The following is a 42,314-nucleotide window of genomic DNA, read 5'->3' as shown; positions in this document are numbered from 1 at the left end:
TTTTTTTACTGTTGCTGGGACCCTCTTGGTTCGACCGTTATGGGGCGTTCGGCGGGGTCAGCTGGTTATAGGGGACAGTCCAAGGGCACGCGCGCCAGTGGCGCGCAAGCCGTGCCCAGTCGCCCCGGCGGGAGAGGGGCTGGCAGCGCGGCAGCGGCTTGGGACTACTGCAGCTTCAGCATCACGATCGCCTTGGCTGGCAGCGCCACCTGCAGCGTGTCGCCCTGCAGGCGCGCGCCATGGAATGCGGCCGGGCGCACCGCCTGCGGCTGCGCGAAGGTGTTGAGCGCGTCGATGGCCGGGGCGGTCAGGATCTGCCCGCCGACGCCGCGCGCCTGCACGCCGTCGACCTGCACCGCGACGTCGGCGCTGCGGTTGGGGTCCAGATTGGTCAGCGCCACGTACACCTGCCCGTCCTTGGCCCGCACCGCCGAGCCGTGCACCGCCGGTACCGTGTAGTCGGCATGCCGGTAGTCCGGCGTGCTGATCTGCAGCGGCAGCGCGGTCGCATCCTGGTACGGCTTGTACAGCATGAACACGTGGTAGGTCGGGGTGAGCAGCATCCTGTCGCCGTCGGTGAGGATCATCGCCTGCAGCACGTTGACCATCTGTGCGATGTTGGCCATGCGCACACGGTCGGCGTGCTGGACGAAGATGTCCAGGTTGAGCGAGGCCACCAGCGCATCGCGCAAGGTGTTCTGCTGGTGCAGGAAGCCCGGGTTCGCGTCGGGCAGGCCCTTGTACCAGGTGCCCCATTCGTCGACCACGAGCGCGATCTTCTTGTCCGGGTCGTACTTGTCCATGATCGCACTGTGCTTGCTGATCAACTCATCCATCCGCAGCGTGCGCGACAGCGTTTCGATCCAGGCCGCCTCGTCGAAGCTGGTGGAAGAGGCGCGCGGCGGCCAGCCGCCGGGCACGGTGTAGTAGTGCAGGCTCAGGCCGTCCATGAACTTGCCGGCCTCGCGCATCATCACCTCGGTCCAGTGGTAGTCGTCTTCGTTCGGGCCGGGCGCGATCTTGAGGATCGTCTGGTCGGCCGGCGCCTTGACGAAGGTCTGGTAGCGGCGGAACACGTCGGCGGCGTACTCGGCGCGCATGTTGCCGCCGCAGCCCCACAGCTCGTTGCCCACGCCGAAGAACGGCACCTTCCATGGCGCCTGGCGGCCGTTGCGGCGGCGCTGTTCGGCCAGGGTCGAACGCGTGGGCGCGGTCATGTATTCCACCCACTGCGCCATCTCGTCCGGCGCCGCATCGCCGACGTTGCCGGCCACGTAGGCCTGCGTGCCGAGCAATTCGGTGAAATCCATGAACTCGTGAGTGCCGAAGCTGTTGGGTTCCTCCAAGCCGCCCCAGTGGGTGTTGACGCTGGTCGGGCGCTGGCTGCGCGGGCCGATACCGTCGCGCCAGTGGTACTCGTCGGCGAAGCAGCCGCCGGGCCAGCGGATGTCCGGGACGTCCAGCGCCTTCAGCGCCGCGACCACGTCGTTGCGGTAGCCGCGGGTGTTGGGGATCTTCGAGTCCGGGCCGACCCAGACGCCGCCGTAGATGCCGGTGCCCAGGTGCTCGGCGAACTGCCCGAACAGGTGGCGCGACACCGCGGCGCCGGGCTGGTCGGCATGCAGGGTGCCGCGCACCTCGACGTCGGCGGCCTGGGCCAGCGTGGCGGCCAGTGCCAGGCCGAGCGTCGCGGCGATCCGCGGCAGTCGCCGCCAACACATCACACGCTGCTGCAGGAAACGGGGCGAACGCATCGGGAGCTCCTTGTCGGGTAGGGCGGCGCCATCGCCAGCGCGGCTTGGGAGTGACGGCCGGCATGCGGCCTTGGCCGTGAAAGCCCAGGCGCTGCCATATTCGGGCGCGCAACCCCCGGCACGATCGCGTCCGTGCCTGTCCCCGGTGTGCCCCTATCCCGAGCATAGAAGACACGTGAAGGGCGAACCAATGCCCAAATGCGACGCCGCCATATCGGAATTGCAATGCGCGGCGCGGAGCTGCACGCGGTTCGTTCCCAGAACGTGTGCGATATCGCATAGCGCACCCCCGATGCCCGCACAGCGATGGCCGCGTCGCGCCATCGCTGGTTATGCTGCGGACCCCGCGCATGCGCATCACCCCCCAGGCTCCTGCATGTCCTCGCTCTTCGGTCATCTTCCCGACGGTACCGCCATCCAGCGCATGGTCCTGGACAGCGGCGACGGCCTGCGCGCCGAGTTGCTGACCTACGGCGGCCTGCTGCGCAGCCTGCGCCTGCAGGGCACGCACGGCGATACCGAGCTGGTTTTGGGGCTGCCGACGCTGCAGGACTACCTGCAGGACCCGGCCTACCTGGGCGTGCTGGTCGGGCGCTTCGGCAACCGCATCGCCGGATCGGCCTTCACCCTCGATGGCCGGCATTACGCGGTCACCGCCAACGAGGGCGCCAACCACCTGCACGGCGGCGCGCTGGGCTTCGGCCGCCGGGTGTGGACGGTGCTGGCGCAGACCGAGCGCATGCTGCAGTTGCGCTACGACTCGCCAGCCGGCGAGGAGGGCTATCCGGGCAACGTGTCGGTGGAAGCGACCTATCGTGTCGAAGGCCGTTGCCTGAGCGTCGAATTCGTCGCGCAGACCGATGCGCCGACCCCGCTCAATCTCACCCATCACCCGTATTTCAACCTGGCCGGCGATGCCGCGGTGCCGGCCGCGGCGCAGTGGCTGCGGGTGCCGGCGGATCGCTACCTACCGGTTGACGACGCGGCGCTGCTGCCGCGCGGCGAGGTCGCCACGGTGGCCGGCACGCCGTTCGATTTCCGCCAGGCGCGGTCCATCGCCGACAAGGACATCGCTGCCGACCCGCAACTGTCGCTCAGCGCCGGCTATGACCACTGCCTGGTGCTGGCCGACGGTCACGACTGCACCGCGCTGCTGTACTCGCCGCACAGCGGCGTGGCCATGCGCATCGCCAGCCCGATGCCGGCCGTGCAGCTGTACGAGGGCCAGGGCCTGGACCGGCAGCATCCGGCGCTGGGACGCGGCATCTGCCTGGAGCCGCAGGGTTACCCGGACGCGCCGAACCAGCCGGGCTTTCCCGACTGCATCCTGCGCCCTGGCCAGATCTACCGGCACCGCATCGCGTACCAGTTCGCCGAAGTCGGCCGCGACGCCGACTGGGCGACGGTGGAGGCGGCGCTGGCGGGGCAGGGCCCCCGTTGATGCGTGGGACGTCGTAGGAGCGGCTTCAGCCGCGACCGGGCGTTCCCAGGAATGCCCGGTCGCGGCTGATCCCGAAAAGGGGGACAAGAGCCGCTCCTACAAAACGCGCGCCGCGCCAGGCTGTGCGGACTACTGCGCGTGCCCCAGCACCAGTTCGATCACGAACTTGCTGCCGAAGAACGACAGCAGTAGGAGCACCATTGCCGCCAGGGTCCAGTGCACCGCCTTGACCCCGCGCCAGCCGTAGCGCCAGCGGCCGAACAGCAGCGCGCCGAACACGATCCACGACAGCACGCTGAGCACGGTCTTGTGCACCAGCCGCTGCGCCAGGAAATCCTGCACGAACAGCACGCCGGTCAGCAGGGTCAGGGTCAGCAGGATGAAGCCGACCACGATGGTGCGGAACAGCAGCGTCTCCAGCGCGGTCAGTGGCGGCAGCGCGCGCAGCCAGGGATGGAAGTCGCGGCGCCGCAGCGCGCGCTCCTGCAGCCACAGCATCACCGCCAGCAGGGCGGCGATGCCCAGCGTGGCGTAGGCCAGCAGCGCCAGCCAGGCGTGCAACTGCAGCCGCCAGTCCAGCACCGGCGCCGGCTCGTGGCCGTAGCCGTGGTAGGCCAGCAGCAGCGCCGCCGACAGCGGGAACACCACCACGCCCAGCGCGGCCATGCGCCCACTGGCGCCGACCAGCGCGGTCATCAGCGCCATGCCCAGGCTGACCAGCGACAGCGCGGCGAAGAAGTGCATGTCCGGGCCGCCGGCGGTGTGCAGGGCGACCTGCACGTGATAGCCCGCATGCAGGGCCACCGCCGGCAGGGCCGGCCACAGCCAGGCCCGGCTGCGGTCCACCCGGTCGCGCACCACCGCGCCGACCAGCAGGCCGGTGGCGGCCAGGTACAGCAGGGCGGCGAGGACGGTGATGAGCATCGTGCCAGTTTCGCATATCGGGCCGGGGGCCGTGATGGCGGCGCCCGGGATCGCCGGTGCGCCCGGCTATAATCGGCGGCCGTTTCCCGTCCGCGACCCGCCCGCATGTTCGAATCCCTCACCCAACGCCTCTCCCGCACCATGCAGCGCCTGCGCGGCCGCGGTCGCCTGACCGAGGAGAACATCCGCGAAGCGACCCGCGAAGTGCGCATCGCGCTGCTCGAGGCCGACGTCGCCCTGCCGGTGGTGCAGGCGCTGATCGAGCGCATCAAGGTGCGCGCGGTCGGCCAGGAAGTGCTCAAGAGCCTTACCCCGGGCCAGGCGCTGATCAAGGTGGTGCGCGACGAGCTGACCGCGGTGATGGGCTCGGCCGCCAGCGACCTCAACCTCAACGTGCCGGCGCCGGCGATCGTGCTGATGGCCGGCCTGCAGGGCGCGGGCAAGACCACCACGGTCGGCAAGCTGGCCAAGCACCTGAAGGAAAAGCGCAAGAAGAAGGTGATGGTGGTATCGGCGGACGTCTACCGCCCGGCCGCGATCGAGCAGCTCAAGACCCTGGCCGAGCAGGTCGGGGTGCTGTTCTTCCCGTCCGAGGCCTCGCAGAAGCCGGTGGACATCGTCCGCGCCGCCATCGCCGACGCGCGCAAGTCGTTCGTCGACGTGCTGCTGGTGGATACCGCCGGCCGCCTCGCCATCGACGAAGCGATGATGGCCGAGATCAAGGCGCTGCACGCGGCGATCGTCCCGGCCGAGACGCTGTTCGTGGTCGACGCGATGACCGGCCAGGACGCGGCCAACACCGCCAAGGCGTTCAGCGAAGCGCTGCCGCTGACCGGCGTGGTGCTGACCAAGACCGACGGCGACGCCCGCGGCGGCGCCGCGCTGAGCGTGCGCTACATCACCGGCAAGCCGATCAAGTTCATCGGCGTCGGCGAGAAGCCCGACGGCCTGGACGTGTTCCATCCCGATCGCCTAGCCAGCCGCATCCTGGACATGGGCGACGTGCTGTCGCTGGTCGAGCAGGTCGAGCACCAGGTCGACAAGGACAAGGCGCAGAAGCTCGCCGAGAAGGTCGCCAAGGGCAAGAAGTTCGACCTCAACGACATGCGCGACCAGCTCGAGCAGATGCAGAACATGGGTGGCCTGTCCGGGCTGATGGACAAGCTGCCGGGCATGGGCCAGATCCCCGACCACCTCAAGCAGCAGGTCGCCGGCAACAAGGACGTGCCGCGCATGATCGCCATCATCGGCTCGATGACCAAGAAGGAGCGGCGCAACCCGGGCCTGCTCAACGGCTCGCGCCGCGCACGCATCGCCCGCGGCTCCGGTACCCAGCCGGCCGACGTCAACAAGCTGATGAAGCAGTATCAGCAGATGGAAAAGATGATGAGCAAGATGGCCGGCGGCGGCATGAAGGGGCTGATGCGCGGCATGAAGGGCATGATGGGCGGCCGCGGCGGCCTGCCGTTCCGCTGAGCCTCGAGAAGCCCCTCGCCCCCGGAGCGGGGGTGGGTTGAGGGTACGGCAGCACGCAGCGCACTGGCGCCGCCCAACCCTCATCCGCTTTTCCGTGGCAACCTCCCTCGAAAAGCGCCAAGGTCCCGAGAGAGAAGGGCGGTAAAAGCCCCTCTCCCCCCGGTAGAGGGGTTGGGGTGAGGGTAGGGGGCGAAGCCTTCCCAGCCATGCAACGAAGCGCAACGTGACAGTGCCTGACGCAGGAACGTCCTGCGTCGGCGCGCACCCGGGTGACGTCCACGCGCCATCTCGCGCTCCTCATCGGGCGCCGTCCCGGGCTCTGCTTTCCGCCCTGCGCCTGTCGCGCGACGCGACCACGGCGCAGACGCCGGCGATATCATTCGCGGCATCCTCCGACGCGCCGCGACTGCAGCCCCGATGCCATGAACGACGCTCTCCAGCACCGCGTCAGCGCCTTCTGCGCCCGATTCGGCCTGCGCCTGCCGATTCTGCTCAGCCCGATGGCCGGCGCCTGCCCGGTGCCGCTGTCGGCCGCGGTTGCCGCGGCCGGCGGCATGGGCGCGATGGGCGCGGTGCTGTCGGCGCCGCAGGACATCGTGGCGTGGATGGACGCGTTCCGCGCTGCCGGCGACGGCCTGGCGCAGATCAATCTGTGGGTGCCGGATCCACCGCCCGTGCGCGATGCCGCCGCCGAAGCCGACACGCGCGCCTTTCTGGGTACATGGGGGCCGCCGGTCGATGCCGCCGCCGGCGATGCGGCGCCGGCCGACTTCGACGCCCAGTTCGAGGCCCTGCTCGCGGCGCGTCCGGCGGTGGCCTCGTCGATCATGGGCCTGTTCCGGCCGGACCAGGTGCAGCGCCTGCAGCAGGCCGGGATCGCCTGGTTCGCCTGCGCCACCACCCTGGACGAGGCGCTGGCCGCGCAGGCCGCCGGCGCCGATGCGGTGGTTGCGCAGGGCGCCGAGGCCGGCGGCCACCGCGGTGCCTTCGAAGCCGGCAGCGCCGAGCGGCAGTTGACCGGGCTGTTCGCGCTGCTGCCGCGGCTGGCCGACCATCTGCAGATCCCGGTGATCGCCGCCGGCGGCATCGGCGACGGCCGCGGCATCGCCGCCGCATTGACCCTGGGCGCGAGCGCGGTGCAGATCGGCACCGCGCTGCTGCGCAGTCCGGAGGCGGCGCTGGCACCGGCCTGGGCGGATGCGCTGGCCCAGGCCGAACCCGAGCAGACCACGTTGACCCGCGCCTTCTCCGGCCGCCTGGGCCGGGCACTGGTCACCGACTACGTGCGCGCCGCCGCCGCGTCGGACGCGCCGCCGCCGCGGCCGTACCCGGTGCAGCGTGGGCTGACTGCGCCGATGCGCCAGGCCGCGCAGCGCGCCGACCGCCTGGCGACGATGCAGGCCTGGGCCGGGCAGTCGGCCTGGATGGCGCCGGCCGAGCCCGCGGCAGAACTGCTGGCGCGCTGGTGGGCGCAGGCACAGGCCTTGTTGTGAGCGCACAGGTCTTCCATCACGGGCAGCCGGCGGGCGCCGAACTGCTGGCCGCGGCCGCGCTGGTGAACTACGGGCACTTCAGCACCATGCAGGTGCGCAATGGCGCCGTGCGCGGGTTCGACCTGCATCTGCAGCGGCTGCAACAGGCCAACACGGCGCTGTTCGGCAATGCTTTACCGGCCGATCGCGTGCGCGACGACCTGCGCGCGGCCTTGGCCGCGTTCGGCAGGGGCGATGCGTCGCTGCGCGTCACCGTGTTCTCTCCGGCATTCAGCCTGCGCCGGGCCGACGCCGACTGCGCGGTGGAACTGCTGGTGTCGCTGGCGGAACCGGCGCAGGCCGATTCTGCGCCGCTGCGCCTGCGCAGCAGCGTGTTCGCACGCGAGGCGGCGCAGTTCAAGCACGTCGGCACCTTCGGCGCGTTCCACCAGCGCCGCCTGGCGCTGCAGGCCGGCAGCGACGACGCGCTGTTCGTCGACGCGCAGGGGCAGGTGGCCGAAGGGCCGACCTGGAACCTGGGGCTGTGGGATGGGGCGTGCCTGCACTGGCCGCAGGCACCGGCGCTGCGCGGTACCCAGGAGCGGCTGCTGCAGGCCGGGCTCGCCGCGCTGGGCGTGGCGCAGGAAGTGCGGCCGATGTCGCTCCACGAATTCGGTCCGGACGTGACCGCCTTCACCTGCAACGCCCGTGGGCAGCAGGCGGTGGCGTCAGTGGACGGGCGCATGCTGCGCCCGGCCGCGGACCTATTGGCCATGCTGGAGGCCGCGCTGCACACCCAGCCCTGGCAGGCGATCTGAGCACTCCGTGGACGGCCATCGCGGCATGGCTGCCGCTCCTGGCGAATCCCCAATCTCGAATACCCAATCCCGCGGCCGCAGGCCACAGCCCAGACTTGGCAGGGCCGGGGCCGGCCGCTATACTCGTTGGTTCACCGCGCCATCCTGGCGACTGGGCAATACTGGAAACTCACCATGGTCAAGATCCGCCTTACCCGTGGCGGCGCCAAGAAGCGCCCCTTCTACCACATCATCGTCACCGACGTGCGCAGCGCGCGCGACGGCCGCAACATCGAACGCGTCGGTTACTACAACCCGGTCGCCCAGGGCGCCGAGCCGCGCGTGGTGCTGGACCTGGCCCGCGTCGACCATTGGGTGTCCAATGGCGCGCAGCTGACCGACAAGGTGCGCAACCTGTACAGGGAAGCCACCAAGAACCAGGCCGCCGCGGCCTGATTCCGCGGGCCGCGCCTGGCGCGGCCCTTGCGTTTGCGCCAATGAAAGACAGCCAGCGCCGCATCCTGCTCGGTCGGGTCCTCGGCGCGTTCGGCATCCGTGGCGAGGCCAAGCTCGAGTCCTGGACCGAGCCGCGCCTCGCCATTTTCTGTTATCAGCCCTGGATCGTGCGCAAGCCCGACGGCAGCGAGAGCAGCCTCAATGGCGTGCGCGGCCGCGAGTCCGGCAAGTACCTGATCGCCACGCTGCCCGAGGTCACCGACCGCGACGCCGTGGAAGCCCTGCGCGGCACCGAGATCTACGTGGCGCGCAGCAGCCTGCCGCCGCCGCGCCCGGACGAGTACTACTGGGTGGACCTGGAAGGCCTGGACGTGCGCACCGTCGACGGCGTGGCGCTGGGGCAGGTGTCGCACCTGTTCTCCACCGGCGCCAACGACGTGCTGGTGGTGCGCGGCGACCGCGAACGGCTGGTGCCGTTCGTGCAGCCGGACTACATCAAGTCGGTGGATTTCGAGGCCAACCTGGTCGTAGTCGACTGGGACCCAGAGTTCTGAGCGATGCCGGCACGCGCCGGCCCCGCTGTTGCGTTTACGAATCCCCAATTCCGACTCCCCAATCCCCGCCTCATGCGCATCGACGTCATCAGCCTATTCCCCGAGTTCGTCGCCCAGTGCGCCGGCTTCGGCGTGGTCGGGCGGGCGCAGGAGCGCGCGCTGCTGGATCTGCACGGCTGGAACCCGCGCGACTACGCCACGGGCGGCTATCGCAAGGTCGACGACCGCCCGTTCGGCGGCGGCCCGGGCATGGTGATGATGATCGAGCCGCTGCAGGCCTGCCTTGAGGCGGTGCGGGCGGCCGATCCGCAGCCGGCACCGCTGATCTACCTGAGCCCGCAGGGGCGGCCGCTGACCCAGGCCAAGGCCCGCGAACTGGCCGCGTTGCCGCGGCTGCTGCTGCTGTGCGGGCGCTACGAGGGCGTGGACGAGCGCTTCGTCGCCGCCGCGGTGGACGAGGAAATCTCCATCGGCGACTACGTGCTGTCCGGCGGCGAACTGGCCGCGGCGGTGCTAGTGGATGCGGTGACCCGGCTGCAGGAGGGGGCGCTGAACGACGCCGAATCCGCCGCCCAGGACAGTTTCGAAGGCCCGGACGGCCTGCTCGACTGCCCGCACTACACCCATCCGCGCGAACACGCGCTGGGCGAGGTGCCGGCGGTGCTGCGCTCCGGCAACCACGCCGCGATCGCGCGCTGGCGGCGCATGCAGGCGTTGGGGCGGACCTGGCTGCGGCGCCCGGAGCTGCTGGACGAGGCGGCGCTGAGCGCGGCCGACCGGCGCCTGCTGCAGGAATTCCGGCAGGAGCGGGAGGCGGCGCTGGCCGCCGATCAGGAAAATCCACCCAAGCCCTAGCCATGGCCGCCGGGCTGGGTTAAAATGCCCGGCTTTCCGGCCAGTGCGTTCCGTGCTTGGCCCATCCGATATCGTGCAATCGCCGTGCGGCGACTGCCGGACCACCTCACCAGACACAAGCGGTGCCCACCATGAGCAAGCTCAACAAGACCATCCTGGCCGACTTCGAAGCCGCCCAGATCCAGCGCAAGCTGCCGGAGTTCAACCAGGGCGACACCGTCGTCGTCAACGTCAAGGTGAAGGAAGGCAACCGCGAGCGCGTGCAGGCCTACGAAGGCGTGGTGATCGGCACCAAGAACGCCGGCCTGAACTCCTCGTTCACCGTGCGCAAGATCTCGCACGGCTACGGCGTCGAGCGCGTGTTCCAGACCCACAGCGCCACCATCGACTCGGTCGAAGTGAAGCGCCGCGGCAAGGTCCGCGCCGGCAAGCTGTACTACCTGCGTGGCCTGGAAGGCAAGGCCGCCCGCATCAAGGAAGATCTGGCCGCCGCTGCGCAGGCCAAGGTCGCGCGCCAGGCCGCTGCTGCTGCCGCCAAGGCCGAGTAATCCCCGGCGACCCTCGGGTCGCTGCCGCAACGGCCGCCTTCGGGCGGCCGTTTGCGTTTGTGGGGCGGGCTGGGATGTGCGCCATGGCCTGTGGTGCGTTGAGTCCCGGCGCTGTTTCCAGCCGACGCCGCGCGCGATGCCCTCGTAGGAGCGGCTTCAGCCGCGACCGGGTCACCGACCAACATCGAGAAGCATGCAGACGCTCACCAGCGAACGGTTCTGCAGGAATGCCCCGTCGCGGCTGAAGCCGCTCCTACACATGATCTGGAAACTCGGCGGTAAGGCATCGCCGCATCCCAGGCACTCAGCGCGCCGGATCCTGCGCCACCGCCACATCGGCGACCGGTGCCGGCGGTTGCGCCGGCACTTCCGCCGGATGCGCCACCGTCTCCGGCGGCGAGGGCGCCAGCATCCTGGCCTTGCGCCAGTTGCCCCAGCGGTAATACGCCAGCGACAGCAGCATCGCGCAGGTGGCGCTGGTCGGGAAACTCCACCACACCGCGTCCACACCCAGCTGCCGCTGCAGCAGTTGCGCGAACGGCACGCGGATGCCCCACAGCGACAGCGCCAGGATCAGCAGCGGCGGGATCACCGCGCCGGTGGCGCGGACCACGCCGGAGATCACGAAGGTGACGCCGAAGAACAGGAACGACCACACCGCGATGTGGTTGAGATGGCGCGCGATCTCCAGCGCTGCGCTGTGCGGCGGCAGGAACAGCGCCAGGGTCCAGCGGTCGAACAGGATCAGTGGCGCGATCAATGCGCCGGTCAGCAGGAAATTGAACAGCACACCCGCGCGCGCGGTCGCCGCGACCCGGTCCCAACGCTGCGCGCCCACGTTCTGCGCGGCCATCGACGAACAGGCCGCGCCGATCGCCATCGCCGGCATCTGCAGGTAGGCCCACAGCTGCAGCGCCGCGCCGTAGGCCGCGGAGGTGGCGGTGCCGTAGCCGTTGACCAGCGCGATCATCACGATCATCGCCAGCGAGATCAGCACCATCTGCAGGCCCATCGGCACGCCCTTGACGATCAGCGCACGCAGGATCGGCAGGTCGAGCCGGAACAGCCGCGCGTCGCGGCGGCCCAGCCACAGCACGTGGCGTTTGTGCCGCAGGTACAGCAGCAACCCGGTCAGCGATACCGCCTGTGCGATCAGTGTCGCCCAGGCCGCACCGGCGATGCCCAGCTTGGGGAACGGCCCCAGCCCGAACAGCAGCAGCGGGTTGAAGCCGATGTCCAGCACCACCGACAGCAGCAGGAAGCGGAACGGCGTGCGCGAATCGCCGGTGCCGCGCAGCGCCGCCGACAGGAAGGCGAAGGTGTACAGCAGCGGCATCGCCAGGAAGATCACCCGCAGGTAGGCCTCGGCCAGCGGCAGTGAGGCCGCCGGCGTGCCCATCGCCGCCAGCAGGTGCCGCGCCAGCCACCAGCCGCCGGCGGCGATCAGCACCGAGATGCCGATGAAGAAGGTGGCGCTGGTGCCCATCACCCGCCGCGCCTGGGCCACGTCGCCGCGGCCCATCGCCTGGCCGATCAGGATGGTGGAGGCCATGCCGATGCCGAACACCGAGCCGATCAGGAAGAACATGATGCTGTTGGCGTTGGCCGCGGCGGTGAGCGCGGCTTCGCCGAGATAGCGGCCGATCCACACGGCATTGACCGAGCCGTTGAGCGACTGCGCGATGTTGCCGGCCATGATCGGCAGCGAGAACAGCAGCAACTGGCGGCCGATCGGGCCTTCGGTGAGCACGGCGGGCTTGGGCATCGCGGGTCGGGATCGAGCGTGAGCCGGCCACACTAGCACCGACCGATGGCGGTGGGGCGATGGGTGGACCGGGGGCTGCAGCGTTCGTGCAGCAGGCCTGCATGGGGCCGGCTTGCGCCGCGCCATGGCGAGCGCGCCGTCGCGGGCGATGGCCAGTCGCACCCGAGCCGCGCGGTCGTGCGCTTGCGGCGAGGGATGGGCGCGCGTTCGGCATAGATCGCGTCGTACGGGCCTTGGGCCTCATGCACCCAAACACGGCGAGCCGCTGCGCGCCGCACCCTCACCCCAACCCCTCTCCCGGCGGGAGAGGGGCTTTGGCTTCTCCCTTCTCCCCTCGGGAGAAGGTGCCCCGCAGGGGCGGATGAGGGTGCGGACGCAGCCTCGCGCACCCGAACACGGCGAGCCGCTGCGCGCCGCACCCTCACCCCAACCCCTCTCCCGGTGGGAGAGGGGCTTTGGCTTCTCCCTTCTCCGCTCGGGAGAAGGTGCCCCGCAGAGGCGGATGAGGGTACGGACGCAGCCTCATGCACCCAAACACGGCGAGCCGCTGCGCGCCGCACCCTCACCCCAACCCCTCTCCCGGTGGGAGAGGGGCTTTGGCTTCTCCCTTCTCCCTCGGGAGAAGATGCCCCGCAAGGGGCGGATGGGGGTGCGGACGCAGCCTCGTGCACCCAACCATCGCGAGCCGCACCGGTGTAGGCGCCGCGCGGGGTCTGCTCCAGCTCGGCGATGATCTGCATGCAGCGCACCTTGGGGCAGCCGGTGATGGTGCCGCCGGGGAAGGTGGGGCCGTCCCGGAGCGCGTCCCCGCCGGTGATCGTCGATCTGTGCACGCCGCGCCCGGGCCAGCCCGCCCCGTGGCCGGTGGGCCTGCCCGCCCATCTTCGCCGCCAACCCATTCATCTCGGGGGAGCGGGTTCCTGTGCGCGCGGTGCTTGCATTGGCGTGGTCGCATCGCCATGTGTGCGGGGAGACATGTGCGCCGACGTATGCCTTCGGTCGGCGCCGTGCTTGCCGGTCCGGTCGCCCTTGGCTGCCTGCCAACCTCAATGCAAGTGGATGTCGAGCAACGCAATGAATGACTCTGTTGTGCAAGCTGCCGCGGTGCGGCTGGATGTCTGGCTGTGGGCTGCGCGCTTCTTCAAGACCCGCAGCCTGGCCAAGCAAGCGGTGGAAACCGGCAAGGTGGACGTGGCCGGGCAGCGGCCAAAGTCCTCGCGCGCGGTGCGCGTGGGCGAGCAGGTGCGCGTGCAGCGCGGCGAGGAGGTGTTCGAGATCCAGGTGCTTGGGCTGAGCGATACGCGCGGCCCGCCCAGCGTGGCGCAGACGCTGTACCTGGAGAGTGAGGCCTCGCGCGAACGCCGCGCGCAGTTGCGCGCGCAACGCAGCGCCGAGCGCAACGGCTACCAGGCGCCGGAGGGCAAGCCGGACAAGCGCGCGCGGCGGCTGATCCGCGCGCTGGGCGACATCGACATGCTTTAGGCGTGCATCGTGCTGGTCGCGCATCGCGATCGCGTGCCGTTGCCGCGCAGCCGCGTCCACACCTCTGTCTCGCTCCGCGTGTCGTAGTCGCTGGTCTGAGGCGAACGTCGCGAGCGGATCCTGTGGCGTCGCTGCTGATGGTGTTCCGGCAACGCGTCATCCGATGTGCCGTCACGGCTTGCGTGCGCGACTGCTCCGATGCAGCCGCGCGATGCTGAGAGGTGGGAGTAGGGATCGCCGTGAATCGAATCGGCCACGCGCCCAGGCTGTCGGTGGAGGCAGCGCCAAGCGCAAGCGCGAGCTCATCGACGCGCCATTCGCAGCGTCGGCACGCGGCATTTCCGCGCCGCTGCTTAGCTTGGACCTGCCCGCAACACTCCTGTTTCGGGCGATCCAAGAGGAAACGCATCATGGCCAATCAGAACCAAAACACCAGCAATCGCGGATTCGCTTCGATGGACGACGACAAGCAGCGCGAGATCGCCAGCAAGGGTGGCAAGGCTGCGCACGAGGGCGGCAATGCGCACGAGTTCAATTCGCAGGAGGCGGCGGAGGCCGGCAGCAAGGGCGGCAAGGCCGCGCACGCGAGCGGCAATGCGCACGAATTCAATTCGCAAGAGGCGGCGGAGGCTGGCAGCAAGGGCGGCAAGGCCGCGCATGCCAGCGGCAATGCGCACGAGTTCGACTCGAGGGAAGCTGCCGAGGCCGGCCGCAAAGGTGGGCAGCGCTAGACTGCCGGTGTGTTGCGTTGACACTGCAGGTGGTCGCCCTGGCCGACGGGCCAGCGCAGTTCAGTACGTGGCGCCGCGTGCTGCAGGCCCAGGCCGCGATGCGTTCGCGGCCTGGGCCTTGGCATGATCAGGCCGACAGCTTCACATCGAAGCGGTCCAGTTCCATCACCTTGCTCCACGCCGCCACGAAGTCGTGCACGAACTTTTTCTGGGCGTCGGCGCTGGCGTACACCTCCGCCACCGCGCGCAGCACCGAGTTGGAGCCGAACACCAGATCGGCACGGGTGCCGGTCCACTTCACGGCGCCGTTTTTGCGGTCGCGGCCTTCGTAGACGTCCTTCATCTCCGAGGTCGCCTTCCACTCGGTGCCCATGTCCAGCAGGTTGGCGAAGAAGTCGTTGCTGAGCACGCCCGGGCGATCGGTGAACACGCCATGCGCGGACTGGCCGCTGTTGGCGCCGAGCACGCGCAGGCCGCCGACCAGGACGGTCATCTCCGGCGCGGTCAGGGTCAGCAACTGCGCCTTGTCGATCAGCAGCGCCTCGGCCGACAGCGCGTAGCGGCGCCTAGCGTAATTGCGGAACCCATCGGCGATCGGTTCCAGCACCGCGAACGATTCCACGTCGGTCTGTTCCTGCGAGGCATCCATGCGGCCCGGCACGAACGGCACCTCGACGTTCTGTCCGGCCAGCTTGGCCGCCTGTTCCACCGCGGCCGCACCGCCGAGCACGATCAGGTCGGCCAGCGAGATCTTCTTGCCGCCGCTCTGCGCGCCGTTGAACTGCGCCTGGATGCGTTCCAGGGTCGCCAGCACCTGCGCCAGTTGCGCCGGCTGGTTGACTTCCCAATCCTTCTGCGGGGCCAGGCGGATGCGCGCGCCGTTGGCGCCGCCGCGCATGTCCGAACCGCGGAAGGTGGACGCCGACGCCCACGCGGTGGACACCAGTTGCGCCACGCTCAGCCCGGAGTCGAGCAGGGTCTTCTTGAGTGCGGCGATGTCCTGCGCGTCGACCAGCGGGTGATCCACGGCCGGGATCGGATCCTGCCAGACCAGTTCTTCGGCCGGCACGTCCGGACCCAGGTAGCGCGCACGCGGGCCCATGTCGCGGTGGGTCAGCTTGAACCAGGCGCGGGCGAAGGCGTCGGCGAACTGCTGCGGGTTCTCCAGGAAGCGGCGCGAGATCTTCTCGTAGGCCGGATCGAAGCGCAGCGCCAGGTCGGTGGTGAGCATGGTCGGCAGGTGCTTCTTCGACGGATCATGCGCATCCGGAATCACTGCCTCGGCGTTCTTGGCCACCCACTGGTGCGCGCCGGCCGGGCTCTTGCTCAGTTCCCACTCGAACCTGAACAGGTGCTCGAAGAATTCGTTGGTCCACTGCGCCGGCTTGGTGGTCCAGGTGACCTCCAGACCGCTGGTGATGGTGTCGCCGCCCTTGCCGCTACCGAAGCTGTTGGACCAGCCCAGGCCCTGGCTCTCCAGGTCGGACGCTTCCGGCTCGGCGCCGACGTGGTCGGCCGGGCCGGCACCGTGGGTCTTGCCGAAGGTGTGGCCGCCGGCGATCAGCGCCACGGTCTCTTCGTCGTTCATCGCCATGCGGCCGAAGGTGTCGCGGATGTCCTTGGCCGCCAGCAGCGGATCGGGATTGCCGTCCGGGCCTTCCGGGTTGACGTAGATCAGGCCCATCTGCACCGCGGCCAGCGGGTTCTCCAGGTCGCGGCTGTGGCGCACTTCGCTGTCGTCGTCCTTCACCAGCACGCCGTGTGCCTCGTCCACGCCCGGCGAGCCATGCGAGTACCGGTCGTCGCCGCCCAGCCACTTGGTCTCGCGACCCCAGTACACGTCCTGGTCCGGCTCCCAGGTATCGGCGCGGCCACCGGCGAAGCCGAAGGTCTTGAAGCCCATCGATTCCAGCGCGACGTTGCCGGTGAGGATCAGCAGGTCGGCCCAGGAGATGGCCTGGCCGTACTTCTGCTTGATCGGCCACAGCAGGCGCCGCGCCTTGTCCAGGCTGACGTTGTCCGGCCAGCTGTTGAGCGGGGCGAAGCGCTGCTGGCCGCGGCCGCCGCCGCCACGACCGTCGCCGGTGCGGTAGGTGCCGGCGCTATGCCAGGCCATGCGCACGAACAGCGGGCCGTAGTGGCCGAAGTCGGCCGGCCACCAGTCCTGCGAATCGGTCATCAGCGCATGCAGGTCGCGCTTGAGCGCTTCGAGATCGAGTTGCTTGAACGCCTTGGCGTAATCGAACTGCGGGTCCAGCGGGTTGGAGCGGGCGGAGTGCTGGTTGAGCAGGTCCACGCGCAACTGCTTGGGCCACCAGTCGCGATTGCTGGTGCCGCTGCCGCTGGCAGCCTGGTGGAACGGGCATTTCGATTCGCTGGTCATGGGAGGCTGCCTTGGCTCTTGGTGGACGAGATGGGGTGGCTCAGCGCCGCGATCCTGCGGCGGCGATACGGTGAAACTGGAGACACGATAGGCGCAAGCCGGGATATATAGAATTCGAATTCTTCTAATCAATCGATAGGGGGTGGCTATCGGTTCGATGGCGATGTGCCACTCGGAGCTGCCGTATCGACCGCCGCCAGCCGGTAGCGGGTGCCGCACAGTGGCCGCCCGCGTTCCCATCCCGCCAAGACGATTCGATGGGCCATCGGCCGTTGCGCAAGGGTCGATGCGCGGGCGCCGGGACTCAGGCCACAGGCATCACGTCGAAGTCTCCCCCCAGCACCCGTTCCAGCCGTCCACTGCGCCAGCCGCGGACGCTGTCGCGCACCAGCGGCGAAGGCGCGATCCGGTAGCGCCGGCACACCCGCAATTCGTCCTCGTCGATGGGCGCGCGCCGTGCCTGCCCGGGCAGGTCCGGGGCGACCCGCACCTGTACCGCGAGCCGGCGCAGGGTGGGTTCGTCGACTTCCTGTTCCTGCACGTGCAGGCCCGCTTCCGCTTCCAGCAATGCGAGCGCGCCGAAACCGGCGATGGCCAGCCAGGCATGCCCCTGCTGCGGGTCCTGCGCCAATACTTCCACCCGCATGTTGCGCTGCTCGGCCCAGGCCAGATACATCTGCAGCAGGCGTTGCCACCACTGCCGCGCTTCGGCCGGATGCCGGTGCAATTCGCTGGGGCCGATGCGCAGGTCCAGCAGCGCATCCTGCGGGCGCTGCTCCTGCAGCGCGGTGCTGGCCAGGCGCAGCAGCCACAGCAACTGCGTCAGGCGCCCCACGAACTCGCTGTCGCGCTGCGCGCTGTCCAGCCGCGCGCGCAGGCGCACGGCGGTCGCCAGCGCGCTTTCGGTGCGGTCGCGGCGCTCGATCCGGTCCAGCACCTGGAAGCGGCCCGATTGCGACCAGAAATCGCGCTCGCCCATGGTGGCGAAGTCGGCCTCGCGCGCCTGCTGCCAGGCCGGCGTGGCATGCAGGTCCTGCAGGCTGCGCAAGACTGCGTCCAGGCGCGGCAGGACAGCGCTGTCTGCGCTGGGTGCATACACCAGGTCGCGCAGATCCGTCGGCGCCGCGGTGTCGACCGCGGTGGGCAGGGGCTCTGGTGTCGGCGGCGCGTCCGGCGCGATGAAGCGCACGTCGAGGCGGTCGCCGGCGCCGCGCACGAACAGGAACTGGTCGCCTTCGGGGGCGCGTTGTTCGACGATGCTGCGGGCCAGCGGCGCGAGCAGATGCTGGTCGATCGCGCGGCGCAGCGGCCGCGCGCCCAGGTCCGGGGTGAAGCCGCGGTCGAGCAGGAATTCGATCGCCGACGGCTCCCATTCCACCGCCCAGGCGCGATTGCGCAGGCCGCGTCGGGTCAGCGTGCGATCCAGCTCCTTGTGCAGGATCTCGCGCATCAGTGCGCGATCCAGCGGGTTGAACAGCACCACGCGGTCGAGCCGGTTGACGAACTCGCGGCGGAAGGTCTCGTACACCGCCTTTTCCACGGCGCTGCGCGAGTAGCCGCCGGCGACGGTGGCGAAGCCGGGGCCGGCGCCGCGGGCCAGCGTGGCGCCGACGTTGCTGGTGAGAATGATGATGCTGTGGCGGAAGTCGGCGGTGTTGCCGTTGCGGTCGCTCAGGCGAGCGTCGTCGAACACCTGCAGGAACAGGTCCCAGACCTTGGGGTGGGCCTTCTCGAACTCGTCCAGCAGCACCACCGAGAACGGCTGTTCGCGGATGCGTGCGATCAGCGTGCGCTGCCCGCCGCTGTCGTCGCCGGTGAGCCGGTACAGCGCGTCCTCGCCCTGGAACTCGCTCATGTCCAGGCGCAGCAGGCGCTCGGGGGTGCCGAACAGCAGTTCGCCCAGTGCCTTGGCCAGTTCGGTCTTGCCGGTGCCGGTCGGGCCGGCGAACAGGAACACGCCGATCGGGCGGCGGCTGTCGATCAGTCCGGCCTTGAGCATGGCGATGCGGTCGAGCAGCGTCTCCACCGCCTCGTCCTGGCCCAGCACGCGTTTGCGGAAGAAGCGGCGCAGCGCATCCAGTTCCAGCCGTTGGCGATCGTCGATCACCTCCAGCGGCAGGCCGCTGCGCCTGGACAGCGCCTGCAACAGGGCATCGTCGTCCAGCGGCAAGCGCGCGCCGTCACCGTCCTTCGCGGCCTGCAGGGTCTCGTCGAGCAGTTGCAGCAGGCGGCCGGGTTCGTGCTGGTCGGGGAAATACTGCGCGGCCAGGCGTTCGGCTTCGACCAGGGCACGGGTGTCGATCACGTCGGTCTGCAGCGCCTGTGCCTGGGCCTGCGCCCACTGTGCGCCGATCTGTGCCAGCGCGGCGGGCGCGGCCGGTTCCAGCGTCACCACCTCGAAGCGCGAGCGCGTGGTCGGCCGCGCCACCTGCAATTGCGCCAGTTGCCGCGGGGTGATCTCGCCGATCAGGCGCAGTTCGCCGCGCTCCAGGGCCGGCAGCGCCAGATCGAGGATGCCGCGCGGATCGCGCGAATGCGCACCCTTGTGCAGCAGGTCGTAGAAGTCCGGCGCGCGCCACAGGGCGCGCTCACGGTGCAGCACCGCCAACATCTCGCGGATGCGTCCCTCCAGTTCGCCGATGTAGCTCTGCCCGGCCAGGATCTCCGCGGCGGACGCCTCGAACACGCGCCACCCTTCGGCGAGCAGGCGTTCGCTGAGCAGGTCGATCAGCACGCTCTTGCCCACGCCGTGCTCGCCGACAAGCAGCACCGGCTGCGGGGGCGTGGCCACCACGTGCTCGTAGGCGCGCTGCAAGGCCGCGTCCAGCCCAGGGTGGCGCAGGCGCAGGCGCGCCGGCACTGCGGCGACGACGCGGCCGAAGCCGCCGAGCACGCGCTGCTCGCGACGCTGCTTGCGTGCGTCGTGCAGGCGCTGCAGGAACGGTTCCAGCACGGGTTCCTTGAACTGTGCGAGGGTGTCGCCGAGCGCGGTCAGCGCTGCATCGTCGAGTTCGTCGAAATCCACCGGGCGGTCCGCCGGGGCCTTGCTTGCGGCCCACTGCAGATAGGCGCGCAGGCGTTGCCGGAACGGGACGATGTTCCACCACCAGTCGCGTGCGTGGCGCAGCAGCGCGTGCAGATGGTCGGCATCCGGCAGGCGCTGCAGGTAGTCGAACAGGAAGCTCAACGGATACGAGCCCAGGTGCGGGAGCATGTCCAGGACCGCATCCGCATCCGGGTGGCGGCGCTGCGCCAAGGCCTGCGCCGCCATGCACGGCAGCACGTAGCCTGGGCTGCCCAGCGCCTCGACCAGTTCCTGATGGGAGAACTCCGTGCCCGCCAGCAGCGCCACGCCTTGCTGGAACTGCGGAATCTGCGCCAGATCGGCAGGGCTGTGGATCTGCTCGTCCTGCGCTTCCACCTGCTGGCGCAGCCGCTGCAGATGTTGCGCCGGGGTCTCCTGCGTTACTTCGGGCGCGGTGTGATTGTTGTCGCTGGTATCGGTTGCCGGTGCAGGCCGTTGCGCGGAGGCGCTGCGCCCGCGAGGGCGCGCCAGATGCAACAGCACCGCGCCGACGACCACGCCGATGGCGAAAAGGGCAAATTCCATCGTCGCCGCCTCAGTCCCGACTGCCGCAGTGGCCGCTACGCGGGCGCGGCGTGTGCATGACGCCTGCCGCGGCGCGGCCGACAGGGGGGCGTGACGACGTTCGCGAGCGTGGCTGCATGCAGTCCCTCGTTGGATGTGGCCGCCGCGGACGCATGCGGCCTGTGCTGGTGTCGCCGGTCCACTTGCGGTGAGCAGGGCGGCGCGTTCGCCGTGGAGTATAGGAGGCCCTGTTTCCTCCAGGCGACAGCGTCGCTGCGCAGGACGACACCGATCCGAATGCAGCGGCAGGCCGACGCTGCCTGGCGCAACGGCGGCTCCCGTCGTCGGCGCCTCCCCACTATCCTGTCGCGATGACCCAACGCGCCACCCGTCTGCTGCGCCTGCTCGACGCCCTGCGCGGGCGTCGCCGCCCCGTGGCTGGCGCGCAGCTCGCCGCCGACCTGGGAGTGAGCCTGCGCACGCTGTACCGCGACATCGCCAGCCTGCGCGGGCAGGGCGCCGACATCCTCGGCGACCCCGGCGTGGGCTACGTGCTGCGCCCGGGCTTCCTGCTGCCGGAGTTGAATTTCAGCGAGGACGAGCTGGAAGCGCTGACTCTGGGCGCGCGCTGGGTGGCGAGCCAGGCCGATCCGGAACTGGCGCAGGCCGCGCAGCGCGCCATCACCCGGATCGGGGCGTCGTTGCCGGCGCCGTTGCGGCTGGCGCTGGAGACAAGCGGGCTGCTGGTGCCGGCGGCCCCGCCCGCGCAACCGGCGGCGCCGTGGCTGCCGGTCCTGCGCCGCGGCATCCGCCTGGAACACGTATTGCACATGGACTACGCCGATGCCGGCGGTGTCGCCTCGCAACGGCGCATCTGGCCGTTCGCGATGGCCTTCCTGGGCGGCTTCGGCATGATCGCGGCGTGGTGCGAACTGCGCGGCGACTTCCGCCATTTCCGTGCCGACCGGGTGCTGGCGCTGCACGACGACGGCGAACGCTATCCGGACCGCAGGCATCTGCTGATCCGGCGCTGGCGCGCCGCGACCGGACACCGCGTCGGCTCCTGACAGCGGCTGTCAACAGGGGCGGCGCAGACTGCACGGCGTCCACCACGGAGTCCGACCATGTCCCACGATCTTGTGCTCTACACCCATCCCATGTCGCGCGGCCGCATCGCGCGCTGGATGCTCGAAGAAACCGGCCTGGCGTACCGCGCGCAGATCCTCGACTACGGCACCGGCATGAAGGCACCGGCGTACCTGGCGATCAACCCGATGGGCAAGGTGCCGGCGTTGACCCACGGCACCACCACCGTCACCGAGAATGCGGCGATCTGCGCTTACCTGGCCGATCTGGTGCCGGAGCGGCAGCTGGCGCCGCCACTGGGATCGCCGGCGCGGGGCGATTACTACCGCTGGCTGTTCCTGCTCGCCGGGCCGGCCGAGGCCTTCCTGACCGCCAAGCAGCACGGCACGCTGGCGCCGGCGCACAGCGCCGGCTACGGCCATGGCGAGGACCTGCTGGACATGCTGGAGCAGGGCGTCGCCGGTCGCGAGCACCTGGCCGGCGACCGCTTCAGTGCGGCCGACCTGTATGCCGCCGCGTTCCTCGGCTTCTACACGCGCATCGGTGTGCTGCAGGCGCGGCCGGCGTTCGTCGCGTTCGTGCAGCGGCACATGGCGCGGCCGGCGGCGCAGCGTGCAGCGGCCATCGACGATGCGCTGCTGGCCGCGCATCCGAACCCGTTCATGCCGCGCCCGAATGCTGTGCCGGCGACCGCGTAGCGGAAGGTGGGCCACTGGTGGGTGTGCCCGTGTGGACGGACCCTCACCCCAACCCCTCTCCCGGTGGGAGAGGGGCTTTGGCACTTCCCTTCTCCCACCGGGACCATGGCCCCCTTTTGGGGGAAGGTGCCCCGAAGGGGCGGATGAGGGTGCGGGCGCAGCCTCGTGCGCCCTGACACTGCGAGACGCTTCGTGCCGGACTCTCACCCCAACCTCTCTCCCTGTGGGAGAGGGGCTACGGCGCTTCCCTTCTCCCTCCGGGACCATGGCCCCCTTTTGGGGGAAGGTGCCCCGCAGGGGCGGATGAGGGTGCGGGCGCAGCCTCGTGTGCCCTGACATTGCGAGACGCTTCGCGCCGGACCCTCACCCCAACCCCTCTCCCGGTGGGAGAGGGGCTAAATCGCATGCCGCTTACAGCAGCGACTTGAGCCGGTACAGCGCTTCCAGCGCCTGCTTGGGCGTGAGTTCGTCCGGATCCAGTGCGGCCAGCGCCTCCTGTGCGGCGGAGGGCGTGGCCGCGAACAGGCCGAACTGCTGCGGCGCGTCCAGGGCCTGCGGCGCCATCTGCGAGGCGTGGCTCTCGCCGCCGCGCTGTTCCAGTTCCGCCAGGCGCCGCCGTGCCTGCGCCACGGTGATCTTGGGCAGGCCGGCCAGCGCCGCCACCTGCAGGCCAAAACTGCGGTTGGCCGGGCCGTCCTTGACCGCGTGCATGAACACCAAGCGGTCGCCGTGCTCGACCGCGTCCAGGTGCACGTTGGCGATGCCGCTGGGGCCGCCTTCGACCGATTCGTCGGCCAGCGCGGTCAGCTCGAAATAGTGCGTGGCGAACAGCGTGTAGCAGCGGTTGTGGTGCGCGAGGTGGCGGGCCACCGCATCGGCCAGCGCCAGGCCGTCGTAGGTGGAGGTGCCGCGGCCGATCTCGTCCATCAGCACCAGCGACTGCGCGGTGGCGTGGTGCAGGATGTAGCTGGTCTCGGCCATTTCGACCATGAAGGTCGACTGGCCGCGGGCCAGGTCGTCGCCGGCGCCGATGCGGGTGAGGATGCGGTCGATCGGGCCGATCACCGCGCGCCGCGCCGGCACGTAGCTGCCGATGTGCGCGAGCAGCACGATCAGCGCGTTCTGGCGCATGTAGGTCGATTTACCGCCCATGTTCGGGCCGGTGATGACCAACATGCGACGGTCGGGATGCAGGTCCAGATCGTTGGGTTCGAACGGTTGCTCGCGCACCGCTTCCACCACCGGGTGGCGGCCGCGCTCGATGCGCAGGCAGGCGCCGCTGTCCAGCTCCGGCTGGGTCCAGTCCAGCGCCTGCGCGCGTTCGGCGAAGCCGGCCAGGACGTCCAGTTCGCTGAGCGCGGCGGCGGCGCGCTTGAGCGGCTCCAGGCGCTCGCCCAGCGTGTCCAGCAGGCCTTCGTAGAGCAGCTTCTCGCGCGATAGCGCCCGTTCGCGCGCCGACAGCACCTTGTCCTCGAAGTTCTTCAGTTCTTCGGTGATGTAGCGCTCGGCGTTGGTCAGGGTCTGGCGCCGGCTGTAGTGCACCGGCGCCTTGTCGGCCTGGCCCTTGCTGATCTCGATGTAGTAACCGTGCACGCGGTTGTAGCCGACCTTCAGCGTAGCGATGCCGCTGCTGGCGCGTTCGCGCGCTTCCAGATCGATCAGGAACTGGTCGGCGTGGGTGCTGAGCCGGCGCAACTCGTCCAGTTCGGCGTCGTAGTCGGCCGCGATGACACCGCCGTCGCTGAGCTTGAGCGGCGGCTGCTCGGCGATCGCCGACGCCAGCAGGTGCGCGATTTCGTCGTGCTGGCCCAGTTCCGCCGCCAGCGCCGCCAGCCGTGGCGAATCCAGCGGTGCCAGGATCGCGCGCACCTTCGGCAGCAGGCCCAGGCCGTCGCGCAGCGTGGAGAAGTCGCGCGGGCGCGCCGAGCGCAGGGCGACGCGGGTGAGGATGCGCTCGACGTCGCCGAGCGCGCGGAACGCCTCGCGCAGGTCGGCATCGGCGCCGCGGTCGATCAGCGTGCCGACCGCGTGGTGGCGCTGCACCAGCACCTCGCGCAGGCGCAACGGACGGTGTAGCCAGCGCCGCAGCAGGCGCCCGCCCATCGGCGTGACCGTGCTGTCGAGTACGCCGAGCAGGGTGTTGCGGGTGTCGCCGTCGACGCGCGTGTCCAATTCAAGATGACGGCGGGTGGCCGCGTTCATCGCGATCGCCTCGCTGGCGGTCTCCATCGCGATCGCGGTCAGGTGCGGCAGACGCTGCTTCTGGGTTTCCTCCACGTAGCCGAGCAGGGCGCCGGCGGCGGCAGTGGCGCGTGGTTTGTCGTCGATGCCGAAGCCGCTCAGATCGTGCACCTGGAAGAACGCCAACAATTGGCGGCGGCCGCTGTCGGCGTCGAATAGCCACGGCGCCCGGCGGCGCACGCCGCGGCGCTCGCGCAGGAACTCCGGCCACTGGTCCTCGTCGGGCACCAGCAGCTCGGCCGGCTCCAGCCGCGCCAGTTCCGCTTCCAGCGCGTCCTCGCTGTCCACCTCGTTGACCAGGAAGCGGCCGCCTGCCAGGTCGGCCCAGGCCAGGCCGTAGCCCTGCTTGGTGCGCGCGATGGCCATCAGCAGGGTGTCGCGGCGCTCGTCCAGCAGTGCCTCGTCGGTCACCGTGCCCGGGGTGACGATGCGCACCACCTTGCGCTCGACCAGGCCCTTGGCCAGCGCCGGATCGCCGATCTGCTCGCAGATCGCCACCGACTCGCCCAGCGCCACCAGTCGCGCCAGATAGCCCTCGTAGGCATGCACCGGCACCCCGGCCATCGGGATCGGCGCACCGCCGGAACTGCCGCGCTGGGTCAGGGTGATGTCCAGCAGCCGCGCGGCCTTGCGCGCGTCGTCGTAGAACAGTTCGTAGAAATCGCCCATGCGGAAGAACAGCAGCAGGTCCGGGTACTCGGACTTGGCGGCGAAGAACTGCTTCATCAGCGGGGTGTGTTCCACCGCGCTTCCAGGTGCTTGAGTTTTTTCTCGATTCTGCATTTGATTCAAAGGCTTAAAAGATTTCGTGATGATTGGCCGTGGGCAAGTATGGACGGGTGGAGCCAACAAATGACAGGAGTGGTGCCACTCCCGCCCACTGCATGGCGAGGAGCGCCTCTCCTGCCGATCTTCCGTGGAGCTCCGGTGCTGTCCCGTGTCCGTGGAGTCTTGCAGCAAGACCGATCAATGGCGCGCGCGATGTCCCATCCGTGCGCAACACCTGCATCACCGCATCCATGCCGGCTGTGGACGCGGCATCCGACTGACCGGAGGCCAGCGCGTGGTGGCGCGGGAAGGGAGTCCACGACAACGTAAGGTGCATTCCCCAAAGGCAGCGAAGAATCGCCTCAGGATGGGAGCTCTCTCCCTTGCGCAGCGGTCCGTGACATCGGGGTGGCACAGTTCTGCCTGTGGAAAAGCTAAGATCCGAGTTCGCATGCGTGTGGGGCGCCAATGATCGACCGTCGTACCTTTCTTGTCACTGGTGTTGCGGCCGCCGCAGCAAGTTTCAGCGCATCCGCTGCGGGAATCGCGGCTGCGCCGCGCTCCAGCGCGCCTGCGCCATGGGGCGCTGTCCCCAGCGCGCGGCAGTTGCGATGGCATCGGTGGGAGCAATACGCCTTCGTGCACTTTGCGATGAACACCTTCACCGACAAGGAATGGGGTTACGGCGACGAAGATCCGCGCAGATTCGACCCCAGCGATTTCTCCGCCGATCAGATCGTCGCTGCTGCAAAGGCCGGTAATCTCAAGGGACTCATCTTTACCGCCAAGCACCACGATGGCTTCTGCCTGTGGCCGACGCGCCTGACCGAGCACTGCATTCGCAATTCGCCCTACAAGAACGGCAAGGGCGACATCGTCGGCGAAATGGCCGCGGCTTGCCGGCGTGCCGGCCTGGCCTTCGGCATCTATCTTTCTCCCTGGGACCGCAACCACGCCGAGTATGGCCGTCTCGGCTATCTCGACTATTTCCGCAAGCAGATTGTCGAGCTGTGCACGGGTTATGGCGACCTGTTCGAGTTCTGGTTCGACGGCGCCAATGGTGGCGACGGTTACTACGGTGGGGCGCGCGAGACGCGCAAGATAGATGCCCCCGCTTACTACAACTGGCCGCGGATGATCGAGCTGGTCCACCAATACCAGCCGATGGCCTGCACCTTCGACCCGCTGGGCGCGGATATCCGTTGGGTCGGCAACGAGGAGGGCGTGGCCGGCGATCCGTGCTGGCCGACCATGCCCAATGCGCCTTACACGCAGGAAAACGGCAACGCTGGCGTGCGTGGTGCAGCCCTGTGGTGGCCGGCGGAAACCAACACCTCGATCCGCCCGGGCTGGTTCTACCATGCCGACGAAGACGGCAAGGTGCGCAGTCCGGAGAATCTGGTGCGCTACTTCGATACCTCGGTCGCGCGCGGCACCAACATGAACCTCAATCTTCCGCCGGACCGACGCGGCCGCATCGCCGACCACGACGTCGCGGTGTTGAAGAGCTTCGGCGACGCGATCCGCGCCAGCTTCGCCATCGATCTGGCCAAGGGCGCCAAGGCCAGCGCCAGCGCGTCGCGCGGCCCAGGGTTCGAGCCGGCGCGCGTGCTCGACCGCCAGCCGGACAGCTACTGGTCCACGCCGGACGAGATCACTACGCCAACGCTGACACTGGAGCTGTCGGAGGTGCGCAGCTTCGACCTGATCCGGCTGCGCGAATACCTGCCGCTGGGCGTGCGCGTCACCCGCTTCGCGATCGAAGCCGAGGTGGATGGGCAATGGCAGCGCTTGGCTGAAGCGCAATGCATCGGCGCGCAGCGGATCCTGCGGCTCGATCGTCCGGTCGCCGCACGCCGTGTGCGCCTGCGTGTGCTCGAGGCGCCGGTCTGTCCGGCGATCAGCGAATTCGCGCTGTTCCGCGCGGTGGCGCCAGTTGCGGTCGCCCGGCCCACGACGAACGCGCCGGACGTGCTGTCCACCGCGGGTTGGCGCATCGTCGCGGCCAGCGCGCCGGGAGCGGAGAAGTTGCTCGACGACGATGCCGGCACGATCTGGGTCGTGCCCGCTCCCACGCCGGGCCATCCCGCGCAGGTGACCATCGACCTCGGTGCGCTGCGTGACGTCGCTGGCTTCAGCCTCACCCCCTCGCGCACGGTGATGAACGGTGCGGCGCCGCCGAAGGGCTATCGCGCCGAAAGCAGCGAGGATGGCCAGCACTGGCAGCCGGCCGGCGGCGGCGAGTTGTCCAATATCGCCTACGCGCTCGCGACCCAGCGTCTGAATTTTCCCGAGGTCCGCCAGATCCGTTACCTGCGCCTGTCGTTCGCCGAAACGGCGGTGCCCGCCGAGCGGCTGGCGATCGCCGGTATCGGTGCCTTCTCGCGCTTGCGGTGAGGGCTGGCGCTCCCGCGCCGCGATGCGCGGTGGGGGAGCGCGCATCGCTGGGGCGATGCAGCTTTGTGGGTGCGGCGATGCTGGCGAGGCGTCGTGGATCGGCTTCGGAATGAAGCGCCAGCCGCTTCACTTCAGTGTGCGTAGCGATCGTGCCGACCACGGCTTGGGCGGGCGTAGATGGCGCGTAAGCGCCGCGTAGGAGTACCGAGCCGGGAGCGCATGACGATGGCGCCGCGCAGCTTCTTGAAAGCGGGTGCCCGCATCAGGCGACGAACGGCCGCGGCTTGGTGCGCACACTCTTCAGCGCCAGCCGCGCCGGTGCCAACCCCGGCGCCGTGGCCTCCAACGTCAGCGTGCCCGCCGTGCGCGTGGTCTGCAGCAAGGCCATGCACAGGCCGTTGAAGGCCCGGCGATGGTCGGCCTTGTCGCTTTCGTGGCTGGACGGGTCGCCGTTGCCCACGCCGATCAGGCGGCCGGGGCCGTGGACGGTGAAGTGCACGGCGTCGCTAGCGGTCGGCACGATGCGGCCTTGCGCATCGACGATTTCAACTGCGACCACGGCGACATCCTCGGCGTCGGCCAGCAGGGTCGTGCGTTCGCAGCGCAGGCGCACCCCGGCCGGGGCGCCCACGGTCTCGCGGAGCTGCGTCAGCACCTGCTTGCCGCCGCGGTAGCCGCGCGCTTCGATGCGGCCGGGTGCGTAGCGCACGCGCCACTCGACGTGGCCGTAGGCCGGCACCTGCTGCAGGCCCTGGCTGACGCCGTTGACCAGCAGTTCCACCGCGTCCAGGTTGCTGTGGCACCACACGTCGACCATGCCGTTGTCGCGCTCCTCCAGCAGGCCGTCCCAGTTCCAGTGCGGGAACAGGTGCAGCACCGGCTCGGCGGTCCACTGCGCGCGGTAGTACCAGTAGTTGTCCTTGGGAAAGCCGCAGCTGTCGAGGATGCCGAACTGCGAGGCCACGTTCGGCCAGCGGTTGTACGGAGTCGGCTCGCCGCGGTAGTCGAAGCCGGTCCAGACGAAGCCGCCGGCGATGTACGGCCGCTGCGCGACATAGCTCCACCAGGCTTCGGCGCTGCTGGCCCACCAGGGGTAGTCGAGATCGTAGGCGCGCGCATAGCCGCGCACGTCGTCGGTGCGGTAATTGCCGCGCACGCCGACGGTGCTGCCCGTTTCGCTGCCGTAGACCGGGATCTGCGGATGGCGCGCATGGAAGGCGTCCATCTGCGTGGTGCGGTAGTTGAAGCCGACCACGTCCACGACCTGGCCGACACCGTCGTCGAAGCCCTTGTCCATGGCGAAGGTGGTGGGGCGGGTCGGGTCCAGGCGCCGCACCAGGCGCTGCATGCGCGCGACGATGCGCGCGCCGCGCGCGGTGACCATCTGCGGCTCTTCGTTGCCGAGCGACCATAGCATCACGCAGGGGTGGTTGCGGCCGCGCCGTACCATCGACGTCAGCTCGGCCATGGCCTCGTCGTCGGAGGACATGCGCCGGGTTTCATCGATCAGCAGCAGGCCCAGCCGGTCGCACAACTCCAGCACCGCCGGCGAGGCCGGGTTGTGCGCGCTGCGGTAGGCATTGCAGCCCATCGACTTGAGCTGGCGCAGGCGCCATTCGTGCAGGCGGTCGGGAATGGCGGTGCCGACGCCGGCATGGTCCTGGTGGTTGTTGGTGCCGTGCAGCTTGTAGGCGGCGCCGTTGAGCAGCAGGCCGCGCTGCGGGTCGAACTGCAGGCGGCGCACGCCGAAGTGCGTAGTGGTGGCGTCGCAGGTGCGGCCATCGCCGAGCAGGCGCGTGGACAGGGTGTAGCGCTGCGGGTTCTCCGGCGACCACGGCGCGGGCGTGCCCAGGTCCAGGGTCTGCTGCACGCGCTGCACCACGCCCGGTTCGACCGTGATCGGCGCCGAGCTGGCCTGGGCGACGACGTGCCCATCCGGGGCGCGGATCACCGACACCACGCTGCACTGGCGCGGCGTCGCGCCGTGGTTGCCGAGTTCGGTCTCCACCAGCGCCTGCGCGTCGCCGGCATCCCAGGCGCTGCGCACGTAGACGCCGTCCAGCCGCACGTGCAGCGCGTCGGTGGTGCGCAGCCAGACGTGGCGGTAGATGCCGGCGCCTTCGTAGAACCAGCCTTCGCCGAGGGTGGCGTCCACGCGCACGGCGATGATGTTCCTGGCGCCGTAGTCGAGCACGTCGCTGAGGTCGACCTCGAAGCCGCAGTAGCCGCTGCCGTTGCGGCCGACGATGTGGCCGTTGCAGAACACGATGCAATCGCGGAACACGCCGTCGAATTCCAGGCTGATCCGCTTGCCCAGGTCCTCGGCCGGAATCTCCAGCACGCGCCGGTACCAGCCGACGCTGGTCTGCGGATCGGTGCGGCCCAGCGGCATGTAGCCGTGCGCGGCGGCCGGGTCTTCGCCGTTGACCAGGGTCGAGGTCGGGTCCTGGCGCGGTGGCAGCGCCACCGCCCAGTCGTGCGGCAGGTCGACGCGTTCCCAGTCGCTGTCGTCGAAGGCGAGCAGGGCCGCATCGGCGGTGTCCTTGCCGGCCTTGGCGTAGGTGCGCTGGAAGGTGCCGAAGTTGAAGTCGCGCGCCGGGTCGTCGGCGTGGCCGAGGTGGAAGCGCCAGCCGCCATCGCAGAGCAGGCGCTGGCGCGGCGCGTCGTCGTCCAGGTCCAACGAGAGCGGCGCAATGGCAGTGCCGCCAGCGGGCGTGGCGGCCAGCGCGGCCGGTGCCAGGGCCGCGGCCGCGCCAGGCACCGCCACCTGCATGCCGCCGGCGACCAGCGAGCGCAGCAGGTCGCGGCGGCTCAGTTCGATCATGGCCGCGCGTCCGCTGCGGGCGCGGCGGCGTTGTCAGCGGCCGGAGCCGGCCGGTAGGTGTGTTGCATGAAGCCGATGCCGGGCAGCAGTTCGTTGCCATGGCGGAAATCGAAGAAGCTGGCGTTCTCCCACGAGGAGCCGACGCCCCAGCGGGTCTTGCAGGTGTTGCTGGTCCAGGCCGGCTCCCAGTACACGACACCGCTGCCGCCGTTGTCGACCACCAGTTGGGTGAGGTCGACCAGGTAGTTCAGCTGGCCCTGCGGGGTGGCCGGGTAGCCCTTGATCAGCGAGTCGGCGCCGAGCAGGTTGGGCGAGGGGTCGCCGCTCTCCAGCGTCCACGGGTAGGCGGTCTCCACCACCATCACCTCGGCCGGATAGCGCTGGCGCAGGCGCTTGATGGTGGCGCCGAGCTGGTCCATGGTCTCGCGCGACCACTTGCGGTAGTAGCTGATGCCGATGAAGTCGAAATCGCGCACGCCGGCCTTGGCCGCGGCGGCGAACCATGGCTCCACGTTCTCCGGCTGGGCGATGTGCAGCATCACCTTGGGCTTGATCGTCGAGCGCGCGCCGGCATCGCGCACCGCCTGGATGCCGGCGTTGAACAGCTTGGCGTTGCGGCTCCAGTCGATCGGCCGGCGCTTGTCCCACGGCTGGCTGTCCATCAGGTCGGAATTGCTCTCATTGCCCACCTGCACCAGTTCCGGCATCAGCCCGGCGCGGTCCAGCGCGCTCAGCGTGTCGTAGGTGAAACCGTACAGCGTGCGCGCCAGTTCGTCCTGGTCGGTGATGTTGGCCCAGGCCTTGGGGATCAGTTGCTTGTCGCCGTCGGCCCAGTCGTCGGAGTAGTGGAAGTCCAGCAGCACCTGCATGCCCTGCGCGCGCGCCCGGCGGATGGTCTTCTTGACGTCGCTCAGGTCGCTGTAGCGGGTCCAGCGCGCATCGTTCCACAGGCGCACGCGCACCAGGTTGGCGCCGTGCGCGTGGAACAACTCGAACGGGTCGCGCACCGTGCCGTGGTCGCGGTACTGCACGCCGCAATCCTCCATCTCGTTGACGTAGGACAGGTCGGCGCCCAGGTACAGCGTCCCCGCGCCGGCCATGGGCGCGGCGAGGGCGGCGGCGAGGGCCAGCGCGAGCGCCGGCAGCCAGGTGCGTTTGGATCGCATGCGGGTCTCCACCGGCTCAGAACGTGTAGGTCGCTTCCAGGGCGAAGCGGCGCCCGAACAACTGGTAGCCGCCGTCGTCCTGGTTGGCGAGCCGGTTGCGCTTGTTGTCGCTGTAGGCGCGCAGCGGTTCGTTGGTCAGGTTGCCGACCTGGAACTTGAAGCCCAGGTGCTCGCTGTAGCGCCAGGCCAGGCTCAGGTCCACCGTGCCTTCGCTCTCCAGCCGCGCCAGCCGCGCCGCGTTCCAGCCGTACACCACGGTGTAGGGGCTGTGGTACTTGTAGCCGATCCGCGCTTCGAAACTGCGGTTGTTGTACCAGAGGTCCAGCGTGCCGGTGTTGCGCGCCAGGCCGCTGAGCGGCAGCGGATTGTCCGCCGGCGAGAACTCGTGCAGGTTGGATTCCACGTACGAGTAGTTGGAGTAGATGCCGAAGTTCTCCATGTGCGGGATGAAGAAGAACGGGGTCTGGAAGGTCAGCTCGGCGCCGTTGATGTAGCCGCCGCCGCCGTTGAACGGGCCGCTGATCAGGTAGTCGCGGCCGTCGATGGTCTCGTGCTGGGTCTTGTAGCCGATGCTCGAATCCACCCACTTGCGGTACAGCGCCAGCGCCGCCAGCGCCTCCTTGTGGAAGTACCACTCGTAGGAGAGGTCGAGCTGGGTGGCGCGGAACGGGTTGAGCTGCGGATTGCCGCCGCTGCCGGTGAGCTGGCCGACGGTGGTGTTGGGGTCGTCGAGCGCGCGCCCGGTGCGCAGTTCGTCCAGCGGCGGGCGCGCCATCACCTTGGCCACCGACACGCGCAGGATGCGCTCGGGGTCGATCAGGAAGTTGACCGTGGCGCTGGGCAGCACGTCGGTGTAGGTCTTGCCGGCGCTGCTGGGCTGCACCACGCCGCCGACGGTGTCGTAGCCGTGGCTGTCGGTGTCGGTGTGGACCACGCGCACGCCGGCGTTGCCCGTCACGTCGACGCCGAACCACTGCGAACTGAACACGGCCTTGGCGAAGGCCTCGCGCACGTTCTCCTCGACGTTCCAGTGGTCCAGGCGCTGCTCGGTGGCCAGGCTGGGGTCGAAGCCGCCGAAGCCGAGCTTGGCGATCGCGTCCGGGTCGCCGCCGGTCAGGGTCGGCACGTTCAGATCCGGCATCGTCACCGGATAGATCAGGTCCTGGTAGGCCGAGATCGGCTGGTTGTAGCCGGACTGGAAGCTGGTGAAGTGGCGGTTCTGCTTCTCGCGGCGCGCGGCGCGTGCGCCGAACTCCAGCGCGGTGACCGGCGAATCCTCGATCGCGCGGCTGGCGCTCAGCGCCAGCGCGGCGATGCGGTCGCGCAACGCCTGCGGTTCGGTCTGGCCGCTGATGCCCCATTCCGGCGCGTCGGAGCTGGTGCTGATGGTGGGGGTGATGCCATGGCGGAAGTCGAACGACACCGTGTCCGGATTGCTGCCGAAGCGCACCGCGCGCCAGTCGTTGTCGCGCTTGGCCTGCGAGAACGACAGGTCGCTGCCCAGCGTCCACACGTCGCCGCTCCACTTGGCGTTGAGGCCGCCGGCCGCCAGCGTCTTGACCTCGTTGTAGTTGGCGATGACGTGGTCCACCTGCAGCTTGGAGTTGGCCAGGGTGCCGGCGACCACGTCGCCGTCGACGATGGTGTAGGACGAGCCGGGCGTGGTGTACGGATTGCTGGCCGAGTAGATGCTGTAGCCGAGGTTGTTGAACCAGTTCTGGCGCTGGTCCTCGTCGATGCGGATGCGCGAGTACAGGCCGTCGAGCTTGAGCTCCAGGTTGCCCGAGCGCCACTGCACGGTGCCCATGGCGCCGGTGCGGGTCTGCTCGGTCAGCTTCAGCTGGTCGGCCGCGCCCCACGGCGTGTAGTCCACCTTGCCGTCGCCATCGACGTCGCGCGCGTTGCTGGCGTCGGTGTAGCCCCAACTGCCGATCGAGACGCCGGCGTTCTTCTGCTTCTGGTAGGTGGCGCCGAGCGCGACCGCCAGGTTGTCGTTGATGCGGTGGATCCAGCTCGCACCCAGGCGCTGGCCCCACGGCGAGTAGTCGCGTGCGTCCTTGGCCTCGTCGTAGTAGACCGGGCCGGCGGTGGCGACGAAGGTCGGGCCGGTGTGGTCGAGCGGGTTGATGGTGGAGATGTCCACGGTGGCGGCGATGCCGCCGGCGATCAGGTCCGCCGACGGCGTCTTGTAGACCTTGACGGTGGAGACGATCTCGGTGGGGAACACTTCCCAGCGCACCGCGCGGTTGGGTTCGGAGGAGGCGATCTCGCGGCCGTTGACCGTGCCCATGGTCATGCGCGGGCCGAGGCCGCGCACCGTGGCCAGGCTTTCGTTGCCGCGGTCGCGGGTGCCGTTGACGCCGGGCAGGCGCACCAGCGCCTCGGCCACGGTGACGTTGGGCATCTGCCCCATGTTGTCGGCGGAGATCACCTCGACCACGTGGTCGTCGAGCTGCTTGGCCTGCACCGCCTGTTCCAGGCTGGCGCGCTGGCCGACCACCATCACGTTGTCCAGGGTGACCGGCTGCTGGCCATTCTTGGCGTCGGTCGTGGCATCGGTCTTGGCGGGGGGCGTGGCCGCCGGATCGGCGGTGGCGCTCTGTGCGTGCGCGGCGAAGCTGGCGGACAGGGCCAGGACGATGGCCGCGCCCAGCAGGTTGCGGGCAGCAGGGCGGTACGCGCGCCGGCCGAGCGGGCGACGGGACTGTTCCAAAGGCATTTTTGTTCCCTCCCAGGACAAAAAGTGACCGAGCAAGTTGGCGTAGGCCGGAGGGTCCGGTCCTGGGTGGGCATCGGCAGGCTGGCGTGCATGGCTGCAGGCTGTCCTGTTCGTTGTCCTCGATGTCGTGTCTATCGGCGTGGCAGGGCGTGCGTGGCATGTCCGGCGGTGACGCCGCGGACATCCCCCTTTCGCCGCCTTGGCGCGCGAGAGACCGGGAGCGAGGATAGAAGCGACAGGCATTCCATTCCAATGAAGCATTTGCCGAGGGCTATCTCGTTTTGGAATGGATGTCGCGCGCTGCGTCTACGTCCTTCCCACGCGACGCTCAGGCCGCGGAGGGCAGCGCCTGCAAGTCGAGCAGGGCGGCGGCTGCCGCGCCCACGCCGCGTTCGCGGTGGCGCAGGACATGGAAGGTGCGTTCGGCCAGGGCCACTTCGATGCCGTGCAGGCGGCCGCTCTCCAGCCACGGCGCCGCGGCCAGCTGCGAGATCGCCGCCAGGCTGTGCCCGGCCTGCACCGCCGACAGCACCGCTTCGTTGGAGGGCAGGGACAGCGCCACGCGCAGGCGTTCCGGGGCGATGCCGGCATCGCGCAGCGCCGCCTCGAACGCCGAGCGGGTGCCCGAGCCGGGCTCGCGCATGATCCAGGTGCTGTCCGCGACCATCCGTGCCAAGCCGAGGCGGCGGCGCCCGGCCAGCGGGTGGTCTGGCGCGGCCACCACGCGCAGCCGGTCATGGTCCAGCGGCGAACTCAGCAGTTCCGGGGTCTGCACTCGCCCCTCGACGAAGCCCAGTTCGGCGCGTCCCTCGCGCACCGCGCGCGCCACGCTGTCGGTGTTGCCCACGCTCAGGCGGATTTCGATCTGCGGATAGCGCGCATGAAACGCCATCAGCCGGGTCGGCAGCCAGTAGCTGGCCACGGTCTGGCTGGCATGCAGGTCGAGCGTGCCGCGCAGCACGCCGCGCCATTCGCTCAACGCCAGTTCGGCGGCGCGGCTGCGTGCCAGGATCGCCTTGGCGTCCTCGCAGAACGCCGCACCGGCCGCGGTCAGCGCCAGGCCGCGGCCGACCCGGTCGAACAACGCCACCCCGTACTGCTGCTCCAACGCCTTGATCGCGGCGCTGGCGGCCGAGGGCGTGCGATGCGCGGCCTGCGCACCTAGGGTCAGGTGCTGGCGCTCGGCCACCGCCACGAACAGTGCGAGTTGCTCCAGGGTCATGCGGCCACCGTTCGGATCTGTCGAATGAAGTGTGCATAATTATGCGATGGAGTGAAACGGTTTGCAGGCGCAGCCTGTCGCCACCTCGATCCGGATCGCTCCCATGCACGCGCCACTGCACAGATTTTCCGGCTTGCTGCCCGGGCTGGCCCTGGCCATCGGCGTCGCCGCTTTGGCCTGGCTGGCCGAGCGTGCGCAACTGCAGTGGCTGGGCCGGCGCTGGATCGATGCGCTGGTGTTCGCGATCGTGCTCGGCACGCTGCTGCGCACGGCATGGCCACTGCCGCCGTCCAGCCATGCCGGCATCGCCTTCGCCGCCAAGCTGCCGCTGGAAGTGGCCATCGTGCTGCTCGGCGCGTCGGTCGGGATCGGTGCCATTGGCGCGGCCGGCGGCCTGTTGCTGGGCGCCATCGCCGCGGTGGTGCTGCTGGCGATCGCGCTCGGCTACGGCATCGGTCGCGCGCTGGGGCTGCCGTCGCGGCTGGCCACGCTGGTGGCCTGTGGCAACGCGATCTGCGGCAATTCGGCGATCGTGGCGGCAGCGCCGGTGATCGACGCCGACTCCGACGACGTCGCTGCGGCGATCGCGTTCACCGCTGCACTCGGCGTGCTGGTGGTGTTGCTGCTGCCGCTGGCGGTGCCCTTGTTGGGCCTGGACCAGCGCCATTACGGCATCCTCGCCGGTCTGACCGTGTACGCCGTGCCGCAGGTGCTGGCGGCGACCGTGCCGGTGGGTGCGCTGAGCGCGCAGGTCGGTGCGCTGGTGAAGCTGATGCGCGTGCTGATGCTGGGGCCGGTGATGCTGCTGCTGGGACTGGTCCGCGGCGGAACGCCGGCGCAGCGGCGTCCGGCGCATGCACTGGTGCCGTGGTTCGTGTTCGGCTTCGTCGGCATGATGGGCCTGCGCGCGCTGGGTGCGCTGCCGGCACCGGTGATCGAAGCGGCGCAAACGCTGTCGCTGCTGTTCACCCTGGTGGCGATGGCCGCACTGGGCCTGTCGGTGAACCTGCGCACGGTGCTCGCCTCCGGTGGCCGTGTGCTGGCGGCCGGCACCCTGTCGCTGCTGGCGCTGGCCAGCCTCAGCGTGCTGCTGCTGCGCTGGTTGCCGTAGGTGCGACGCCGCAGATTCGCATCGACGACGCGAACGCGTATTTCGCATCGCCTGCACCCGCGTTCAACCATGCGCTCACGAGTGGCCGCGGAGCATGGCCGCACCTGCCATGCAAAGGAAATTGTCATGCGTACCTACCGTTCCGGTCTTTCCCTGGCGCTGCTGTCGGTCCTCGGCATCGGCCTGGCCCACGCGCAGACCGACACGTCCGGCCAGGCCGGCACGCGCGATCCCGGCGCCATGCACCAAGACACTCCCTCGACGACTGCCTCGCCGGCGGCGTCCAGCATGCAGGGCGCGCGGGCGGCGACGCTCAACGAAAAGCAGGCGCTGGGCGTGCTGTCGGCGATCAACACCAGCGAGGTCAACGCCGGCAATCTGGCCCTGCAGAAGCAGGTCAAGGGCCCGGTGCGCGATTACGCCATGCAGATGGTGAAGGAGCACTCCGACAACAATGCCAAGATCGCGCCATGGGGGCCCGACACCAAGGCCGCGCCCGCGCAGCAGCAGATGCAGAAGGCCAAGGCGGAAGCCGGCAAGCTGCAGGCCTTGGACGGTGACCGCTTCGAGCAGGCCTACGTGATGGCGATGGTCAAGGATCACCAGGCCGCCCTGCAGATGCTCGACAGCACCCTGATTCCCGCGGCCAAGACGCCGGACGTGGCCGCGCATCTGCGCACCACGCGCACGCATGTGGCCGAACATCTGGCCAAGGCCCAGCAGCTGCAGAGCGCAGGTGCGCCGTCGGCTGGTTCCACCCGCTGAACAACGCTGCGGGTCGTGGCCGATGCGCCGTGGCCCGCAACGCCTATCTGGCAGTGCGCGGTCAGCGCGACGTGCCAGTCTGTCGGAGTTGCCCGCCATGCTGGCAGTCCACGCTTCTTCGCCAAGAGCGGCTAACAAAACTGCTGCGCAGCCAACAGACGGGTGCGGACGGTGCTCCGAATCCTCATGTACCACTCGTGCACTACGGTTCCTGCGTGTCGTCCGCACCCACCCGGGGACTGCTCGCGACGTTTTGTTCGCCATTCCAGGTCATGCGAACGCTGGAAAAGATGCGCTGCCGGCTAAGGACGTTTAAAGCACACGCAGTACCGCGGCGCACGGCGTCCGTCCCGGGGCAGGCGGTCGCGCCGAGGGTGTAATAGTCTCCGCGCAGGTGGAGGCCTAAGGTAGCGGCCATCTTCCTTCGCATCGCCGACCGGTCGCCCCATGGGACACGATCACAGCCACGCCCCCACCGAAATCCGTCACGAGCAGCCGCTGTGGTGGGCGCTCGGCCTCACCGCGCTGTTCCTGGTGGTGGAGGTGGCCGGCGCCTTCGTCACCAACAGCCTGGCGTTGTTGTCCGACGCCGCGCACATGGCCACCGACACGCTGGCGCTGATGATCGCGCTGATCGCGGTCCGGCTGAGCCGGCGGCCGCCGGATGCCAAGCGCAGCTATGGCTATGCGCGGCTGGAGGCGCTGGGCGCGCTGGTCAATGGCGCACTGCTGTTCGGCGTGGCGGCATACATCCTGTGGGAGGCGGTGCAGCGCTTCCGCCAGCCGCAGGAGATCGCTACCGTCGGCATGCTGGGCATCGCCGCGTTCGGCCTGCTGATCAACCTGATCTCGATGCGCCTGCTCAAGGCCGGCAGCGGCGAGAGCCTCAACATGAAGGGCGCCTACCTGGAAGTGTGGAGCGACATGCTCGGCTCGGTCGCGGTGATCGTCGGTGCGCTGGCGATCCGCGTCACCGGCTGGAAACTGATCGATCCGATTCTGGCGGTGCTGATCGGCTTGTGGGTGTTGCCGCGGACCTGGGTGCTGCTGCGCGAGGCGATCAACGTGCTGCTGGAAGGCGTGCCCAAGGGCGTGGATCTGGATGCGGTACGTGGCCATCTGCAGGCAGCGCCCGGCGTGGCCAGCGTGCACGACCTCCACGTGTGGGCGCTGGCCTCCAGCACGCCGGCGCTGACCGCGCACGTGGTGGTGGCCGACGGCGCCGACGCCGATGCGCTGCGCGCTGCGCTGTGCGATGGCCTGCATGCGCGTTTCGGCATCGACCACATCACCCTGCAGATGGAAGCCGGCCATTGCGGCACCACGCCGTGTGGCGCGCCGGCCGCGGCGGGCGAGGGTGGTGGTCACGGTCCTCGTGGGCATGGTCACGACGCGCATGATCATGCCCATGACCACCGCGGGCACGGTCATGCGCATGGGCATTCGCATCCATAGCCGACACCGTTGCGGATGGCGCATGCCAGCGCCACCGTTGTTTCCCGTTCTTGAGCGGCCGCTTTCGCGCACCGGGAATGCCGGTCGCGGCTGAAGCCGCTCCTATGTGGATGGCCGGAGCATACGCAAGCGCTCGGCCCGTCCCCCCGCAACGCGTTTTTTGTAGGAGCGGCTTCAGCCGCGATGGGCTTTCTCGAGAATGCCGGTCGCGGCCGAAGCCGCTCCTGCGAGAAGCAGATGCGACGCTCAGACCACCGGTTCGCGCAACGCCGGCGACTCCCAACCCGGGCGCGGCGCGAAGCGTTCGCCGTAGCGGGCCTGCAGGGCGCGCAGGCGCGCCAGCAGCACGTCGGCGCCGGCGGCGCGGATGTGCTGGATCGGGCCGCCGCGGAACGGCGCGAAGCCGGTGCCGAAGATCACGCCGGCATCGAGCAGGTCGGCATCGGCGACCACGCCTTCGTGCAGGCAGGCGACCGCCTCGTTGAGCAGCGGCAGGATCAGGCGGTCTTCCAGATCGTCCGGCGCGCGGTAGTCCTTGGGCAGTTCCGGCTTCTTGGCGCGGCCGTTCTCCCAGGTGTACAGGCCCTGGCCGTCCTTCTTGCCGCGCTTGCCCGGCTCCACCGTCTGCAACGCCGCCGGGATCGGCAGGCCCAGGAACGGCGCCAGCTCGGCGCCGACGCCGGCGGCCACGTCCAGGCCCACCGTGTCGATCAGTTCGATCGGACCCATCGGCATGCCGAACTTCACCGCGGCCTTGTCGATCGCCGGGCCGGGAATGCCTTCGGCGTAGGCGGTGGCCGCTTCCAGCATGTACGGGAACAGCACGCGGTTGACCAGGAAGCCGGGCGTGCCGGCGACCGGCACCGGCAGCTTGTCGATCGCCTTGCAGAACGCGGCCAGCCGCTTCTGGTTCTCCGCCGCCAGGCCGTCGTGGCAGACGATCTCCACCAGCGGCATCTGCGCTACCGGATTGAAGTAGTGCAGGCCGCCGAACTGCGCCGGGCGCTGGATGTGCTCGCGCAGTTCGGTCAGCGGGATCGAGGAGGTGTTGGTGCTGAGCAGCGCGGTCGGCTGCATGCGCGGTTCCAGGGACTGGTACAGCTCGCGCTTGGCCTGCGGGTTCTCGATGATCGCCTCGATCACCAGGTCGGCGCTCGGCACGCCGTCGCCGGCGAGGTCGCCCTTTAAGCGTGCCGCCACCGCCGGGCGCTTGCTGTCGTCCTTGACCCGCTTGGCGAACAACTCGCCGGCGCGGCTCAGCGCGCCATCGATGAAGCGCTGCTCGCGGTCCTGCAGGGTCACCTCGAAGCCCTTGTAGGCCGACCAGGCGGCGATGTCGCCGCCCATCACCCCGGCGCCCACCACGTGCACGTGGCGGATGCCGTGATCCCTGCCGCCCAGCGCCTTGAGCCGTTCGGTGAGGAAGAAGATGCGGATCAGGTTGCGTGCGGTCGGCGTGCTGGCCAGCTTGACCACGGCCTTGCGCTCGGCATCCAGGCGCGCCTGGATGCCGCTGCCGCCGCTGCGCTCCCACACGCCGATCAGCGCGTATGGCGCCGGGTAGTGTTCCTTGCGCGCCTTGCGTGCCACCTGCTTGCGCATCTGTGGCGCCAGCAGCTTGCGCGCCGGCCAGGTGTTGGTGGCCCAGGCGGTGGCGCGTTGCTTGAAGGCACGGGCGCTGCCGGACAGGGCCAGCGCCACCGCGGTGTCGGTCAGCACGGCCGGCGCGGCGACCTTGTCGACCAGGCCCATCGCCCGCGCCGCCGAAGCCGACACGGTACGCCCGGTGAGCATCAGGTCCATCGCCGCCGGCGCGCCGATCAGCCGCGGCAGGCGCGCGCTGCCGCCCCAGCCGGGGAAGATGCCGAGCTTGGTCTCGGGCAGGCCGATGCGGGTGGCCGCATCGCTGGAGGCGACGCGGTAGCGGCAGGCCAGGGCGATCTCGGTGCCGCCGCCCATGCAGAAGCCGTGGATCGCCGCGACCGTGGGGCAGGGCAGTTCCGCCAGCTTCTGGAAGGTGGCCTGGCCGCGGCGGATGGCGTCGTTGACGGTGCCGCGGCGGTCGAACTCCTGGAACTCCTTGAGGTCGGCGCCGGCGATGAAGCCATTGTCCTTGGCCGAACGGATCACCACGCCCTTGGGCGGATCGATGGCGATGCGCTCGAGCAGATTGCCCAGCTCCAGCAGCACGTCCTGCGACAGCGCGTTGACGGGCGCGTCCTGGCGGTCGAGGCTGAGCACGACGACGCCGTCGCCGCGGATATCCGCTTGCCAGTGACTGAATCGGAGCCCGTCGAAGCCTGAAAGCATGGGGAGGACCATCCGCTTGTGTATGGAGAAGATCGTTATCATCCAGAGGTTGTTTCCGTCGCGTCAAATCCCAATGCAGGGGAATTGAGGCGCGTCCCGCGACCGCTGGCCTTGCGCCAGCCTAACGGAACGCCGGTTAACGTCGTGGGGCGGCGATCCGCTGAGGGGCGCTGAACTTTTTTCCGAATTGGCGGTCAGAGGGTCCGACGTAGGTTGGGCTGACAGGAGTGCGGCCCGCTATGGCCGATGTCGAAACACCCCAGGAGCTGGACCTGGAACTGGTCCGGCGCGTGCAGCGCGGCGAAAGCGCGGCGTTCGATGTGCTGGTGCGCAAGTACCAGCATCGGATCGTCGGCCTGATCGGGCGCTACATCGTCGACTGGAGCGAATGTCAGGACGTGGCCCAGGACACCTTCATCCGCGCCTACCGCGCGATGGGGAGCTTCCGCGGCGACGCCCAGTTCTCTACATGGTTGCACCGGATCGCCGTGAACACCGCCAAGAACTACCTGGTCGCGCACAACCGCAGGCCGCCCACCGACGATGTCGACGTGCTCGATGCCGAGCAGTTCGCCAGCGGCACCCGGCTGCGCGACACCGACACGCCCGAGCGCGAGCTGATGCGCCAGGAACTGGAGCAGACGGTCATGAGGGCGGTGAACGCCTTGCCGGAAGAGTTGCGCACCGCCATCACCCTGCGCGAGGTGGAGGGCATGAGCTACGAGGACATCGCGCAGAAGATGGGCTGCCCGATCGGCACCGTGCGTTCGCGGATCTTCCGCGCCCGCGAGGCCATCGACGCCGAACTCCGTCCCCTGCTGGATACCGACAGCGCCACCCGTGAGCGACACCGCGTATGACCGATAGCACGCCCTTTCCCAAGCCAGTGCCGGCGCCCGACAGCGCCGCGCCGGACAAGTTCGAGCTGCACTACCGGCAGCAACTGTCCGCCCTGATCGACGGCGAACTGCCGGCCGACGAAGCGCGCTTCGTGCTGCGCCGGCTGCAGCACGACGAGGAATTGTCCGGCTGCCACGAGCGCTGGCAGCTGTGCGGCGACATCCTGCGCGGCCGTGTCAGCGTGCCGGCGCCCAGCGATTTCAGTGCCCGCGTGCGCCAGGCGGTGGCCGCCGAAGCGCAGCAGGCCGTGCGCGCGCAGGCGGCCAGTGCCGCCGGCAAGCGCCGCACCTGGCGCTGGGGGGGTAGTGCGGCCCTGGCCGCCTCGGTCGCGCTGCTCGCGCTGTTCGTGACCCAGCGCCTGCCGCAGACCCCCGAGGCGCTGCCGCCGGCGCAGGTCGCCGATGCCACCGTACCGACCCCGACCC

At 69.6% G+C, this 42,314-nt stretch carries 29 protein-coding genes, 1 other RNA gene and 1 pseudogene; 19 read left to right on the top strand and 12 right to left on the bottom strand.

From position 1 onward, the window contains the following. Positions 1–164: 164 nt before the first annotated feature. Positions 165–1,721, bottom strand: coding sequence for an alpha-N-arabinofuranosidase (locus ACP93_RS18400; RefSeq protein WP_048492112.1), 1,557 nt, complete (start codon positions 1,719–1,721; stop codon positions 165–167). Positions 1,722–2,130: 409 nt separating this feature from the next. Here ACP93_RS18400 and ACP93_RS18395 point away from each other — a divergent pair, with 409 nt between their 5' ends. Continuing rightward, positions 2,131–3,195, top strand: a complete 1,065-nt coding sequence (locus tag ACP93_RS18395; protein WP_048492108.1) for an aldose epimerase family protein — start codon at positions 2,131–2,133, stop codon at positions 3,193–3,195. 129 nt (positions 3,196–3,324) lie between these two features. Here the strand turns inward: ACP93_RS18395 and ccsA are convergent, their stop codons facing one another. After that, positions 3,325–4,119 (bottom strand): cytochrome C assembly family protein, encoded by a 795-nt coding sequence (ccsA, locus tag ACP93_RS18390; RefSeq protein ID WP_048492107.1) that lies wholly within the window; start codon positions 4,117–4,119, stop codon positions 3,325–3,327. Positions 4,120–4,224: 105 nt separating this feature from the next. Here ccsA and ffh point away from each other — a divergent pair, with 105 nt between their 5' ends. The 7 genes from ffh (at position 4,225) to rplS (ending at position 10,277) form a co-directional block, all read left to right on the top strand. Then, positions 4,225–5,595 (top strand): signal recognition particle protein, encoded by a 1,371-nt coding sequence (gene ffh / locus ACP93_RS18385; RefSeq protein ID WP_048492106.1) that lies wholly within the window; start codon positions 4,225–4,227, stop codon positions 5,593–5,595. 422 nt (positions 5,596–6,017) lie between these two features. Further along, complete coding sequence (locus tag ACP93_RS18380; RefSeq protein WP_048492105.1) at positions 6,018–7,088, top strand: NAD(P)H-dependent flavin oxidoreductase; 1,071 nt, start codon at positions 6,018–6,020, stop codon at positions 7,086–7,088. Further along, positions 7,085–7,885 (top strand): aminotransferase class IV family protein, encoded by an 801-nt coding sequence (locus ACP93_RS18375; RefSeq protein ID WP_048492104.1) that lies wholly within the window; start codon positions 7,085–7,087, stop codon positions 7,883–7,885. The genes ACP93_RS18380 and ACP93_RS18375 overlap by 4 nt, the downstream gene beginning before the upstream one ends. Positions 7,886–8,059: 174 nt before the next feature. Continuing rightward, positions 8,060–8,320, top strand: coding sequence for a 30S ribosomal protein S16 (rpsP, locus tag ACP93_RS18370; protein WP_048492103.1), 261 nt, complete (start codon positions 8,060–8,062; stop codon positions 8,318–8,320). Positions 8,321–8,361: 41 nt separating this feature from the next. Further along, positions 8,362–8,874, top strand: coding sequence for a ribosome maturation factor RimM (gene rimM / locus ACP93_RS18365; protein WP_048492102.1), 513 nt, complete (start codon positions 8,362–8,364; stop codon positions 8,872–8,874). 72 nt (positions 8,875–8,946) lie between these two features. Then, positions 8,947–9,729 (top strand): tRNA (guanosine(37)-N1)-methyltransferase TrmD, encoded by a 783-nt coding sequence (gene trmD, locus ACP93_RS18360; RefSeq protein ID WP_048492101.1) that lies wholly within the window; start codon positions 8,947–8,949, stop codon positions 9,727–9,729. 131 nt (positions 9,730–9,860) lie between these two features. Further along, on the top strand, positions 9,861–10,277 hold the full coding sequence (gene rplS, locus ACP93_RS18355) for a 50S ribosomal protein L19 (protein WP_010342237.1): 417 nt from the start codon (positions 9,861–9,863) through the stop codon (positions 10,275–10,277). 304 nt (positions 10,278–10,581) lie between these two features. Here rplS and ACP93_RS18350 read toward each other — a convergent pair whose 3' ends face one another. Both ACP93_RS18350 and ACP93_RS21585 read right to left on the bottom strand, forming a co-directional pair. Beyond that, positions 10,582–12,042, bottom strand: coding sequence for an MATE family efflux transporter (locus tag ACP93_RS18350; protein WP_048492100.1), 1,461 nt, complete (start codon positions 12,040–12,042; stop codon positions 10,582–10,584). 665 nt (positions 12,043–12,707) lie between these two features. Next, positions 12,708–12,881 (bottom strand): annotated as a pseudogene (locus ACP93_RS21585) (chorismate-binding protein); the annotation flags it as partial. A 235-nt stretch (positions 12,882–13,116) separates the two neighbouring features. Between ACP93_RS21585 and ACP93_RS18345 the strand changes: the two are divergent. Further along, positions 13,117–13,524, top strand: coding sequence for an RNA-binding S4 domain-containing protein (locus tag ACP93_RS18345; RefSeq protein WP_048492099.1), 408 nt, complete (start codon positions 13,117–13,119; stop codon positions 13,522–13,524). Positions 13,525–13,934: 410 nt separating this feature from the next. Next, positions 13,935–14,255 carry a KGG domain-containing protein gene (locus ACP93_RS18340; protein ID WP_048492098.1) on the top strand — a complete coding sequence of 107 codons (321 nt, stop codon included), beginning with the start codon at positions 13,935–13,937 and terminating at the stop codon, positions 14,253–14,255. A gap of 127 nt (positions 14,256–14,382) precedes the next feature. On the opposite strand, the gene katG is transcribed toward ACP93_RS18340, so the two are convergent. Continuing rightward, on the bottom strand, positions 14,383–16,638 hold the full coding sequence (gene katG, locus ACP93_RS18335) for a catalase/peroxidase HPI (RefSeq protein WP_048492097.1): 2,256 nt from the start codon (positions 16,636–16,638) through the stop codon (positions 14,383–14,385). Between the two features lie 304 nt (positions 16,639–16,942). After that, positions 16,943–20,248, bottom strand: a complete 3,306-nt coding sequence (locus tag ACP93_RS18330; protein WP_048492096.1) for an AAA family ATPase — start codon at positions 20,246–20,248, stop codon at positions 16,943–16,945. Between the two features lie 350 nt (positions 20,249–20,598). On the opposite strand from ACP93_RS18330, the gene ACP93_RS18325 reads away from it, so the two are divergent. Both ACP93_RS18325 and ACP93_RS18320 read left to right on the top strand, forming a co-directional pair. Then, positions 20,599–21,294 carry a helix-turn-helix transcriptional regulator gene (locus tag ACP93_RS18325; RefSeq protein ID WP_048492095.1) on the top strand — a complete coding sequence of 232 codons (696 nt, stop codon included), beginning with the start codon at positions 20,599–20,601 and terminating at the stop codon, positions 21,292–21,294. A 57-nt stretch (positions 21,295–21,351) separates the two neighbouring features. Next, positions 21,352–22,011: a glutathione S-transferase family protein gene (locus tag ACP93_RS18320; RefSeq protein WP_048492094.1), complete on the top strand. Its 660-nt coding sequence runs from the start codon at positions 21,352–21,354 to the stop codon at positions 22,009–22,011. 411 nt (positions 22,012–22,422) lie between these two features. Here the strand turns inward: ACP93_RS18320 and mutS are convergent, their stop codons facing one another. Beyond that, positions 22,423–25,035 carry a DNA mismatch repair protein MutS gene (gene mutS / locus ACP93_RS18315; RefSeq protein ID WP_048492093.1) on the bottom strand — a complete coding sequence of 871 codons (2,613 nt, stop codon included), beginning with the start codon at positions 25,033–25,035 and terminating at the stop codon, positions 22,423–22,425. A gap of 453 nt (positions 25,036–25,488) precedes the next feature. On the opposite strand from mutS, the gene ACP93_RS18310 reads away from it, so the two are divergent. After that, the gene (locus ACP93_RS18310; protein WP_048492092.1) at positions 25,489–27,417 is read left to right on the top strand and encodes an alpha-L-fucosidase; all 1,929 of its coding nucleotides are present in this window, start codon (positions 25,489–25,491) and stop codon (positions 27,415–27,417) included. 262 nt (positions 27,418–27,679) lie between these two features. On the opposite strand, the gene galA is transcribed toward ACP93_RS18310, so the two are convergent. From galA to ACP93_RS18290, 4 genes are all read right to left on the bottom strand, one after another. After that, positions 27,680–30,241: a beta-galactosidase GalA gene (gene galA, locus ACP93_RS18305; protein ID WP_048492091.1), complete on the bottom strand. Its 2,562-nt coding sequence runs from the start codon at positions 30,239–30,241 to the stop codon at positions 27,680–27,682. Then, complete coding sequence (locus tag ACP93_RS18300; RefSeq protein WP_048492111.1) at positions 30,238–31,407, bottom strand: glycoside hydrolase family 53 protein; 1,170 nt, start codon at positions 31,405–31,407, stop codon at positions 30,238–30,240. Before ACP93_RS18300 ends, galA begins: the two co-directional genes overlap by 4 nt. Positions 31,408–31,423: 16 nt before the next feature. Beyond that, positions 31,424–34,126 (bottom strand): TonB-dependent receptor, encoded by a 2,703-nt coding sequence (locus tag ACP93_RS18295; protein WP_048492090.1) that lies wholly within the window; start codon positions 34,124–34,126, stop codon positions 31,424–31,426. A gap of 328 nt (positions 34,127–34,454) precedes the next feature. Further along, positions 34,455–35,348 carry a LysR family transcriptional regulator gene (locus ACP93_RS18290; RefSeq protein ID WP_048492089.1) on the bottom strand — a complete coding sequence of 298 codons (894 nt, stop codon included), beginning with the start codon at positions 35,346–35,348 and terminating at the stop codon, positions 34,455–34,457. 103 nt (positions 35,349–35,451) lie between these two features. Here ACP93_RS18290 and ACP93_RS18285 point away from each other — a divergent pair, with 103 nt between their 5' ends. The 4 genes from ACP93_RS18285 to ACP93_RS18275 all read left to right on the top strand — a co-directional run bounded on the left by ACP93_RS18285 (position 35,452) and on the right by ACP93_RS18275 (position 38,679). Next, a complete protein-coding gene (locus tag ACP93_RS18285; RefSeq protein ID WP_048492088.1) occupies positions 35,452–36,459 on the top strand; it encodes a YeiH family protein in 1,008 nt (335 codons plus the stop codon). A gap of 126 nt (positions 36,460–36,585) precedes the next feature. After that, positions 36,586–37,224 carry a DUF4142 domain-containing protein gene (locus tag ACP93_RS18280; RefSeq protein WP_228136087.1) on the top strand — a complete coding sequence of 213 codons (639 nt, stop codon included), beginning with the start codon at positions 36,586–36,588 and terminating at the stop codon, positions 37,222–37,224. Between the two features lie 186 nt (positions 37,225–37,410). Then, positions 37,411–37,486, top strand: a non-coding RNA gene (locus tag ACP93_RS21340) — sX9 sRNA. 185 nt (positions 37,487–37,671) lie between these two features. After that, positions 37,672–38,679 carry a cation diffusion facilitator family transporter gene (locus ACP93_RS18275; RefSeq protein ID WP_048492087.1) on the top strand — a complete coding sequence of 336 codons (1,008 nt, stop codon included), beginning with the start codon at positions 37,672–37,674 and terminating at the stop codon, positions 38,677–38,679. 246 nt (positions 38,680–38,925) lie between these two features. Here ACP93_RS18275 and ACP93_RS18270 read toward each other — a convergent pair whose 3' ends face one another. Continuing rightward, positions 38,926–40,989, bottom strand: coding sequence for a 3-hydroxyacyl-CoA dehydrogenase NAD-binding domain-containing protein (locus ACP93_RS18270; RefSeq protein WP_048492086.1), 2,064 nt, complete (start codon positions 40,987–40,989; stop codon positions 38,926–38,928). Between the two features lie 239 nt (positions 40,990–41,228). Between ACP93_RS18270 and rpoE the strand changes: the two genes are divergently transcribed. Continuing rightward, positions 41,229–41,849: an RNA polymerase sigma factor RpoE gene (gene rpoE, locus ACP93_RS18265; protein ID WP_048492085.1), complete on the top strand. Its 621-nt coding sequence runs from the start codon at positions 41,229–41,231 to the stop codon at positions 41,847–41,849. Next, the coding region (locus tag ACP93_RS18260; protein WP_048492109.1) for a sigma-E factor negative regulatory protein at positions 41,846–42,314 on the top strand (469 nt) is incomplete at its 3' end. The genes rpoE and ACP93_RS18260, both read left to right, overlap by 4 nt.

This window comes from Xanthomonas sp. NCPPB 1128, from assembly GCF_001043115.1.
Classification (GTDB): domain Bacteria; phylum Pseudomonadota; class Gammaproteobacteria; order Xanthomonadales; family Xanthomonadaceae; genus Xanthomonas_A.
This window is presented reverse-complemented; position numbering and strand designations above follow the sequence as displayed.

Coding starts and splice junctions, on each gene's coding strand:
- ACP93_RS18275 (WP_048492087.1), top strand. CDS start 37,672: ATGGGACACGATCACAGCCACGCCCCCACCGAAATCCGTCACGAGCAG.
- ACP93_RS18345 (WP_048492099.1), top strand. CDS start 13,117: ATGAATGACTCTGTTGTGCAAGCTGCCGCGGTGCGGCTGGATGTCTGG.
- ACP93_RS18325 (WP_048492095.1), top strand. CDS start 20,599: ATGACCCAACGCGCCACCCGTCTGCTGCGCCTGCTCGACGCCCTGCGC.
- rpsP (WP_048492103.1), top strand. CDS start 8,060: ATGGTCAAGATCCGCCTTACCCGTGGCGGCGCCAAGAAGCGCCCCTTC.
- ACP93_RS18270 (WP_048492086.1), bottom strand. CDS start 40,989: ATGCTTTCAGGCTTCGACGGGCTCCGATTCAGTCACTGGCAAGCGGAT.
- ACP93_RS18380 (WP_048492105.1), top strand. CDS start 6,018: ATGAACGACGCTCTCCAGCACCGCGTCAGCGCCTTCTGCGCCCGATTC.
- rpoE (WP_048492085.1), top strand. CDS start 41,229: ATGGCCGATGTCGAAACACCCCAGGAGCTGGACCTGGAACTGGTCCGG.
- ffh (WP_048492106.1), top strand. CDS start 4,225: ATGTTCGAATCCCTCACCCAACGCCTCTCCCGCACCATGCAGCGCCTG.
- rimM (WP_048492102.1), top strand. CDS start 8,362: ATGAAAGACAGCCAGCGCCGCATCCTGCTCGGTCGGGTCCTCGGCGCG.
- ACP93_RS18395 (WP_048492108.1), top strand. CDS start 2,131: ATGTCCTCGCTCTTCGGTCATCTTCCCGACGGTACCGCCATCCAGCGC.
- ACP93_RS18330 (WP_048492096.1), bottom strand. CDS start 20,248: ATGGAATTTGCCCTTTTCGCCATCGGCGTGGTCGTCGGCGCGGTGCTG.
- mutS (WP_048492093.1), bottom strand. CDS start 25,035: ATGCAGAATCGAGAAAAAACTCAAGCACCTGGAAGCGCGGTGGAACAC.
- ACP93_RS18280 (WP_228136087.1), top strand. CDS start 36,586: ATGCGTACCTACCGTTCCGGTCTTTCCCTGGCGCTGCTGTCGGTCCTC.
- ACP93_RS18310 (WP_048492092.1), top strand. CDS start 25,489: ATGATCGACCGTCGTACCTTTCTTGTCACTGGTGTTGCGGCCGCCGCA.
- ACP93_RS18295 (WP_048492090.1), bottom strand. CDS start 34,126: ATGCCTTTGGAACAGTCCCGTCGCCCGCTCGGCCGGCGCGCGTACCGC.
- ACP93_RS18285 (WP_048492088.1), top strand. CDS start 35,452: ATGCACGCGCCACTGCACAGATTTTCCGGCTTGCTGCCCGGGCTGGCC.
- ACP93_RS18350 (WP_048492100.1), bottom strand. CDS start 12,042: ATGCCCAAGCCCGCCGTGCTCACCGAAGGCCCGATCGGCCGCCAGTTG.
- ACP93_RS18300 (WP_048492111.1), bottom strand. CDS start 31,407: ATGCGATCCAAACGCACCTGGCTGCCGGCGCTCGCGCTGGCCCTCGCC.
- galA (WP_048492091.1), bottom strand. CDS start 30,241: ATGATCGAACTGAGCCGCCGCGACCTGCTGCGCTCGCTGGTCGCCGGC.
- ACP93_RS18400 (WP_048492112.1), bottom strand. CDS start 1,721: ATGTGTTGGCGGCGACTGCCGCGGATCGCCGCGACGCTCGGCCTGGCA.
- ACP93_RS18320 (WP_048492094.1), top strand. CDS start 21,352: ATGTCCCACGATCTTGTGCTCTACACCCATCCCATGTCGCGCGGCCGC.
- ccsA (WP_048492107.1), bottom strand. CDS start 4,119: ATGCTCATCACCGTCCTCGCCGCCCTGCTGTACCTGGCCGCCACCGGC.
- rplS (WP_010342237.1), top strand. CDS start 9,861: ATGAGCAAGCTCAACAAGACCATCCTGGCCGACTTCGAAGCCGCCCAG.
- ACP93_RS18290 (WP_048492089.1), bottom strand. CDS start 35,348: ATGACCCTGGAGCAACTCGCACTGTTCGTGGCGGTGGCCGAGCGCCAG.
- ACP93_RS18340 (WP_048492098.1), top strand. CDS start 13,935: ATGGCCAATCAGAACCAAAACACCAGCAATCGCGGATTCGCTTCGATG.
- trmD (WP_048492101.1), top strand. CDS start 8,947: ATGCGCATCGACGTCATCAGCCTATTCCCCGAGTTCGTCGCCCAGTGC.
- katG (WP_048492097.1), bottom strand. CDS start 16,638: ATGACCAGCGAATCGAAATGCCCGTTCCACCAGGCTGCCAGCGGCAGC.